This window comes from Rhizobium sp. R86522 (genome assembly GCF_042466255.1).
Lineage (GTDB): Bacteria > Pseudomonadota > Alphaproteobacteria > Rhizobiales > Rhizobiaceae > Allorhizobium.
Map to the genome: position 1 here is coordinate 3277880 of NZ_JAXHBX010000001.1, position 57671 is coordinate 3335550.

Annotated in this window: 45 protein-coding genes, 2 tRNA genes, 1 pseudogene and 1 riboswitch (1 of these 49 cut by a window edge); of the genes and pseudogenes, 21 read left to right on the forward strand and 27 right to left on the reverse strand. The window is 62.1% G+C overall.

The genetic code is table 11. The annotated features are described in order from the left end of the window. Positions 1–124: 124 nt before the first annotated feature. The gene (locus SJY08_RS15880; protein WP_300890621.1) at positions 125–439 is read right to left on the reverse strand and encodes a hypothetical protein; all 315 of its coding nucleotides are present in this window, start codon (positions 437–439) and stop codon (positions 125–127) included. Between the two features lie 154 nt (positions 440–593). Between SJY08_RS15880 and SJY08_RS15885 the strand changes: the two genes are divergently transcribed. Then, a tRNA-Thr gene (locus SJY08_RS15885) sits at positions 594–668 on the forward strand. A 69-nt stretch (positions 669–737) separates the two neighbouring features. Here the strand turns inward: SJY08_RS15885 and SJY08_RS15890 are convergent. Continuing rightward, positions 738–1301 (reverse strand): hypothetical protein, encoded by a 564-nt coding sequence (locus SJY08_RS15890; protein WP_377276823.1) that lies wholly within the window; start codon positions 1299–1301, stop codon positions 738–740. Positions 1302–1412: 111 nt separating this feature from the next. Further along, the gene (locus tag SJY08_RS15895; RefSeq protein ID WP_377276825.1) at positions 1413–2333 is read right to left on the reverse strand and encodes a LysR substrate-binding domain-containing protein; all 921 of its coding nucleotides are present in this window, start codon (positions 2331–2333) and stop codon (positions 1413–1415) included. A gap of 260 nt (positions 2334–2593) precedes the next feature. Between SJY08_RS15895 and katG the strand changes: the two genes are divergently transcribed. Next, positions 2594–4771 (forward strand): catalase/peroxidase HPI, encoded by a 2178-nt coding sequence (katG, locus tag SJY08_RS15900; RefSeq protein WP_377276827.1) that lies wholly within the window; start codon positions 2594–2596, stop codon positions 4769–4771. Positions 4772–4859: 88 nt separating this feature from the next. Here the strand turns inward: katG and SJY08_RS15905 are convergent, their stop codons facing one another. The 6 genes from SJY08_RS15905 to mscL form a co-directional block, all read right to left on the reverse strand. Further along, the gene (locus tag SJY08_RS15905) at positions 4860–5972 is read right to left on the reverse strand and encodes an ABC transporter permease (RefSeq protein WP_153761369.1); all 1113 of its coding nucleotides are present in this window, start codon (positions 5970–5972) and stop codon (positions 4860–4862) included. Positions 5973–5975: 3 nt separating this feature from the next. Continuing rightward, a complete protein-coding gene (rbbA, locus tag SJY08_RS15910; protein ID WP_377276828.1) occupies positions 5976–8753 on the reverse strand; it encodes a ribosome-associated ATPase/putative transporter RbbA in 2778 nt (925 codons plus the stop codon). Between the two features lies 1 nt (position 8754). After that, entirely contained in the window at positions 8755–9825 is a 1071-nt protein-coding gene (locus tag SJY08_RS15915) for an HlyD family secretion protein (RefSeq protein WP_377276830.1), read from the reverse strand. A 191-nt stretch (positions 9826–10016) separates the two neighbouring features. Next, on the reverse strand, positions 10017–11048 hold the full coding sequence (gene galE / locus SJY08_RS15920) for a UDP-glucose 4-epimerase GalE (protein WP_377276832.1): 1032 nt from the start codon (positions 11046–11048) through the stop codon (positions 10017–10019). A 175-nt stretch (positions 11049–11223) separates the two neighbouring features. Further along, positions 11224–12393 (reverse strand): pyridoxal phosphate-dependent aminotransferase, encoded by a 1170-nt coding sequence (locus SJY08_RS15925; RefSeq protein WP_377276834.1) that lies wholly within the window; start codon positions 12391–12393, stop codon positions 11224–11226. A 131-nt stretch (positions 12394–12524) separates the two neighbouring features. Continuing rightward, the gene (gene mscL / locus SJY08_RS15930; RefSeq protein WP_300890618.1) at positions 12525–12950 is read right to left on the reverse strand and encodes a large conductance mechanosensitive channel protein MscL; all 426 of its coding nucleotides are present in this window, start codon (positions 12948–12950) and stop codon (positions 12525–12527) included. A 200-nt stretch (positions 12951–13150) separates the two neighbouring features. Between mscL and SJY08_RS15935 the strand changes: the two genes are divergently transcribed. After that, complete coding sequence (locus SJY08_RS15935; protein ID WP_300890617.1) at positions 13151–16657, forward strand: PAS domain-containing hybrid sensor histidine kinase/response regulator; 3507 nt, start codon at positions 13151–13153, stop codon at positions 16655–16657. 33 nt (positions 16658–16690) lie between these two features. Here the strand turns inward: SJY08_RS15935 and SJY08_RS15940 are convergent, their stop codons facing one another. Beyond that, positions 16691–18169 (reverse strand): pyruvate kinase, encoded by a 1479-nt coding sequence (locus SJY08_RS15940; protein ID WP_377276837.1) that lies wholly within the window; start codon positions 18167–18169, stop codon positions 16691–16693. 78 nt (positions 18170–18247) lie between these two features. After that, on the reverse strand, positions 18248–19963 hold the full coding sequence (locus SJY08_RS15945; RefSeq protein WP_377276839.1) for a GH32 C-terminal domain-containing protein: 1716 nt from the start codon (positions 19961–19963) through the stop codon (positions 18248–18250). Positions 19964–20057: 94 nt separating this feature from the next. Between SJY08_RS15945 and SJY08_RS15950 the strand changes: the two genes are divergently transcribed. Then, positions 20058–21152: a glycerophosphodiester phosphodiesterase family protein gene (locus tag SJY08_RS15950; RefSeq protein ID WP_377276841.1), complete on the forward strand. Its 1095-nt coding sequence runs from the start codon at positions 20058–20060 to the stop codon at positions 21150–21152. A 72-nt stretch (positions 21153–21224) separates the two neighbouring features. Here SJY08_RS15950 and SJY08_RS15955 read toward each other — a convergent pair whose 3' ends face one another. From SJY08_RS15955 to SJY08_RS15965, 3 genes are all read right to left on the reverse strand, one after another. Then, entirely contained in the window at positions 21225–23441 is a 2217-nt protein-coding gene (locus SJY08_RS15955) for an FAD-dependent oxidoreductase (RefSeq protein ID WP_300890645.1), read from the reverse strand. Positions 23442–23616: 175 nt separating this feature from the next. Then, positions 23617–24825 carry an acetyl-CoA C-acetyltransferase gene (locus tag SJY08_RS15960; RefSeq protein ID WP_113377099.1) on the reverse strand — a complete coding sequence of 403 codons (1209 nt, stop codon included), beginning with the start codon at positions 24823–24825 and terminating at the stop codon, positions 23617–23619. Positions 24826–25012: 187 nt separating this feature from the next. Continuing rightward, positions 25013–26806, reverse strand: coding sequence for an acyl-CoA dehydrogenase C-terminal domain-containing protein (locus tag SJY08_RS15965; protein ID WP_153761360.1), 1794 nt, complete (start codon positions 26804–26806; stop codon positions 25013–25015). 395 nt (positions 26807–27201) lie between these two features. On the opposite strand from SJY08_RS15965, the gene SJY08_RS15970 reads away from it, so the two are divergent. The 3 genes from SJY08_RS15970 (at position 27202) to SJY08_RS15980 (ending at position 32932) form a co-directional block, all read left to right on the forward strand. After that, entirely contained in the window at positions 27202–31005 is a 3804-nt protein-coding gene (locus tag SJY08_RS15970) for a peptidoglycan-binding protein (protein WP_377276844.1), read from the forward strand. Positions 31006–31209: 204 nt separating this feature from the next. Then, positions 31210–32127 (forward strand): sulfite exporter TauE/SafE family protein, encoded by a 918-nt coding sequence (locus tag SJY08_RS15975; RefSeq protein ID WP_377276846.1) that lies wholly within the window; start codon positions 31210–31212, stop codon positions 32125–32127. Position 32128: 1 nt separating this feature from the next. Next, positions 32129–32932, forward strand: a complete 804-nt coding sequence (locus SJY08_RS15980; protein WP_083229619.1) for a TIGR02186 family protein — start codon at positions 32129–32131, stop codon at positions 32930–32932. 5 nt (positions 32933–32937) lie between these two features. Here the strand turns inward: SJY08_RS15980 and pdeM are convergent, their stop codons facing one another. The 4 genes from pdeM to SJY08_RS16000 all read right to left on the reverse strand — a co-directional run bounded on the left by pdeM (position 32938) and on the right by SJY08_RS16000 (position 37972). Beyond that, positions 32938–33654 (reverse strand): ligase-associated DNA damage response endonuclease PdeM, encoded by a 717-nt coding sequence (gene pdeM, locus SJY08_RS15985; RefSeq protein ID WP_194842819.1) that lies wholly within the window; start codon positions 33652–33654, stop codon positions 32938–32940. Positions 33655–33710: 56 nt separating this feature from the next. Beyond that, positions 33711–36230: a ligase-associated DNA damage response DEXH box helicase gene (locus tag SJY08_RS15990; RefSeq protein WP_377276848.1), complete on the reverse strand. Its 2520-nt coding sequence runs from the start codon at positions 36228–36230 to the stop codon at positions 33711–33713. 49 nt (positions 36231–36279) lie between these two features. Further along, on the reverse strand, positions 36280–36918 hold the full coding sequence (locus SJY08_RS15995) for a YitT family protein (protein ID WP_054149059.1): 639 nt from the start codon (positions 36916–36918) through the stop codon (positions 36280–36282). Positions 36919–37033: 115 nt separating this feature from the next. Continuing rightward, the gene (locus tag SJY08_RS16000; protein WP_377276851.1) at positions 37034–37972 is read right to left on the reverse strand and encodes a methyltransferase domain-containing protein; all 939 of its coding nucleotides are present in this window, start codon (positions 37970–37972) and stop codon (positions 37034–37036) included. Between the two features lie 167 nt (positions 37973–38139). Here SJY08_RS16000 and SJY08_RS16005 point away from each other — a divergent pair, with 167 nt between their 5' ends. From SJY08_RS16005 to SJY08_RS16015, 3 genes are read left to right on the forward strand one after another with little or no spacing between them, the layout of a single operon-like run. Then, positions 38140–38406: a DUF6460 domain-containing protein gene (locus SJY08_RS16005; RefSeq protein WP_006727939.1), complete on the forward strand. Its 267-nt coding sequence runs from the start codon at positions 38140–38142 to the stop codon at positions 38404–38406. 6 nt (positions 38407–38412) lie between these two features. Further along, entirely contained in the window at positions 38413–38910 is a 498-nt protein-coding gene (locus tag SJY08_RS16010) for a CAP domain-containing protein (protein WP_377276853.1), read from the forward strand. 39 nt (positions 38911–38949) lie between these two features. Beyond that, positions 38950–40296: an MATE family efflux transporter gene (locus SJY08_RS16015; protein ID WP_377276855.1), complete on the forward strand. Its 1347-nt coding sequence runs from the start codon at positions 38950–38952 to the stop codon at positions 40294–40296. Here the strand turns inward: SJY08_RS16015 and SJY08_RS16020 are convergent. Both SJY08_RS16020 and SJY08_RS16025 read right to left on the reverse strand, forming a co-directional pair. Continuing rightward, the gene (locus tag SJY08_RS16020) at positions 40272–41360 is read right to left on the reverse strand and encodes a quinone-dependent dihydroorotate dehydrogenase (RefSeq protein WP_377276857.1); all 1089 of its coding nucleotides are present in this window, start codon (positions 41358–41360) and stop codon (positions 40272–40274) included. The two genes, SJY08_RS16015 and SJY08_RS16020, sit on opposite strands and share 25 nt — an antisense overlap. Further along, positions 41360–41716, reverse strand: coding sequence for a DUF952 domain-containing protein (locus SJY08_RS16025; protein ID WP_069042394.1), 357 nt, complete (start codon positions 41714–41716; stop codon positions 41360–41362). Before SJY08_RS16025 ends, SJY08_RS16020 begins: the two co-directional genes overlap by 1 nt. Before the next feature lie 99 nt (positions 41717–41815). On the opposite strand from SJY08_RS16025, the gene SJY08_RS16030 reads away from it, so the two are divergent. The 5 genes from SJY08_RS16030 to SJY08_RS16050 all read left to right on the forward strand — a co-directional run bounded on the left by SJY08_RS16030 (position 41816) and on the right by SJY08_RS16050 (position 45012). Continuing rightward, positions 41816–42247 carry a hypothetical protein gene (locus SJY08_RS16030; RefSeq protein ID WP_377276860.1) on the forward strand — a complete coding sequence of 144 codons (432 nt, stop codon included), beginning with the start codon at positions 41816–41818 and terminating at the stop codon, positions 42245–42247. A 121-nt stretch (positions 42248–42368) separates the two neighbouring features. Next, positions 42369–43016: a response regulator transcription factor gene (locus tag SJY08_RS16035; RefSeq protein WP_054149065.1), complete on the forward strand. Its 648-nt coding sequence runs from the start codon at positions 42369–42371 to the stop codon at positions 43014–43016. A 115-nt stretch (positions 43017–43131) separates the two neighbouring features. Further along, on the forward strand, positions 43132–43800 hold the full coding sequence (locus SJY08_RS16040) for a helix-turn-helix transcriptional regulator (RefSeq protein ID WP_054149066.1): 669 nt from the start codon (positions 43132–43134) through the stop codon (positions 43798–43800). 12 nt (positions 43801–43812) lie between these two features. Continuing rightward, positions 43813–44544, forward strand: a complete 732-nt coding sequence (locus tag SJY08_RS16045) for a thermonuclease family protein (RefSeq protein ID WP_377276863.1) — start codon at positions 43813–43815, stop codon at positions 44542–44544. 54 nt (positions 44545–44598) lie between these two features. Then, positions 44599–45012, forward strand: a complete 414-nt coding sequence (locus SJY08_RS16050) for a tellurite resistance TerB family protein (RefSeq protein WP_300890605.1) — start codon at positions 44599–44601, stop codon at positions 45010–45012. 5 nt (positions 45013–45017) lie between these two features. Here the strand turns inward: SJY08_RS16050 and SJY08_RS16055 are convergent, their stop codons facing one another. Further along, positions 45018–45890 carry a transporter substrate-binding domain-containing protein gene (locus SJY08_RS16055; protein ID WP_377276865.1) on the reverse strand — a complete coding sequence of 291 codons (873 nt, stop codon included), beginning with the start codon at positions 45888–45890 and terminating at the stop codon, positions 45018–45020. A 158-nt stretch (positions 45891–46048) separates the two neighbouring features. Here SJY08_RS16055 and SJY08_RS16060 point away from each other — a divergent pair, with 158 nt between their 5' ends. Continuing rightward, positions 46049–47896, forward strand: coding sequence for a glycosyltransferase family 2 protein (locus SJY08_RS16060; protein WP_377276867.1), 1848 nt, complete (start codon positions 46049–46051; stop codon positions 47894–47896). 62 nt (positions 47897–47958) lie between these two features. Then, positions 47959–48510, forward strand: coding sequence for an NADPH-dependent FMN reductase (locus SJY08_RS16065; RefSeq protein WP_377276869.1), 552 nt, complete (start codon positions 47959–47961; stop codon positions 48508–48510). A 10-nt stretch (positions 48511–48520) separates the two neighbouring features. Here SJY08_RS16065 and SJY08_RS16070 read toward each other — a convergent pair. Further along, positions 48521–48594 (reverse strand) — tRNA-Gly (locus SJY08_RS16070). An 82-nt stretch (positions 48595–48676) separates the two neighbouring features. Then, on the reverse strand, positions 48677–49774 hold the full coding sequence (locus SJY08_RS16075; protein ID WP_069042401.1) for a 2'-deoxycytidine 5'-triphosphate deaminase: 1098 nt from the start codon (positions 49772–49774) through the stop codon (positions 48677–48679). Between the two features lie 74 nt (positions 49775–49848). Continuing rightward, positions 49849–49927: riboswitch (SAM riboswitch) on the forward strand. A gap of 45 nt (positions 49928–49972) precedes the next feature. Here SJY08_RS16075 and SJY08_RS16080 point away from each other — a divergent pair. The 3 genes and pseudogenes from SJY08_RS16080 (at position 49973) to SJY08_RS16090 (ending at position 52749) form a co-directional block, all read left to right on the forward strand. Beyond that, positions 49973–51150, forward strand: a pseudogene (locus SJY08_RS16080) (O-succinylhomoserine sulfhydrylase). 191 nt (positions 51151–51341) lie between these two features. Next, positions 51342–51734, forward strand: a complete 393-nt coding sequence (gene apaG, locus SJY08_RS16085) for a Co2+/Mg2+ efflux protein ApaG (protein WP_377276871.1) — start codon at positions 51342–51344, stop codon at positions 51732–51734. Between the two features lie 79 nt (positions 51735–51813). Continuing rightward, positions 51814–52749, forward strand: coding sequence for an MYG1 family protein (locus SJY08_RS16090; RefSeq protein WP_377276873.1), 936 nt, complete (start codon positions 51814–51816; stop codon positions 52747–52749). A gap of 89 nt (positions 52750–52838) precedes the next feature. Here SJY08_RS16090 and SJY08_RS16095 read toward each other — a convergent pair whose 3' ends face one another. The 3 genes from SJY08_RS16095 to SJY08_RS16105 all read right to left on the reverse strand — a co-directional run bounded on the left by SJY08_RS16095 (position 52839) and on the right by SJY08_RS16105 (position 56082). After that, positions 52839–53828, reverse strand: a complete 990-nt coding sequence (locus tag SJY08_RS16095; RefSeq protein WP_377276875.1) for an Hsp33 family molecular chaperone — start codon at positions 53826–53828, stop codon at positions 52839–52841. A 119-nt stretch (positions 53829–53947) separates the two neighbouring features. Next, positions 53948–54865, reverse strand: coding sequence for an ornithine carbamoyltransferase (gene argF, locus SJY08_RS16100; RefSeq protein ID WP_054149076.1), 918 nt, complete (start codon positions 54863–54865; stop codon positions 53948–53950). Between the two features lie 14 nt (positions 54866–54879). Then, positions 54880–56082, reverse strand: coding sequence for an aspartate aminotransferase family protein (locus tag SJY08_RS16105; RefSeq protein WP_300889910.1), 1203 nt, complete (start codon positions 56080–56082; stop codon positions 54880–54882). 437 nt (positions 56083–56519) lie between these two features. Here SJY08_RS16105 and SJY08_RS16110 point away from each other — a divergent pair, with 437 nt between their 5' ends. Continuing rightward, positions 56520–57065 carry a GcrA family cell cycle regulator gene (locus SJY08_RS16110; protein ID WP_069042407.1) on the forward strand — a complete coding sequence of 182 codons (546 nt, stop codon included), beginning with the start codon at positions 56520–56522 and terminating at the stop codon, positions 57063–57065. Positions 57066–57192: 127 nt separating this feature from the next. On the opposite strand, the gene phoB is transcribed toward SJY08_RS16110, so the two are convergent. Beyond that, positions 57193–57671: the 3' portion of a phosphate regulon transcriptional regulator PhoB gene (phoB, locus tag SJY08_RS16115; protein ID WP_006727960.1), read on the reverse strand. It continues 205 nt past the right edge of the window; 479 of the gene's 684 nt are visible here — the last part of the coding sequence; the start codon falls outside the window, past its right edge; its stop codon occupies positions 57193–57195.

Sequence of the window (57671 nt, forward strand, 5' to 3'; positions counted from 1 at the left end):
GAGCCTGCGATACGGGCGAGAGATGCCCGCCTTTCCTTGAGAACGTGTGAGGGGAAGCCAATCCGGCGAGGCTGGCTCTTTAGACGAAAACAACGAGCGGTTCAATTGAAGCCGCAACGCTCGGTTAATCACCGGGTTTGGGCGAATTTGCGACAGGATTGGCATTGCCCATATCCCGATCACCGCCCTCGCCCTCCGCCGCGGGCTCCACCGAAGCAGCCTGCGCGGCCGGCAGACCCACGCCGTCTTCAGCCTCACCGGCTCGCCGTGCCCGAGACTGCTGCTTGCGACGGGCGAGATTTTCCCTGAGTTTCGCCGCCGCGCGCTCACGCCGCCGCTGTTCGGCGTCGGAGAGCGCACGTTTTCCACGATCGGCGAGCGGCGCGGCTTCGGACCGGCCTTCGTCCGCTTCGCCCTTGTTTTCCGGGTCATTTGTCATGAGCGGGTGATATCCGATCGGATAAAAATCGCAAAGTGCCTTCCGGCCCCGTCACAAAACTTGGCTACACAAACGCTTTACGGCTTGCGCTGCCCGAAACTCTATGGCAATAGGCGCCTCGTTCCGGGCCGACCAAACGCGTCGCCCGCCAGATGCTGCTATAGCTCAGGGGTAGAGCACTCCCTTGGTAAGGGAGAGGCCGAGAGTTCAAATCTCTCTAGCAGCACCATTTCACTCGCATATTCTGTTCCACCTGACGTTGATGGTTGTTGCGCTACCAGTCGATTGACGGGTGCACTCAACCCATGCCCGCGTGCTTTTCGACCATACGGGCTACTGCCCGCTTTTCGGTTTTGGAGCGAATCTGCCTGGAAGTCATTCGCGTGGGAATGAGGATGGTCTGTTGCACTTCATTGCGACGTAGCCTGAACGATCTTTCCGCTGCGGCAAGGCGATCGTGCCACGTGTAGCTGCCAACCGTGACGACCGTGAGCGTGTGAGCCTCAGCCAGTTGGTGCAGAGCGTTTTCCTTGCCGAGCACGGTCGTCAGCAATTCCTCGAAAGAGCCGAGCTCCAGAAAATCGCCGCTGCGCAAGGGGCCCTGCACCAGTTCACTACGCCTGTCTGGCGGCGAAAAGCCGGCGCGATCTGCCTCGCTCAGGGAATAGAGTTGCTCCCGATCGGCAAAGGACAAACGCAGGAAGACCGCCTGGACGAAAATGATTTCGGGGCTCATGTTGGTGATGATGCAACGCGCGGCAATCGTATCGCCGCCTCCCCGGGTGATCAGGATCTTGGGCCGGATCTGGTGCCGATAGCTCGAATAGAAAAGCTGCAGATAGAGCATCCAGACGCCCAGCATCGCGAAGCTCGAAAGAGCCGATATGATGCCGTGATTCTCCTTCAGCCAGATCCACATCGTCCGCTCCCTTCCCATGTCGAACGCCTCGAGCGATGGAAGGTTTCGCGCCCGTCAGAAAGACTGGGTGGCGAACCGGAGCTGCAGGTCCCCGGCCGCCCGGCGCACCAGTTCGGCCACTTCCGTCAGCTGTCTGGCGATGGGGCTCGTCTTTCGCCAGATCATGCCGATCCTCCGTGACGGCTGGGGGTCCTCAAAGCGGGCGATGGAGACGTCGGCGGAGCGGGTTTCGACCGGCATAGCAATCTCGGGAATGAGCGTCACACCGATCCCGGCGCCGACCATCTGGACAAGCGTGGAGAGCGAACTCCCGTCGAGAATCTCGCGTGGACGCACCGCCCCCATGTCGCAAAAAGAGAGGGCCTGCTCGCGGAAACAATGCCCCTCCTCCAGCAGAAGCAGGCGCATCTCGCGCAGCATTTCCCTGTTCGGCACCGGCTTGCCGGCATCTTCCTTCGGGCGGACGAGCACGAAGTTTTCCTCGAAGAGCGGCATCTCGGTCAGCGATGGCTCCGAGACCGGCAAGGCGACGATCGCCGTGTCCAGGCGGCCCTCTGCCAGTTCCTGCAGGAGCTTCGGGGTCACGGTTTCGCGGACATGGATATCGAGATCGGAGTTTTCGCGGGTGAGCGCTGATATCATGCCGGGCAACAGATAGGGGGCGACCGTCGGGATGACACCGATCCTTAGGCGCCCAACCAGATGTTTGCGATGAGCACGGGCGAGGTCGCCCAGTTCGTCGACGGAGCGCAGGATGTCGCGCACCCGCAGCAGGAATTCCTCTCCGAACGCAGAAAGGCGCAGCTGTCTGGCCGAGCGCTCAAACAGTTCCACACCGAGGGTCTCCTCAAGCTCCTTGATCTGAACCGACAGGGCTGGCTGGGAAATCGAACAGGCTTCGGCCGCGCGCCCGAAATGGCCATGACGGGCCAGCGCCTCGAAATAGCGCAGCTGCCGGAGTGTGAAATTGATCATAACCTAATCCTATGGAACTGATCACAATTTCCAACTTACATTAATCGAAAGGCTTTGCTAGAACAATTCCAGATGATGTCGGCGTGTCGCCTAAAGGGGGTGGCACAGCTGGCCTGGTTCCCAAGAAGCCAGGCGGACGACGGATCCGGCGGGATGCTCCAATGTCCTGTCGCCAGTTCATCGGGTTGTGATGCGGACGTGCTCTTCAAGAGTGTCAGCAATCCGATCCTGGGAAAGCGGGTTCTTCAAGGAGGCAATTTATGGATACCCTGAGCAACAAAGGCACCGGCAAATGTCCGGTCATGCATGGTTCGAACACGGAAAGCGGCGCAAACGTCATGGCCTGGTGGCCAAACGCGCTGAACCTCGACATCCTGCACCAGCACGACACCAAGACCGACCCGATGGGCAAGGGCTTCGATTACCGTGAAGCCGTCAAGCAGCTCGACGCTACTGCGCTGAAGGCCGACATGAAGGCCCTGCTGCGCGACAGCCAAGAATGGTGGCCAGCTGACTGGGGTCACTACGGCGGCCTGATGATCCGTCTCGCCTGGCACTCTGCCGGCTCCTACCGTCTGGCCGACGGCCGCGGCGGCGGCGGCACGGGCAATATCCGTTTTGCGCCGCTCAACTCCTGGCCTGACAATGCCAGCCTCGACAAGGCGCGCCGCCTTCTGTGGCCGCTGAAGAAGAAGTACGGCAACAAGATCTCCTGGGCCGACCTGATCCTCTTTGCCGGTACCGTCGCATACGAAGACATGGGTCTGAAGACCTTCGGCTTCTCCTTCGGCCGCCCGGATATCTGGGGCCCGGAAAAGGACGTCTACTGGGGTGCGGAAAAGCAGTGGCTTGCCCCCTCCGACAGCCGCTACGAAGACGTCACCAAGCCCAACACGATGGAAAACCCGCTCGCCGCTGTGCAGATGGGTCTCATCTACGTGAACCCGGAAGGCGTGAACGGCAAGCCTGATCCGATGGCGACCGCCGCTCAGGTGCGTGAAACCTTCGCCCGCATGGCAATGAACGACGAAGAGACCGCAGCGCTGACCGCGGGTGGCCACACCGTCGGCAAGGCACACGGCAATGGTGACGCGCAGGCGCTCGGCGTCGAGCCGGAAGCTGGTGATCTCGAAAACCAGGGCTTCGGCTGGATGAACCCGAACCAGAACGGCAAGGCAAGCCTCGCCGTGACCTCGGGTATCGAAGGCGCATGGACCGCCAACCCGACCGTTTTCGACATGGGCTATTTCGAACTACTGTTCGGTTACGACTGGGAGCTGACGCACAGCCCCGCTGGTGCCCAGCAGTGGGCTCCGATCGGCATCAAGGAAGAGCACATGCCGGTGGATGCCACCGACCCGTCGATCCGCCGCATGCCGATGATGACCGATGCCGACATGGCCATGAAGGTCGACCCGGTCTACCGCGCCATCTGCGAAAAGTTCATGGCGGATCCGGCCTACTTCCAGGACACCTTTGCCCGCGCCTGGTTCAAGCTGACCCACCGCGATCTCGGTCCGAAGGTTCGCTACATCGGTCCGGAAGCCCCGACCGAAGAGCTGATCTGGCAGGATCCGGTGCCGGCTGGTGTTGTCAACTACGACGTCAGCGCCGTGAAGGCGAAAATCGCCGCTTCGGGTCTGTCGACCGCCGAACTGGTGGCCACCGCCTGGGACAGCGCCCGCACCTATCGTCAGTCTGACATGCGTGGCGGTGCGAACGGTGCGCGCATCCGTCTGGCTCCGCAGCGTGATTGGGAAGGCAACGAGCCGGCCCGTCTCGGCAAGGTCCTGTCGGTTCTGGAGCCGATCGCAGCCGAGTTCGGCGCCAGTGTCGCCGACGTCATCGTTCTGGCCGGCAATGTCGGCATCGAAACGGCTGCCAAGGCTGCTGGTTACGACGTGACCGTGCCGTTTGCCGCAGGTCGTGGCGATGCCACTATCGAGCAGACGGATGCGGAAAGCTTCGCTCCGCTCGAGCCACTCGCCGACGGTTTCCGCAACTGGACCAAGAAGGACTACGTCGTCAGCCCCGAAGAGATGCTGCTCGATCGCGCCCAGCTCATGGGCCTGACGGGTGCGGAAATGACGGTGCTGCTCGGCGGTCTGCGTGTGCTCGGCACCAACTATGGCGGCACCAAGCATGGCGTGTTCACCACCCGCGAAGGCCAGTTGACGAACGACTTCTTCGTCAACCTGACCGACATGGGTTTCACCTGGAAGCCGACCGGCAAGAACTCCTACGACATCTGCGATCGCAAGACCGGTGAGAAGAAGTTCACCGCGACGCGCGCCGATCTCGTCTTCGGTTCGAACTCGGTCCTGCGTGCCTATGCGGAAGTTTACGCTCAGGACGACAACCAGGAGAAGTTCGTGAAGGACTTCGTCGCTGCCTGGGTCAAGGTCATGAACGCCGATCGCTTCGATCTCGAAGCCTGAGAGCGAAGGCAACGAGCCTCGTGCCCTGAGGCTCGGAACCGCTAGAAGAAGCCGGAGATGCAGCCGCCTCTCCGGCTTTTTCTTGGTCTCAGCGCAGAAAGGCGCGGAAGCGGCGCAGGGACAGGACGAAGAACACGGCCGAGATGGCAAGCAGAGCCAGGATCTGAGGCCAGACGACGTCGAGCCCGGCATCCCTGAAAAGTACCGCCTGGGCCATGATGACGAAGTGCGTGTTGGGTGCAGCCGACATAATCCACTGGATCACCTCGGGCATGCTTTCACGGGGCGTCATGCCGCCCGACAGGATCTGCAGCGGCAGAAGAACCAGCATCAGCAACAAACCGAACTGTGGCATCGACCCGGCGACCGTGGCGAGGAAGATGCCCATGGATGTCGCGGCAACCAGTTGTAGCGCCGCCCCGATGAGGAAAAGGCTCATGGAGCCCTGAAGGGGCACGTTTAGCGCGCCTTGCACGACGACGAAGAGCGAAAACATAGTTGCCAGCAGCACGACCAGGCCCATCGACCAGATCTTGCTCAGCATGATTTCCGCAGGCGTGACCGGCATGACGAGGAGATGTTCGATCGTACCGTGCTCTCTCTCCCGGATGAGGGCCGCCCCGGTCAGGATAATCGACAGCATGGTGACGGCAGAAATGACTTCGTTGATCGATCCGAACCAGCCCTTGTCGAGCTCGGGATTGAAGCGCGCCCGGAGCGTCAGGCCGACGCTCACCTGATCCGCTGCGTCTCCCCGGTTCAGGAAATCCGTCACTTCACGCGTGACGATTTCTTGAATGTACCTGCCGCCGGAAAAGGCCTGGGTCATCTGGGTCGCGTCAACGTTGAGCTGGATCTGCGGGCTGCGACCGGCCAGAAGATCGCGCTGAAAGCCGGGCGGAATGTCGAGCACAAAGGTGTCGAGACCAGCATTCATGCGCGGATCGATGTCAGCCGGTGTGATCATCTGCGGGGGCAGGAAATAAGGCGGGTAGAGCGCGCTTTCGATACGGGCAGATACCTGTGAGCGATCCTCGTCGACAATCGCGACCGCCGCCTTGTTCAGCGTCTCTGGCTCTGCGGTTGCGGCGGTGTAGATGTTCAGGGTGAAGGCATAGACGATCAGGAATAGCAGGGCCGGGTCGCGAGCGAGGCCGCGCAGTTCCTTGATGCCGAGTTCAAGAATGTTTGCCAGCCGCATGGGTCACACCGCCTGCTTCTTGAGGAGGAAGGTGCCTGCGACCAGCAGGAGCGGACCCACGATTGCGAGCGCCAGCAATTGTGGCTCCAGATCGGCAAACGTCAGCCCCTTGGAGAAGACGCCGCGCGAGATCGTGACGAAATGGCTTGCCGGATAGATCTGCCCGATCAGGGCGCCTGCCCCTTGCAGAGCGGAGACGGGCGACAGCATGCCGGAAAACTGGACGGCCGGGATAATGGTGATCAGCGTGGTGCCGAAGATCGCCGAGATCTGGCTTTTCATGAAGCTCGACAAGAGCAGACCGAGCGCCGTGGCGGCAAAGACATAGAGCAAGGCTCCCAGTGCCAGAACAGCAAAGCTTCCGGTAAGCGGCACCTGGAAGCCGAAGACGGCGAAGGCGGTCAGGGTGAGGAAGTTCAGGAAAGCGATACCGATGTACGGCAGTTGCTTGCCGAGCAGAAATTCGAGACGCGTCACCGGCGTGACGTAGAAGTTGATGATCGAGCCGAGTTCCTTTTCTCGCACTACGCTCAACACGGACAGCATGGCCGGGATGAGCATCAGCAGGAGCGGGATGACCGCCGGGACCATCGAGACCAGGCTCTCCACATTCGGATTGTAGCGATAGCGCAATTCGATCTCGAAAGGCGCCAGAGTGGCTTTGTCGCCGTAAAGTTCGCGGGCCTTGCGGGCGAGCCAGCTTGCATGCATGCCCTGGACATAACCCGAGACGGTTTCGGCCCGAGCCGGCATCGCTCCGTCGATCCAGGCACCTACGTCGACATTGCGATTGCCACGAGCCAGATCTCGGCCGAAGCCGGGCGGGATCTCGATCGCGAGGCTGATGTCGCCGGCGCGCATGCGGCGATCGAGCTCCTGGTAGTCGATCAACGGCGGCCGCTCGATAAAATATCGGGAACCGGCGATCTCCGCGATGTATTCCCGGCTCAAGACCGTGTCGTCGCGGTCGAGAGCCGCGAAGGTCAGGTTCTCGACATCGAGATTAATGCCATAGCCGATGACGAACATCAGAATGAGGCTGCCGAGCATGGCAAGCGTCGCACGAATAGGGTCACGGATGAGCTCGAGCGCTTCACGGCGGCTGAAGGCGAGCAGCCGACGGCGATCGAGGAGCGGGCGATGACGTTTCACCTTTGTTGTTTTTGCGGGAGGTGAAACGACAGCTTCTTCACTCTCCCCGGCGCCAAACGTGGGTACTGCCTGTTCGCCGATCGCCTGCTCCAGATGATGAATGAAGGCCTGCTCCAGGTTTTCTGCCCAGCTGCCGGAAACGATTGCCTCTGGCGTATCCGTAACCAGAACCTTGCCGGCATGCATCAGCGAGATCCTGTCGCAAAGCGCTGCCTCGTTCATGAAATGGGTCGACACGAAGATGGTCACGCTGTCGCGCCGGGAAAGGTCGGCCAGCAAAGCCCAAAAGCCGTCACGCGCCACGGGATCCACACCCGACGTGGGTTCATCGAGGATCAGGATGTCGGGACGGTGGATCAGGGCGACGGCGAGCGATAGCCGCTGGCGCATCCCGAGCGGCAGGGCGTCGGGCAATTCTTCGAGCGCCCCGACAAAGCCAAATCGATCCGCCAGTTCCTCCAGCCGTGGCCCGATTTCGGCATTGGGCATACCGAAGAGACGGCCATGCAATTCGAGGTTCTGCCGAAGCGTCAGTTCGCCGTAGAGCGAGAAGGCCTGGCTCATGTAGCCAACGCGGCGACGGATCGCGATGTCCTTTGGATCGACGGGATGGCCGAAGACTTCCGCCCTGCCCTCGGACGCGGCCAGCAGCCCCGTCAGCATCTTCATCGTCGTCGTCTTGCCGCAGCCGTTCGAGCCGAGAAAACCGAAGATCTCGCCGCGCGGAATCTCGAAACTGACATCGTCAACGGCGGTGAAATCACCGAAGCGCATGGTCAGATGCTCTGCACGGATCGCGATGTCGCCAACATCCGTCCCTGGACGTCTCGCAATCCGCAGCGGTTCGTTTCGGCCACGTTTCTCTTCGGGCAGCAAGGCGACGAAGGCAGCATCGAGTGTCGCGGTTGCCGTTCTCTCACGCAACTCGCCCGGTGTCCCCGTGTCCAGTATGCGCCCGTCGTCCATGGCGACCAGCCAATCGAAGCGCTCGGCCTCCTCCATATAGGCGGTCGCCACGATGACACTCATGCCAGGCCGCTCGGCCCTGATGCCGTCGATCAGTTCCCAGAACTGCCGGCGCGACAACGGGTCGACGCCGGTGGTCGGTTCGTCGAGGATCAGAAGATCGGGATCGTGGATAAGGGCACAGCAGAGGCCGAGCTTCTGCTTCATACCGCCCGACAGCTTGCCCGCGGGACGGTCCGCGAAAGGCGTCAGCCCTGTGGCGTGCAAGAGCCCGGCGATGCGCCGCTCGCGCTCGCGCCGATCCTGGCCGAACAGGCGCCCGAAGAACTCGACATTCTCGTAGACCGAAAGTGTCGGATAGAGGTTCTTGCCCAGGCCTTGTGGCATATAGGCGATGCGCGGGCAGGATTTGCTCCGGTGTGAGGCTCGGGCCATATCGCCGCCGAGGACCTCGACCCGGCCGGTCTGGATCTGGCGGGCACCAGAGACGAGCGACAACAGGCTCGACTTGCCGACACCATCAGGGCCGATCAAGCCGACCATCATGCCCGCCGGCACATCCAGCGAGACGTCATTCAGCGCCAGCGTCTTGCCATAGGCGAGGCTCACCCCTTGAAGGCGCACGACAGGACCGACCAATTGGGTTTGCGCCGCGCCGTTCATGTCACTGCACCAGTGTGGCGGTCAGGCTTTCGGGCCAGGGCGCTGCCGGGTCGAGATTGACATAGGCGATCCCTGGCAGGCCAGTCTTGACCTGCTGGATGTATTTCTTAAGCAAAGTCTCGGGAATCTTGGCCTTGACGCGGAACATCAGTTTCTGCCGCTCCTCGTCGGTTTCCACGGTCTTGGGCGTGAACTGCGCGACATCGGCGACGAAACTGACCTTGGCCGGGATGGTATAGGCTGCGGCGGCATCCAGCACGATGCGGGCTTCACTACCGAGCGCGATGCGCCCAACCTCTGCCGTCGGCAGGAAGAAGGCCATGTAGACATCGGAGAGATCGACGATGTTCAAGACGCGACCGCCGGCGCCCAAGACTTCGCCAAGCTGGGCAACGCGGTACTGCACGCGGCCATCCCTCGGCGCCCTGAGCGTGCTGTCGGCAATGTCGGCGTCTATGCTTTCGATTGCAGCCGCGGCGGCGGCAACGGCCGCTTCGGCATCGATCACCTGGGCCCGGGCCGCACCGATCGCCGCCTCCGAGGCCGCCACCTGAGCTTTCGATGCGGCCAGTGCCGCACGGGCGCTTGCGGCTGCAGCACGTCCGTCATCAACCACCTGCTGGCTCGTGGTGCGACTTTCCATCAGCCGTTCCGTGCGGGCCAGTGTGGTTTCTGCTGAGTTCAACTGAGCTTCGCGCTGGGAAACCGTCGCAAGGGCGGCCTCGCGCTCGGCCTCCCGCTGGGCAACAATGCTTCTGGCGGTATCGACGGCAACGAGGGTGCGGCGATGTTCAGCCACGGCCTGACGGCGATGTGCATCGAGCTGGTTCGTTTCCATCAGGGCCAGCACCTGCCCGGCGCTGACGAAATCGCCTTCGTCGACGAGAATGTCTTTCACCCGGCCGCCGGCCTTTGCGGAAATGTCGATTTCCACTGCCTCAATGCGACCATTGCCGTGCGCGATATTTGCCGGCAGGCCGTCACCTTCAAAGGTCTTCCAGCCATAATAGGCCCCGCCGCCCACCACGATCATCAGCAATGCGACCAGCCAGCCGCTTTGACGCTTTGCCATCCGCCATCTCCGAGATCCGCCTGCCATCGCCGGACATCGGCTTCTCCAGGACGGCATAGACATAGACGCCTGGACGGTCAGCGAACTTGATCCACGTCAATTAGAGATTGCTTCGCCCGATCGTTTCACCTCAGCAAAACGCCGCCCCGGCGAACCGGGACGGCGTCTCTCTGGCGCAACGAACCATGCGTCTAGAAACCGCTGGCAAGCCGGCGGCGAAGATCGTCGATATCGGGGGTGGCCCGCTCCTGAAGCCGCCGTTCCCAGGCAAGCGCCGTGTTGACGATGACGCCCAGATCGTCATAGCGCGGCATCCAGTCCAGAACCTGCTTCGCCAGTGCGGAGTCCGCCACGACGAGCGGCGCATCGCCGGGACGGCGCGGCGCGTAGTCGACCTGGAAATCGGCGTTGGTGGCACGACGCACCGCTTCGATGATGTCGAGCACCGAATATCCCTTGCCGTAGCCGCAGTTGGCCACCAGGGGCCCGCCACTCTTTCGCAAGTATCGCAACGCCTGGAGATGTGCATCCACGAGGTCGTTGATGTGAATATAGTCCCGCACACCCGTGCCATCTGGGGTGTCGTAGTCAGTGCCATAGACAGACATTGAGGACCGTTTGCCGAGTGCTGCCTCACAGGCCACCTTGAGCAGATGCGTGGCACCGACGGCCGAATTTCCGGCGCGCCCCTGCACATCGGCACCGGCGACGTTGAAATAGCGCAGCGCCACGTAGCAGAGACCATGGGCACGCGCCGTATCGCGCAGCATCATTTCGCTCATCAGCTTGGACTGCCCATAGGGCGATTCCGGCCGCAGTGGCGCATCCTCCCGCACCGGCAGCGGCTTGTCCGGCAGACCGTAGACGGCCGCCGTCGACGAGAAGATGACCTTGTCGATCCCCGCCTTGACGGCGGCCGACAGAAGACGGCGGGTGTTTTCGGTATTGTTTTCGTAATAGCTCAGGGGATTGGCGATCGATTCCGGAACGACAATCGAGCCTGCAAAGTGGATGATCGCCTCAATATCGTTCTCGGCGAAGATCTGCTTGAGGACAGTCGGCTTGGCTATATCGCCGAGGTAGAAGCGCGCCTGGGGCGCGACCGCCCAACGAAAGCCCGTGGACAGCCGGTCGACCACGACCACCTCTTCCCCGGCATCGAGGAGAGCCCATACCATATGGCTGCCGATGAAGCCTGCGCCACCTGTCACCAAGATCGCCATGACTTTTCTTCCCGTGTTTTTCTTATCGGGACATGAAAAGCACGCGCATCTTACGGAGTGCTTATCGAAAGCCTCCAAGCCACTGAAACGGCTCAGATATTCGAATTCTTCGTAAAGTTCGAGTAAGCCGTTTCAGTCAAATTTTATCGATTCACCATCCGATCGTTTCGGGAGATCAGAGCGCCTTGATATAGCCGCTGAGGCGTTCGGCTGCGTCTTCGATATGGGCGGGGTTGCGTAGGAAGCAGGCCCTTAAGAACGGCAGGCCACCCTCGCCGAACGCCGTGCCCGGCGCCATACCGACGCCGGTCTTGTCGACGATATCAAGGGCTGCCTTGCGGCTGTCGGTGATGCCGTCGATTTTCAGGAAGGCATAGAGCGCTCCTTCCGGCTTCAAGGTCTCGACCCTGTTGGTGGCGATCAGGGCATCGCAGAGGATGTCGCGCGAGGCGGTGGCGCGCGCAATATTCTCCCGTATGAAATCGTCCCCCTGATCGAGGGCCACGACCGCACCGCGCTGCATGAACTGCGCGACGCCCGAGGTCGAATACTGGATGAGGTTTTCGAGCACCTGACCGATTTCCGGCGGGGCAACAATCCAGCCGACGCGCCAGCCGGTCATCGACCAGTTCTTCGAGAAGGAATTGGCAAACATCACCTTGTCGCCCTCTTCCATCACATCGAAGAAAGACGGCGCCCGTTCGGATGCACCGTAGTAATAGAGCGCATAGATTTCGTCGGCGAGGATCCAGATGCCATGGCGGCGGGCGATCTCGAGGATTGCCTTCAGGTCTTCGCGCGTCGCCGTCCAGCCAGTGGGATTCGACGGCGTGTTGATGAAGAGCGCCTTGGTCTTCGGCGTAATCGCCTTTTCCAGCCGATCGAGATCGAGCATCCAGCGACCGTCGGTGAAGGAAAGCGGAACGCAGACGGACTTAGCGCCAGCGAGATCGATCGCCGAGACGATGTTCGGCCAGCAGGGCGAGAGGTAAATCATCTCATCGCCGGGCGAGGTCAAAGCCTGGACGGCAAGCGCAATGGCCTGCATGCCCGAAGCCGTGACGTAAAAATGTTCGACCGGCAGATCGACAGCGAAGTGGCGCTTGTAGTAGCGCGAGAGCGCCTGGCGGAGTTCGGGAATACCGCGCTGCCAGGTGTAGAAGGTCTCCCCACCAAGCAGGGCGCCGCTGGCCGCACGATTGATGAAGTCGGGCGTCGGCAGATCGCCCTCGCCCGCCCAGAGAGGCAGAAGCCCGTCACGACCCCGTGCGTAGTTGATGATCTCGACGATACCGCTTTCCGGTGCGGCGAGCGCGCGGGGGCTGAGACTGTCTAACAGGGCCATGGGAAATTCACTCCTTCGATCGGTGCCGACTGTCTAACCGATCACCGGGCAAAAATCCCATGATATTCCTTGAGGACAAGATCGATCCTGCTGATGGGTTCTGCGATCCGCTGCCGGATCGCAGAGAGGTTTCAGCGGGTCTTGAGAAGGTCGCGGATCTCGGTCAGAAGCATCACGTCAGCCGGCGGCGGAGCGGCTTCGGAGGCCTTCAGCTCTTCCTTTTCCATCGACTTGCGCAGCGAATTCACGCCCTTGACCATCAGGAAGATGATCCAGGCGAGGATCATGAAGTTAATGATAACCGTGATGAAGTTGCCGTAGGCGAAGACGGCACCCTGCTCGCGGGCGGCGGCCAGCGTGTTTGCCGTGACATTGCTGCTCAAAGGCAGGAAATAATTGGAAAAGTCGAAGCCGCCAAAAATGAAGCCGACAACCGGCATGACGATGTCCTCGACCAGCGAACTGACGATCAGACCGAAGGCGCCGCCGATGATCACGCCAACGGCAAGGTCCATGACGTTGCCGCGGGCGATGAATGTCTTGAATTCGTGTAGCATATTCCCCTGCTCCTAAATGGTCCGAGAGTCACCGGCGCAGAACCGGTCCAAGATCATGGTTAATCAATTTTCACGCTTTCGAAAATGGTAATTCGGCACACGTCGCCATTCCCTTTCGACTAAGGTCAATATTCGAAACGATTTCAAAAGACGCCGACATGCCCTAAGGTTCCGGCTCGGGCGCAGTCGAGGAGGAAAAGGTGTTCCCAGGCTGGATCATCGTTGCGTCAGCGATCGGTTACCTGTTGCTCCTGTTTGCCGTTGCGAGCTACGGGGACCGGAAGACGCGCGTGCACGGTGTTCCTGCCGGGGGACGGCCGGTCGTCTATGCGCTCAGCCTCGCCGTCTATTGCACGTCCTGGACCTATTTCGGCGGCGTGGGCCTTGCCGCCGAGCACGGCCTCGAATTCATGGCGATCTACATCGGTCCAATCCTGATGTACACGCTCGGCATGCCGATCCTGAGGCGGATCGTCGAACTCGCCAAGACAGAAAAGATCACCTCCGGCGCTGACTTCGTGGCGGCACGATACGGCAAGAACCCCGTCGTCGGCATGCTGGTCACCGTGATCTATCTGGTCGGCATCATCCCCTATATCGCGCTCCAGCTGAAAGCTGTCTCGAGTTCGGTTGCGGCCGTCATGGATCCGACCGCCTACGGCATCGGCACCGGCAATCTCTACTTTATCGACCTGCCGCTGATCGTCGCCTTCATCCTTGCCTGCTTCGCGGTGATCTTCGGCACGCGCCATACGGATGCGACAGAGCACCAGGACGGCCTGATCCTTGCCATCGCCATGGAATCGGTCGTCAAGCTCATTGCCTTCTGGACGCTCGGCGTCTTCGTCATCTGGGTGATGTTCGATGGACCTGCCGATCTGTGGCAGAAGGCCGTGGAGAGCGAGGCGGTCATGGCCGCACTGACGCATGAAACGCCGCCCAGCCGTTGGCTGCTGTTGATTGCGCTTTCGGCCTTCGCGATCATCATGCTGCCCCGGCAGTTCCACGTTACCGTGGTCGAAAACCGTACACCCCGGGAACTGAAGCTCGCCGGGATCCTGATGCCAATTTACCTGATCGCCATCAACATCTTCGTTTTGCCGGCGGCAATCGCCGGTGTGCTGATGTTTGGCGGCAGCGGCGATGCCGATCTCTACGTGCTCTCGCTGCCACTTGAAGCTGGCTCCGGCTTCGTGTCGCTTCTCACCTTCATCGGCGGCTTCTCAGCCGCGACCGCCATGGTGATCGTCGCCTCCGTGGCGCTGGCGATCATGGTGTCGAACGACATGGTCCTGCCGATCTTCCTGCGGCAAAAGCTGGTGGGGCGACCCAGCCAACGCGAGGACTTCGCCAAGACGCTGCTGCATATCCGGCGCACGGCGATCTTCGGCGTCCTCCTGCTCGGCTATGTCTACTTCCGCTCCGCCGACAATACGACGGGGCTCGCCAAGATCGGCCTGCTCTCCTTCACCGCCATCGCGCAGATCGCACCGGCCATGTTCGGCGGCTTGATCTGGCGACGGGCCAATGCACGTGGCGCAATCGCCGGGCTCACCATCGGGTTCTTGGTCTGGGCCTATCTGCTCTTCCTGCCGAGCCTCGGCGCCGAAGATCACTCCTGGATCGCGTCCGCAGTGCTGGGTTTCCTGTTGCCCGGTCTATCGATGTTCGAGCCGCAATATGCGGATCCGCTGGTCAATGCGACAATCTTCAGCCTGCTGATCAACACACTCGCCTTCGTCATCGGTTCGCTCAGCCGCAATCCGCGCCCAGTGGAGCGCATCCAGTCGGCGATCTTCATCAAGCGCCAGCCCCGCTCCAACTCCGCAACCCGGGGATGGAAGACGAGTGTCGCCGTCGGCGACCTCAAGGCTGCGATTGCCCGCTATCTCGGCAATGAGCGCATGGAGCGGTCATTCCGGTCCTACGAGCAGACGGTCGGCCGCAAACTCGCCGACGACAGTCCGGCCGACATGGCCTTCATCCATTTTTCCGAACAGCTGCTCGGCAGCGCGATCGGTTCGTCTTCGGCGCGGCTGGTCCTGTCGCTGATCCTGCAGAAGGCCGAGGATCCATCGGCCGATACGGTCTGGCTGCTCGACCAGGCCTCGGAAGCACTGCAATACAATCAGGACATGATGCAGACGGCACTCGCCCAGATGGAGCAGGGGATCGCCGTCTTCGACGCGTCCGACCGCCTGACGATCTGGAACCGGCGCTTCCGCACGCTGCTGGACCTGCCGGAGCATGTCGGCCAAGTCGGATTTCCGCTGCTCGACATGATCGCCATTCTGGCGCAGCGAGGCGATGTTCCGGCCGGTGACACACAGGCTGTGATCCGAAGCTTCCACCAGTTCGACAGGCCGTTCCAGATGGTGCTGGCCGGTGGACAACGGATCATCGAAGTGCGCTGCAACCTCATGCCCGACAAGGGCCTGGTCGCGACTTTCAGCGACATTACCTCCCGAGTTGAGGCTGACCAGGCCCTGAAGCAGGCCAATGAAACGCTGGAACAACGCGTCAGCGAACGCACTGCCGAATTGACACGGGTGAACCATGCACTGGCGGAGGCCCGCGCGGCAGCCGACGAGGCCAATATCGGAAAAACCCGCTTCTTTGCCGCGGCCGGCCACGACATCCTGCAGCCGCTGAATGCCGCGCGGCTCTATTCCTCGTCACTGGTCGAGCGGCTCGGCGATTCCCAAAACAGCGCGTTGGTCGGCAATATCGATTCCGCTCTAGAATCGGTCGAGAGCATTCTCGGTGCCGTTCTCGACATTTCGCGTCTGGACACCGGCGCGATGAAGCCACGCTTTTCCAGCGTGCCGTTGAACAGCCTCTTGCAAAGGATCGAAACCGACTTCGCGCCGATGGCTCGAGAAAAGGACCTCAAGCTCGTGGTGATGCCGACAACACTGTCGGTCCGCTCGGATCCGACCCTGCTGCGCCGCCTCGTCCAGAACCTTGTTTCGAACGCGATCAAGTACACGCCGTCAGGCCGCGTCGTGGTCGGGGCCCGGCGTCAAGGCGACAAGGTGGTGATCCAGGTGACGGATAGCGGCATCGGCATCCCCTCGTCCAAGTTTCGCACCGTGTTCAAGGAGTTCGCGCGGCTCGAAGAAGGCATGCGCACAGCATCCGGTCTCGGCCTCGGCTTGTCGATCGTCGACCGCATCGCCAAGGTGCTGCAACACCCGGTGGAACTCGCCTCGAAGCCTGGCAAGGGTACGACGTTCAAGGTTGTCATGCCGCTCGACGTCGCAAAGCCGGCCGCCCAGGGCGTCGTATCGATCGATGCCGGCAGTCGCTCCACGCCGGCGCTGCAGGGCTTCCGGGTGCTGTGCATCGACAACGAGCCGAAGATCCTCGAAGGCATGCAGCTTCTCATCTCCGGTTGGGGTTGCACTGTCGAATGCGCAGGCTCGATCGCCGAGATGGACGAACTGATCAAGTCCACCAAGGCTCCGGATCTGGTCATTGTCGACTACCATCTGGACGATGGCAGCGGCATCGGGGCAGTTCTCAGGCTAAGAGCACTGACACAGGCCGACATCCCCGCTCTTCTGATCACAGCCGATCGCTCGGCGGAGGTGCGTGCGGAGGCCGAGCGCCATTCGATAACCCTGCAGCACAAGCCGGTGCGGCCTGCTGCGCTTCGTGCCTTCATCACGCAGGTCTCCTCGCAACGCAGTGCGGCAGCTGAATAGCTCTGCGGCTAAGTGGGCTTGAGATACCCGATCTCACCAGCTCTTCAGGGCGCGCAGCGTCGGCGTCTTCTTGAAGACGTGATCGTTCATGCGCCCCATCAGACGGTCGAGAAGCGAGACCGCCTCGACCACGGCGGGCCCCTTGTTCAGCATCACGCATTCGGCCCGCGCCGCCATAGCGGCATCGGTCATCTCGCCGCGTGTCGGAATGCCCTGCTTAACCATGTCTTCCAGCACCTGTGTCGCCCAGATGCAGGGCACGGAGGCCGCCTCGCAGATCCAGAGGATCTCCTCCTGCATTTCCGCCAGCCGTTCAAAGCCGATTTCAGCAGCGAGATCGCCACGTGCGATCATCACACCGAACGGCCCGCGCTGGCGTGCCCGCGCGATAAGGGCCGGAAGATTGGTGAGCGCGAGCGGCTGCTCGATCTTGGCGATCAGGCCGAGCTGCCGATCGGTCCTGCCGTGACGAGCGAGGACGTCGTCGAGCAGATCGATGTCTTCCGGTCGACTGACAAAGGAATAGCCGATCAGATCGGCGCATTCGATGACCATCTCAAGGTCGGCTTCGTCCTTGCTGGTCAGCGGCGAAAGCCCGAGCGCGGTGTCGGGAAGGTTGATGCCCTTTTCGGGCTTCAGGCGAGTGCCGCCGGATTTGGTGCGCCGAACGACGATGATCGCCTCCTCCGCTGCGACGCTTTCGACAACCGCTTCGAGCTTTCCGTCATCGTAACGGAGCCGATCACCGACGGAGAGTCGGGTGACCATTTCCGGTAGCGAGACCGCAGCCGAGTGCGGGGCTTTCTCATCGATACGCGGAGCAGCATTTGCGACGAGGCGGACGCGATCACCGATCTGCAGCCTCGGCTTTTTGTCGACCGAGGCCACTTCGCCCGTTCTGATCTTTGGACCGGCAATGTCCATCAGAACCTTGATGTCACGTCCGCAGACGCCGGCGGCTGCCTGGACGAAAGCTGTCATGGTACGCCACGCCTCCGGATCGTCATGGGCGCAATTGATGCGGGCGACATCCATGCCGGCCCGGGCGAGATCGAGAATAAGGTCGGGACTTTCGGCGGCCTGACTGGGCAGCGTCACCATGATTCGCGTCCGGCGGCTAGCCGGCTTTGTGCCAAACAGGTCAACAGTGGCAGCCTCAAGCCGCGCCTCGCCAGCAAAAAAATCTGTTTCCGCCGGCATGGCGGGAGCCTCTGCCCGGACGCCCGAAAGCGATGCCAGCGCATGGATCACGGCGTCGATCGTTGGCAGGACACGGCTCTCCAGCCGGCCCATGGAAGAGAGGCCAAGCGACATGAGGCGCCGTTGCAACAGACGAATATCGTGATGACGCAAAGCAAGGTAATGGGCCAGATTGGCGATCGCCGGATCCGCTTCGCCATTCCCTGACGACAAAAGCGAAGCTCCGTCGAGGATCGCTTGCCTAAGCGTCACCATCTCGGTGTGGATTTCAGCTGCGCGAATGGTGGCGTCGGTGGTCTCTCGCATGTTCATGATCGGCCCTGCCTGGTTGTTGCAGAACCCTAATCCCGGCTTGTTGACAGCCCAATGACAGTCGATGTCGCAGGGATCTCAGAGCCTGAGGCTCCATACGGTGGCGTTGACCACGACACCGGGCTCAGCCACGAGCCTTGCCGCCCTTACCGGCTCAAAGCCAGCAATCCGCTTGGTGCCGGCGACGCGCCCGCCATCGGCAAAAACCTCCAGAGAGCCGTAGTCGAGGAAGACGCGCAGGCGGCGGGCGCCGGCCGCCTTCGCCAGATAGCGCGGACCCGGCGGCTCCTCGGGGCGGTCGAGATAGCCGTACAGGATCTCAAGGCCTTCCTCATGCTGGGCAACGGCCAGGCGAATGTCCGGATGGTCGAACTCCAGGCGGAACGCGCCGCCCGCCTCCAACAGCTCGAAGGTTATTTCGGCAGCGCCATTGGGCAGCTCTATGAGTTGCCCGGACGCCAGCCGCGTACGATCGAGCATGCGCGCGCGCAGGCTTTCGGCCGCGCCAATGGGAGGCGTCAGCAACGTATCTCCTTCGAGAACCAGCGTGCGCGGCAATGTCATCGCAGAGGGAAAATCGACGGTCGGACCGGTATCCGCCCAATTGCCGAGCCAGCCGATGCCGACCGGCGTGTTGCCATCGACGAATGCCTGGAAAGCATAGTTGTCGGTGCCGAAATCGAGTTCGCGGCCGAAGGACTTGGCGAAACTACGGCCGTCGAACCAACCGATATCGATCGTCGTCAGATTATGTCGACCGGTCTCCTTGTCCTCGCCGTTCATCAGGCCATAGATCAGCGCCCAGCGGGTGGCTGGGTCGCGGTAGTCGCCATCCATGGGCAGAAGGCAGGGGCATTCGAGGGCCGAGGTTTGATAGCGCGTCTCGGTGTAGAGCTTGCCGACATAGGCCCAGCCGGCGGCGGCCGTGTTGTCCTCCGTCTGGTAAAGCAGCACCACGCCGCCCGTGCCGCTCTGACTGCCGAGCAGCATTTTCCACAACCCATCCGGACCGCGGAAAACGTAAGGGTCGCGAAAGTCGAATGTCAGGCCTTCGCCATCGGGCCTGCGGGGCAGGAAGACTTCTGCTGCACCCGCGCTGAACAGATCAGTCGATGTCGCCGTCAGCTGGATTTCCTGCTCGGGCATGCGCTCGGCGATCTTCTCCGTGAAGAAAACCCGGATGCCGGGCCCGTCGGTCCGCGCAATCGCCGAACCGGAGAAGGCGCCTCCGCGCTTGTCCGGTCGCACCGTCAGTTCCTCGGAGGGGAAGAGGAAGACCGGCAGATGCCGCCAGCGCAAATAGTCCGAAGAGACGGCGTGGCCCCAATGCATGTTGTTCCAGATGCGTCCATGCGAATAGTGCTGGTAGAAGAGATGCGGGCGTCCTCCGAATCGACCGAAGCCGTTCGGGTCATTCATCCAGCCGAAGGGCGGGCGGAAGTGATATCCATAAGGCAGATCCGGCGGCTCGTTCGACGGATTGGTATGGATGACCGTGATGCCAGTCTCCAGCACGTCCGAAGGCGTGAACCAGTAGGCGACAGAGAGCGACGTAACCGCCATGTCATAGGCGAGGGTGACCGTGCCTCCGCCGAATACCTGATAGATGCGGAAGGAGTTCTCTTCCGCATTCGAAGCCTGCACTTCACCAAACTTGCCATTTACGCTGTACAACGACACCGCCCCCGGCTCTTCCGGCGTCACCGCCTTTAGCCAGAGATGCAGCACGGCGTTCACAGGAAGTTCGACTTCGATAGCCCTGTAGTGATCCGGTATGCCGGTCGCTGTCGTCATGCAGGTATCCCTTTTCTTTCTAGGCCAGCGCTCAACGGAAGGAGCTACGTGGCTGTTCCATGCCTCGCTGTCACAGAGGCTTCAGAAAACCGTCATGGCGGCTTCACTCGAAGCGCCTATTGCGGCGAGAACGACACTGAAGATCGGAGCCCTGCTCATGCGTCTCGCCGTTCTCGTCCTCGGACTGCTTCTGACCCTCGTCACGGGGGCTGCAAGCCTCGCCCCCATTCCTCCGTCTAACCGTGCGGCCCTCATTCATGAGCGTCTGACCGAGGCCAACCTCAATCGTGATCATGTCATGGTCGTGGCCCATCGCGCCGGCTGGAAGAAGGATGGCGTGGTCGTTCGCGCCGAAAACTCGTTTGTCGCCATCGACCACGCCGTTTCGACCGGGGTTGAAATGGTGGAGCTCGATGTGAGGCGTTCGAAAGACGGCACCCTTGTCATCATGCATGATGAAACACTTGATCGCACCACCAGCTGCCAGGGAAAAGTGGTCGAGTTCACCCTTGCAGAGCTTAGAACCTGCCGGCTCTTGGTCGAGGGAGACCGTCGCCCGACAGACGAACATGTCTTCACGCTCGAAGAAGCAATGCTGCATGCGCGCGGCCGGATCCTGATCAACATCGACAACAAGCTCGAGCCGGAAGCCCTGGTGGAAGTCGCGGATCTCGCCCGCAGCCTCGGTATGAGCGACGGCGTGCTTCTGAAGATGGCAGTGTGGAATGCCGAGCGGCTGCAACTCGCTCGCGACATCCGCCGCGCCATCGGGGCCGAGTTCGCTTTCATGCCGATCCTCGCCGATGACGCCGTGACCGAGCCCGCATTCATCGACCGTACCCAATCAGCGCTCGGCGCACCGGCCGCCGAGCTTGTCCACTGGTATCGGGATTCATCGGAGCCGATCACCTCGGATGGCGGACCTCTGCTCTCGCCCCTCGCCCGCGCGGCTGCGGTCCGCAACAACACCCATCTTTGGATCAACACCTATCCGATCACCGATCGCCCTGAGGGCATGGTGGCGGGGGGACGCGGCGATTATCTCGCACTTTCGACAGGGCGACCGGAGGATGTCTGGGGCTTCTTCATCGAACGGGGCGTGACCATCATCCAGACGGACGAGCCGGAAGCAGTTATTGCCTGGCTCGACGCGCAGGGGCTGCGGCGGTCGTATGAGCTGACGAACTGAAGCTTCACACAAGACCCGAACGAAAAAAGGCGGCCTGCGGGCCGCCTTTTCCAATTCATTCAGGACCTAAGCTCATGCGGCCTTAGCGGCTTCGCCGTAGGGGTCGAAGCGGCCGTAGAAGGTTTCACCCTTGGCGGCCATGTCCTTGAGGAGCGGCGTTGGCGTGAAGTGCGGGCCGTAGTCTTTGGCGAGGCGTTCGCAGAGTTCCACGAAGGTCTTCACACCCATGCCGTCGATATAGGACAGGGCACCGCCGGTGTAGGGTGCAAAACCGAAGCCCAGGATCGAGCCGACATCGGCTTCGCGCGGGTCGGTGACAATGCCTTCCTCGACGGTGCGGGCAGCTTCCAGTGCGATAGTTGCGAGGAAGCGTTCCTGCAATGTCTTGACGTCGACGGCTTCCGGCTTCTGCTGCGGGTAGAGATCCTTCAGGCCCGGCCAGATATGCTTCTTCGCGGGCTTTGCCGGATAGTCGTAGAAGCCCTTGCCGTTCTTGCGGCCAAAGCGCTCTTCTTTTTCGACCATGCGGGCAACCAGCTCCATGTGGCGCGGGTCAATCGCCTTCTCGCCGAGGTCAGCAACGGTTGCCTTCAGGATCTTGTAGGAGAGATCGATCGCCACTTCGTCGTTCAGCGCCAGCGGACCGACCGGCATGCCGGCGAACTTTGCGGCATTCTCGATCATGACCGGCGGCACGCCTTCGATGAGCATGTTGTAGCTCTCGGACATGTAGCGCAGGACGCAGCGGTTGACGAAGAAGCCGCGCGTGTCGTTGACGACGATCGGGGTCTTCTTGATCGCGGCAACATAATCGAGGGCCACCGCCAGCGCCTTGTCACCCGTCTCCTTGCCGAGAATGACTTCGGTCAGCATCATCTTCTCGACCGGCGAGAAGAAGTGGATGCCGATGAAATCGACCGGGCGCTTGGAGTTTCCGGCCAAGCCCGTGATCGGCAGGGTCGAGGTGTTGGAGGCAAAGATCGCGCCTTCCGGCAGCACGGCCTCGACCTTTTCGATCACGGCCTTCTTGACGTCGCGGTCTTCGAAGACGGCTTCGATGACGAGATCGGCGTCGGCCAGCGTGCCGTAATCATCTGAGGGCGTGATCAGTGACAGGAGCTTTTCACCCTCGTCCTTGGTCAGCTTTCCCTTACCGACGGCACCGGCAACGAGGCCTTCCGAATGGGTCTTGCCCTTGCCGGCAGCTTCCATGTCGCGGTCGATCAGCACGACATTGATGCCGGCAGCGGCTGTCACATAGGCGATCGAGGCGCCCATGAAACCGGCGCCGACGACGCCGACCTTCTTGATCTCGGACTTCGGCTGACCCGCCGGGCGGCGGGCACCCTTGTTCAGTTCCTGCATCGAGACGAAGAGCGAGCGGATCATCGAATAGGCTTCGGTGGTCTGGACGATCTCGGTGAAGTAGCGCTGCTCGATCCTAAGGCCCGTGTCGAAGGGCACCTGCAGGCCTTCATAGACGCTCTTCAGGATGGCGAGTGCTGCCGGATAGTTGCCGGCGGTTTCGCGGCGCATGATCGCGGAAGCGGCCGGCCATAGCTGGGCTGCGGCCGGCGTCCAGATGCCACCGCCGGGAACCTTGAAGCCCTTTTCGTCCCAAGGGGCGACAGGCTTCAGACCGTCCTTGATCATCTGTTTCGCAGCGTTGATCAGTTCGCCTGGCTCGACGACCTGATGCACCAGGTTCATAGCCTTGGCGCGAGCTGCCGACAGCGTCTGACCGGTGGTCATCATCTGCAGGGCGTCCTGCGTGTTGGCGAGGCGGGCAACGCGCTGCGTGCCGCCGGCGCCCGGGAAGATGCCGACCTTGACTTCCGGCAGGCCGATCTTGACCGACTTGGCGTTCGACGCCACGCGGCCATGGCAGGCGAGCGACAGTTCGGTTGCGCCGCCCATGCAGGTGCCGTTGATGGCGGAGACCCACGGCTTGCCGTTGGTCTCGATCTTGCGCCACAGCCAGGTCATGCGACCGGCGGCGTCAAAGAGCTTCTGGACAGCGGCGGCCGGATCCTTGGCCTTTTCCTCTTCGAGCATGGAGAACATGCCCTTGATCATGGTGAGATCGGCGCCGCCGGAGAAGGAGGACTTGCCCGAGGTGAAGACCACACCCTTGATGCCGTCATCAGCGACGGTCTGGTCGAGGATTTTCTCGATCTCGTCCATCACTTCCACGGTGAAGACGTTCATCGACTTGTCTGGCATGTCCCAGGTGACGAGGGCAATGCCGTCTGCGTCAGTCTCGATGGTAAAGTTCTTGTAGGTCATGATGGGATTCCTCTTCCCTGAAATTCGATGTTGCGAGGAGCATCCCCCTCACCCGGCCTCTGCTTGGCTCGGCCACCCTGTCCCCGAGGGGAGAGGAGGATTGGCCAGCGCTGCGGCGACCACTCTTCTCCCCAGCGGGGAGAAGGTGCCGGCAGGCGGATGAGGGGGAGCTTCCCCCTCAAACGCGCTCGATAACCGTCGCCGTACCCATGCCGGCGCCGATGCAGAGCGTGACCAGCGCGGTGTTCAGATCGCGGCGTTCCAGCTCGTCCAGCACAGTGCCGAGGATCATCGCGCCGGTGGCACCGAGCGGATGGCCCATGGCGATCGCGCCGCCGGCGACGTTCATCTTCGAATGGTCGACGTTGAAATGCTGCATGAAGCGCAGGACGACGGCGGCGAAGGCCTCGTTCAGTTCGAACAGGTCGAAGTCGGAGATCTTCATGCCGGTGCGCTTCAGGAGCTTTTCCGTCACGTCAACCGGGCCGGTCAGCATGAGCGCTGGGTCGGAGCCGATATTGGTGAAGGCGCGGATGCGCGCGCGCGGCTTCAGACCCATCGCCTCACCGCCGGCCTTGGAGCCGACGAGAACGGCAGCAGCACCATCAACGATGCCGGACGAATTGCCGGCATGGTGGATGTAGTTGATGCGCTCGATTTCCGGATGGGCCTGGATGGCGACGGCTTCGAAGCCCCCCATTTCGCCGGGCATCTGGAAGGAAGGATTCAGGCTTGCCAGCGACTGCATGTCGGTGCCGGGGCGCATGTGTTCGTCGCGGTCGAGAATGACGAGGCCGTTGCCGTCCTTCACCGGGATGACGGACTTGGCGAAGTTGCCGGCAGCCCAGGAGGCGGCGGAGCGCTTCTGGCTCTCGACGGCATAGGCGTCGACATCGTCGCGGGTGAAGCCATACTTGGTGGCGATCAGGTCGGCAGACACACCCTGCGGCATGAAATAGCCGGGGAAGTTGACCGAGGGGTCCATGTACCAGGCACCGCCCGACATGCCCATGCCGACGCGGGACATGCTTTCGACGCCACCAGCGATGACGATGTCATCGGAGCCTGCCACGACCTTGCCGGCGGCGAGGTTGATCGCGTCGAGACCGGAGGCGCAGAAGCGCGAGATCTGGATGCCGGGGGCGGCGAAGTCATAACCGGCCTCGAAGGCGGCAGCCTTCGGGATCACGGCGCCGGCTTCCATGACCGGATCGACGCAGCCGAAGATGATGTCATCGACGGTCGAGGTGTCGAGGCCGTTGCGGTCGCGCAGTGCTTCCAGTGTCTTGGCGGCCAGACGGGGGGTCGGCACTTCGTGCAGCGAACCGTCCTTCTTGCCGCGCCCGCGGGGCGTGCGCACATGGTCGTAAATGAAGACTTCAGTCATCGTCTCTCTCCCTTGGGCGCACGGGGGCGCCGGAATTTTTCCCTCTTCTCCCCAGCGGGGAGAAGTGCCGAGCGAATGCGAGGCGATGAGGGGGCGGATTGCGCAAGCGCGCCCCCCTCATCCCAGGCGCAACGCGTTGCGCCTAACCTGTCGGGCCACCTTCTCCCCGCAGGGGAGAAGGGAAAGATCAAAACGCTTCCGCGGCCATTTCCATCAGGCTGTCGGCGCCGGTTTCGATCCGGGCCTTACGCAATGCCGTCTCCGGCATGACCTTTTCCATGTAGAAGCGGCCGGTCATCAGCTTGTTCTTGTAGTAGTCCGCATCGCCAGAGCCTGCGGCCAAGTTGTCATTGGCGGCCTTGGCCATCTTGGCCCACATGTAGCCGAGCACGACGAGACCGAAGAGATGCATGTAATCGGTCGAACCAGCACCGGCGTTGTCGGGCTTGGCCATGGCGTTCTGCATGAACCACATGGTCGAAGCCTGCAGGTCGTTCAGACCCTTCTTCAGGCTCTTGGTGTAGGCCGACAGGTTCTCGTCGCCACGGTTCTCCTCGCAGAAATCACCGATTTCCTTGAAAAGCGCCATCACGGCGCGGCCGCCGTTGAGGCCGAGCTTGCGGCCAACGAGGTCGAGGGCCTGGATGCCGTTGGCACCTTCGTAGATCATCGCGATGCGGGCATCGCGGACATACTGCGACATGCCCCATTCTTCGATGTAGCCGTGACCGCCATAGACCTGCTGGGCCATGACCGCATGGTCAAAGCCCTTGTCGGTCAGGACACCCTTGAGGATCGGTGTCATCAGGCCGAGCACGTCGTCGGCAAGCTGCTTCTCGGTCGCGTCACCGGAGCGGTGGGCGACGTCTGACTTGAGCGCCGTCCACAGCGTGAAGGCGCGGCCGGCCTCGTTAAAGGCCTTGATAGTGAGCAAGACGCGGCGGATGTCCGGGTGCACGATGATCGGGTCGGCCTTCTTTTCCGGCGCCTTGACGCCCGACAGAGAGCGGCCCTGGATGCGCTCGCGGGCATAGTTGGCGGCGTTCTGATAGGCGATTTCGGAGATCGACAGACCCTGCAGGCCGACGCCGAGGCGGGCCTCGTTCATCATGACAAACATGGCCGCGAGGCCCTTGTTCTCGGCGCCGATCAGATAGCCGGTCGCCTCGTCATAGTTCATCACGCAGGTGGCATTGCCGTGAATGCCCATCTTGTGCTCGATGGCGCCGCAGGTGACCGTGTTACGGCTGCCTACCGAACCGTCGTCGCCGACCATGAACTTCGGCACGATAAAGAGCGAGATGCCCTTGGTGCCCTCGGGCGCGCCTTCGATGCGTGCGAGCACGAGGTGGATGATGTTGTCCGACATGTCGTGCTCGCCGGCAGAGATGAAGATCTTCTGGCCGGAGATCTTGTAGGAGCCGTCGCCGTTGGGAACCGCCTTGGTGCGCAGCAGGCCGAGGTCGGTGCCGCAATGCGGCTCGGTGAGGTTCATCGTGCCGGTCCAGATGCCTTCGACCATCTTCGGCAGATACTTCTGCTTCTGCTCGTCGGAGCCATGCTCCAGGATCGCGGCGATCGCGCCCTGGGTGAGGCCCGGATACATCATCAGCGCCATGTTGGCGGAGGACATGAATTCGCCGACGGCGGTGTGCAGCGTGTAAGGCAGGCCCTGACCACCGTATTCAGCAGGTACGGCCAGACCAAGCCAGCCGCCCTGACAATAGGCGTCATAAGCCTGCTTGAAACCCTTCGGCGTCTTGACCGAACCGTCATCCGAACGGACACAGCCTTCCTGGTCGCCGGAGAGATTGAGCGGGAAGAGCTGCTCTTCCGCGAGCTTGGCCGCCTCGCCGACGATCGCCTCGATCATGTCGGGGGTCGCGTCTTCAAAGCCCGGCAGGTTGTTGTACCGCTCGAGACCAAGGACGTCGTTGAGAATGAAAAGCGTGTCGTTTACGGGGGCCTTGTAGACAGGCATCGGTCATCTTCCTCCAAAGACTTCGGTTCCGACGGGATCGGACTGTTCTGGCTTATACAAATAATTGACGTGCGCGTAAACGTCAAAATTTTTAAGCGCAGCATTTTTGCAAGGACCACGGTCCCCTCCCCGTCCATCAAAGGCCTCTAAAGGAAGGCCCTTGTGCGGGGCGTTACGACATACGGGAGATACCCGTATTCACCGATTTTTCGCGAAGCTTAACGGCTTGTTTACCATGTTTCATGAAAGGTTGCGTTTGAAAGCTGGTGATCCATCCGCGATTCCGACGCGCCCTCATAGCCCTCGGGGCAAGAGGCATTCGTCGACGTCACACAGGACCACCTGGACGCATTCGGACGCACGCTGCGTCCGGCACCATCGAGGCGAGCAGAACCATGAACGGATCGCGATCCCAGACCCAACGGCCCGGCAACCCGTCCTCGCTGGATGCGTTGAACCGCACCATCGAAGGGCTTGAGGCTCGCATCGAGGGACTGATTGGCCAACAGAGCGCGCGCAGCCGCAGTGCAGACGAGCCGGTGGCACGCCCCCTGCCCGGCCGCCGCGCCGACGACCTTCCGCGCAGCGAACGCGATGTCCGCGACACCCGGCCGGATCCGCTTGCCGAAATCCGCCAGCGCCAGCGCGCGCTCGAGGAAAGCCGTGCCCGCAGTTCCGACCGCAGCCTTTACAGCCGCAGCGAAGAACCCTTACCGCGAACGACGGTGCGCCAGCCCCTGCCTCCGCTTTCCGATCCGCAGCCGGCCTATGCCGTGCGCGCTCCCGTCGCACCACCCGCGCGCGCCAGCCAGGACATCACGGAAGCGCTGAGCGGCCTGCGCCGCGAATTGAAGCAGGACATCAGCGAAAGCCTGTCGCGCGAGATTGCCGGCCTGCGCAACGAGATGCGCTCGATCCGCCAGCTTGCCGAAGAAAGCCGCCCGCAGGACGACATGCGCCAGGACATTGCCCGTCTGGCCGAAAGCATCCAGCGGCTCGAAGGCATCAAGGCTCCGGGCACCGACGGTCTGCGTGAGGACTTCGACGACCTGCGCTCGCTGATGGACGGCCTTGCCCGCGAGGATTCCATGCGCCGTATGGAGCGCCGTTGGGACGATGTCGAAGTCCGTCTCGATGGCCTCGACACCGGCGCCATGCGCGACGAGATCATTCGCATCGCCGACCGCCTCGACGACATCAAGTCGCAGCTCGGCGGCATGGGCGACACGCGCGCGATCCGGGCTTTAGAAGACAAGCTTGTGACCGTCGCGTCAGCACTCGAACATATCGGTGCACATATCGATCCCAACGAGCGCAAGCTGACGGAACAGTTCGCCTCGCTCGACATGCGACTCGACGAAATCACGCGCGCCATCGCGGCCGGCAGCCGCAACAGCGGCCCGGGCAACGATCCGGCGACGTTTCATCGGCTGGAAGAGCGGCTCTCGGGTCTCGCGCGCCAGATCGAGACCCTCTCCGAGACGCGCGCACCGCAGCTGCCGGATGCCTCGCACGAGATGGCCGAGCGGCTGGAGCTGCTGACCGAGCGCATTGAACAGCTATCGACAGAACAGGGCGCGGTCCGTCTGGAAGAGCGGCTGGACCAACTCTCCTACATGCTGGAGAAGGTGCAGCGGCCTGCGCCGGCGCCGGAACTCACCGGCTATCTTGCCGACATCTCCCGCAAGATCGATGCGCTCGACGGCAGTGCCGTCAACGACCGCCTTGCCGATCGGCTCGAAATCCTGGCGCGTCACATTGAGGAGCTCGACGCACCGCAGCCGGTCGCCATGATCGATGACAGTGCCCTACGCAACCTCGAAGACCGCCTGAATGCCGTGGTCGACCGTCTTGAGGAAACCAGCTCCTCCGCCCCTACTGGCGAAAGCGCCAGCCTCAAGGGGCTCGAAGACCAGATCGCCCATCTCTCAGCCCTGATCAGCCAGCCCTCGCCGGCCGATCCGGAGGTTTCGGGCCGCATTTCGGCACTTGAGGATTATGTTGCGACGAGCGACGAATACATCATCGAGGCCGCCCGGCAGGCCGCCGAGACCGTCATGGCCAATTTCGCTCAGCGTTTCCCGGCTGGAAGCCAGGCGGCATCGGCTGACATCTCCGCTCTGTCGGCCCTGTCGGATCATCTCAAGCAGCTCGAAGACTATAGCCGTCACTCAGAAGAGCGGACCCACCGCACCTTCGAGGCCCTGCATGACACACTCGTGCAGATCGCCGGACGGCTCGACGAGTTGCACCATCTCGGACAGCAGCCCGAAGCAGCACCTCTCTTTGCCCAGGCCCCCGTTGCTCCCGCACCGGTGTCGCGTGCACATCAAGCCGCAGCACCGGCTCCAAAACCACCGCATATGGTCGCCGAACCGGTTGCGGAACCGACACATCCGATCGATCAGGAGCTGCTCGCCGCAGCGGATGATTTCGCCCAGACCATGACCGCGCTGCCGGTGATCGATGCCGCACGAGAAAAGAAGGTTGCGAAGCCCAGCCTGCTCGCCGGCCTGGGCAAGAAGCTGATGCCGGGCAAGAAGGCGCCAAAGGCCCCTGCAGAGCCTCGCCAGATGGTCGATCCTTCGCCGTCGATCGATCCGGTCGACGTGCTGCCGCCCGACGACGCGAATGAACTTTTGGAGCCCGGTTCCGGAGCGCCCGATGTGCGCAAGATCCTTGAGCGCGTTCGTGCCAGTCAGCAGGCAACCAAGGGTGCAACGCCAGCCGGCGCCGACAATGGGGACCGGACCGACTACATCGCCGCCGCCCGGCGCGCCGCTCAGGCGGCCGCCATGGAAATGGATCGTGCCCAGAAGGCAGCGCCTACAGGCAACAAGACCATGGCCGATGTGAAGGCCAAGGCGAAGTCGGGGGAAACCTCCCTCTTCGCGCGGTATCGCCGTCCCATCATGATGGCGGTGGGAGCCGTGCTTCTCGTTGCCATGGCCATGCCGCTCGTCAATACGCTGACCCGCAGCGAAGCGCCCGTCGCCATCGAAGAGACCGGTCAGGACGAGACGAGCGAGGCCATCATTGCAGACCCCGCGGTCGAGACCGCTGATGCAGTCGATGTTCAGGGCGACACCGGCACCGCGACACTTTCTGCGGCGTCTGCTCAGGCAGAGCCTCCAGCCGAGACGGATGAAGATCTTGTCGTCGCTCAAGACACATCGGCGCCGCCTGCAACTGTTCAAGCGGGTGACACGGCCCCTGTCAGCGCTCTGATGGCACCTGCGACGAGCGCGCCGGGCCAGACGCTCGAAGCGCCAACCAGAGTTGCCGATGCGGGGGCCAATGTGGTCGTTGCCGAGGAAATCGCACCGGCTGCGCCTGCCGCAGAGATCGTGGTTCCCTCGGAAATCACGCCGCCATCGCTTTCGATCGCCGCCAAGAATGGCGATCCGGTCGCGCTCTTCGAGATCGGCGCCCGTTATACCGAGGGTCGTGGCGTCAAAAACGACTTCGCCGAAGCGGCCAAATGGTATCGCCTTGCAGCCGACAAGGGTTTTGCGCCCGCTCAGTACCGGCTCGCCAATTTCCTCGAAAAGGGAACGGGCGTTGCACCCAATATCGGCGAAGCAAAGCGCTATTACGAAATGGCAGCGAATGCCGGCAATGCCAGCGCCATGCACAACCTCGCCGTCATCTATGCCTCCGGCAAGGACGGCGCACAGGACTATGCCAAGGCGGTGGAGTGGTTCGGAAAGGCCGCTGATTACGGGATTTCAGACAGCCAGTTCAACCTCGCGATCCTCAGTGCCCGTGGCAACGGGACCTCGCCGGATCTGGTGACGTCCTACAAGTGGTTTGCGATCGCAGCCAAGGGCGGCGATACGGATGCAGCGCAAAAGCGCGACGAGGTGGCCAATGCGCTGAAGCCCGAGGAACTCGAACGCGCCCGTGCCGAGGTGGACCTCTGGAAGGCCAAGGAGATGGACCCGGACGCCAATTCGGTCAACACGCCAGACGAATGGGCCGGCAAGGGCCTGAAGACCGCAAGCGTCGACATGAAGAAGGCGATCCGTAACATCCAGGCTATTCTAAACAAGAACGGCTATGACGCAGGAACGCCCGATGGTGTGATGGGCGCCAAGACGGTCTCGGCGATCAAGGCCTTCCAGACATCGATCGGTGAACAGCCGACAGGTCAGGTGACGGATAAGTTGGTGACCGAGCTTCTGGCCCGCAACAAATGATACGGCTGTCATAAAAGACCGCGAATAAGGGTCTATGACGGGCTCTCGAATTGACTTGGATGGCCTTGAGGCGCAGAAAAGAATTCGAAGGGGAGCAAGTCCGATCAAGGACTTGCGCCTGGCCAGCATGAGAGAGAACAAGGGGCTCATAGCTCTGACGTGACCGCGCCCCAAGGCGCGGCTACCCGCATTTGAGGTCCTGACGTGACGATCTATCTGCCGATCGCCGAGTTGTCGGTCAATGTGTTCATCATTCTCGGCATGGGCGCGGCTGTCGGCTTTCTCTCGGGCATGTTCGGGGTCGGTGGCGGCTTCCTCATCACGCCACTCCTGATCTTCTACAACATTCCTCCAGTCGTCGCCGTTGCAACCGGCGCGAACCAGGTCGTGGCTTCCTCCGTATCGGGTGCCATTTCGCATTTCCGGCGCGGTACGCTGGATATGAAGCTTGGAACAGTTCTGCTGATAGGAGGTCTGGTCGGTGCGACGATCGGTGTCTACATCTTCTCGTGGCTGAGGCGTCTCGGTCAGCTCGACCTGATCATCTCGCTGCTATACGTGGTGTTCCTCGGCACGGTCGGTGGGTTGATGTTGGCGGAGAGCTTGCGGGCGCTTCGCCGGGCCGCCCGCAACGAAGCCGTCCCCCTGAAGCGGCCCGGGCAGCACAACTGGGTGCACCGTCTGCCCTTCAAGATGCGCTTCAAGAAATCGAAGATCTATCTGAGCGTCATCCCGATCCTCGCGCTCGGTTTCGGCATCGGCATCCTGACTTCGGTCATGGGTGTCGGCGGCGGCTTCATCATGGTCCCGGCCATGATCTATCTGCTGCGCATTCCCACAAATGTCGTCGTCGGCACCTCGCTCTTCCAGATCATATTTACCACCGCCTACACCACGATCGTCCAGGCGGCGGCGAACTATTCCGTCGATATCGTGCTCGCCTTCATCCTGATGGTGGCCGGCGTGATTGGCGCGCAATATGGCGTGCGTGTCGGCCAGAAGCTGCGCGGCGAACAGTTGCGCGCGCTGCTGGGGCTTCTCGTGCTCGCCGTCGGCGTGCGTCTCGCGATCGAACTGGTCGTGACGCCCGACGACATCTACTCTCTGGCGATCGGGGGCTGAGATGAAAGCAACTCTCCTCGCTCTCACCATTGCGATGTTCACCGCTTGGTCGACCCCGGCGGCGGCCCAGGATCCGCTGACGACACAGCTTGCGGAACGCGAAGGCCTTGAGATCGGCATCTCCACCAGCGAGATCGCCATTACTTCGGATTTTTCTGGCGCCGATCTGACCGTCTTCGGTGCACTCACCAACACCGACCAATTGCTTCTAGCAATCGGGCAGTATGATGTGGTGGTGACGCTGGAAGGACCACGCGACTGGACGACCGTGCGCCGCAAGGAGCGGCTATTCGGGATCTGGGTCAACCGGACGTCGCTGACCTTCGAACAAATGCCAATCTCCTATTCCTTGGCCAGCACCCGGCCTGTGGAGGAGATCGCCGAGGATGACCTCCTGACCTCGCTCGGCATCGGCATCGATCACCTCGCGCTAACGCCCACGGGTTTCATCAGCAATTCCGCAAACCTCAGCGAGTTTCGCGAGGCGTTTCGCAGACTGAAACAGAATGGCGGTCTCTACCAGCGCGACACGGGCGGTGTGCGCTTCGTATCATCGAGCCTTTTTCAGGCGACGCTTCGGCTTCCTGCCAATATCCCGAATGGCGTTCATACGGTGCATGCCTACCTGTTCAAGTCGGGCGAGTTCATCGGGCAACGGGAATTGCCGCTGCGCGTCATCAAGACGGGTCTGGAAGAAGCGATCACTGAAGCCGCTCATCAACAGCCCCTGGCCTACGGCACATTTGCCGTGCTGCTTGCCTTGATCACGGGCTGGGCGGCAAGCCTGATCTTCCGGAAAGACTGACGGGATCAGCCGAGCAGATTGCCGTAGCGCACCGAATAGATCCGGTCGCGGCCGAGCAGGTGTGCGATCAGGTCGGTACGGGCGAAGAGACCGGTGAAGGCCTTGTGCCGCAGGTCAAGGCCGCCGGTGGTGACGCCGAAGGATGGCATGACCATGCGCAGGCCATCGGTCGCAAAGCATGGACGGCGGACCGATTTTTCGCGGCGGCGTACGGTGGCTGAGGGATGGAGATGACCTGCCACTTCACCCTTGCCATGGGCAAGCGAAGGTTCGTGGCGGAAGGTGAGGCCGGCGAGCGAAAACTCATCCATGGACACGCCCGGCAAAGCCGTTGTGCCATCCGGATCGTGGTTGCCATTGATCCAAACGATCTCACGTCCGGCGACCAGACCATGGATCATCTCGCGAAATACCAGCGGCATCATGGCCGAGCCGACGCGGTCATGGAAATTATCGCCGAGGCTGATGATCGTCGCGGGCTGGTAGCGGTTCACCACGCTCTCAAGCAGACGAAGCGTTGCCAGCGTGTCATAGGGCGGCAGCAGTTGGCCGCGCCTTGCGAAGGCCGCGCCCTTTTCGAGATGCAGGTCTGAGACCACAAGCGTCCGATGATCCGGCAGGTACATGGCGCCGGTCAGATCACAGACCGCGGCCACGCCCGAAAGCGCGATCTCGGCCGTCGTCTCCACAGTCTCGATCGGCGCGAGGCGCCTGGCCGTCATACCCGTCATGTCTTCATTCCGCAGCATCAGGCCTCGTCATAGCCGCTCCGCATGATTCACGCCATGGCTTCGGCGATGAGATCTTCCGCCGCCATGGACAGCACATGCTCCTGTGCTTCGCCCGCCACCGGCTCCTTGCCGATTTCCAGCATCACAGGCACGGCGAGCGGCGAGATCTGGGTGAGGCGCTTGTGCAGGATGTGCCCCCTGATTCGTTCCAGCATATCGGCAAGCCGGGCGATGTCCAAAAGCCCGGCGGCGGCATCCTGTCGCGTTGCCTGCATGAGGATATGATCGGGCTCGTGGCTGCGCAGCACGTCGTAGATCAGGTCCGAGGACACCGTCACCTGGCGCCCGGACTTTTCCTTGCCGGGATGGCGCTGCTCGATCAGGCCGGCGATCACCGCGCAATTGCGGAAGGTGCGCTTCAGCATGAAGCTCTCGTCGAGCCAGGTTTCCAGATCATCGCCCAGCATGTCCTGATCGAACAAGTCTGCGAGGCTGAGTGCTCCCCGCGCGATCAGCGAGCCCATGTCTTCGAGCCCCCAGATGGCGAGTGCGTAATCCGTCGCCACGAAGCCCAGCGGCTTCGCGCGCATGCGCTCCAGCCGGCGGGTGAGCAGCATGCCGAGCGTCTGATGCGCCAGCCTGCCCTCGAAGGCATAGATCACCATGTAGAAGCGCTCGCCGCGCGGGAAGGTCTCGATCAGGAGATCGCCGCGCTTGGGCAGCACCGACTTCTCCGCCTGTAGCGACAGCCAGTCGCGCACCTGGTCGGGCAGACCGGTCCGGCGGTCTGGATCGTCCAGCATGGCGCGAACTTGTTCGGCGAGATAGGTCGAAAGCGGGAATTTGCCGCCGGCATAGGCCGGGATCTTCGGATCCATCGAAAAGGCGTTGGAAACGAGGCATTCGTTGTCTCTTATGCCCTCGAAGCGCAGGACCTTCCCCGAAAAGAGGAAGGTATCGCCCTGCGTTAGCTGCTCGAAGAAATATTCCTCGACCTTGCCAAGCGTCATGCCGCCGCGACCGATCGAGCCCAGATGGTTGCGCTTGACCAGCCGGACATTCAGCATCGGCATTTCCACGATGGTGCCGAGGTTCAGGCGATACTGCTGGGCGACCTGCGGGTTCGAGACACGCCAGAGCCCGTCCTTGCGACGGCGGATGCGGGCATAGCGCTCGTAGGTACGCAGGGCGTAGCCGCCGGTTGCGACGAAATCGACGATGCGGGCAAAGGTCTCGCGCGGCAGAGCGGCATAGGGAAGCGCCGTCGTCACCTCGCGGTAAAGCTCTTCCTCGTCGAAGGCATCGGCGCAGGCCATGCCGAGCACATGCTGGGCGAGCACGTCGAGCGAGCCCTCCCCCACAGGCGGCGTATCCTGCGCGCCGATATAGTTGGCATCGAGTGCGGCCTGACACTCCATCACCTCAAACCGGTTGGCCGGCACGAGAATGGCGCGAGACGGCTCGTCCATGCGGTGATTGGCACGGCCGATGCGCTGGGCAAGGCGCGATGCGCCCTTCGGCGCGCCGACATGGATGACGAGATCGACATCGCCCCAGTCGATGCCGAGATCGAGCGTCGAGGTGGCAACGACCGCCCGCAGCCGGTTTTCGGCCATGGCGGCCTCCACCTTGCGACGTTGCGAAACGTCGAGCGAGCCGTGATGCAGCGCGATCGGCAGGTTGTCATCATTGACCGTCCAGAGCTCCTGGAAGAGCATCTCGGCCTGGGAGCGCGTGTTGACGAAAAGCAGCGTCGTCTGAAAGTCCTTGAGGACCTTGTAGACCTCGGGGATTGCATAATGCGCCTTGTGACCCGACCAGGGAATGCGCTCATCGGTCTGAAGGATAGTGATATTTGGTCGGGCACCACCCTCGACGGTGATCAGACCGGCCGCCGCCTCGCCCTCTTCCGGCTGGGCGACAAGCCAGCGGCGCAGGTCCATCGGCTGAGCAACGGTCGCAGAAAGGCCGATGGTCTTGAGACCAGGGGCAAGCTTCCTCAACCGCGTTAGGCCCAGCGAGAGCAGATGGCCCCGCTTGGAAGTCACCAGCGAATGCAGCTCGTCGAAGATGACGTAGCGCAGGTCCTTGAAGAAGCGCTCCGCGTCCGAGTGGGAGATGAGCAATGCGACCTGCTCAGGCGTCGTCAGAAGGATATCCGGCGGATTGGTCTTCTGCCGCTGGCGCTTATGAGCCGGGGTATCGCCGGTCCGGTTCTCGATGGTGATCGGGAGCCCCATCTCGGTGACGGGCTTCATCAGGTTGCGTTCGATGTCGACGGCAAGCGCTTTGAGCGGCGAGATGTAGAGCGTGTGGATGCCCGTGAAGGCCTCGCCTGGTTTTTTCCGTCCACGCTCGGTGAGCTCGGTGAGCGACGGCAGGAAGCCGGCAAGCGTCTTGCCCGCACCGGTCGGTGCGATCAGCAGCAAGCTCTCGCCGCCATTCTCGCCGGATCTCGCCCGGGCCAGCAGCTCCAGCTGATGGTCACGCGGCTGCCAGCCCTTTTCGCCGAACCAGCGGAGGAAGGGGGCAGGCAAAAGGGCATGGGCGGAATCAGCTGTCGTCACCGCCCCAAGGTAGTGGACGGGCGGGGAAAGAGAAGGGGCGAAAGAGGTATCACCTCAGCGCAATATACCTGTCCGAGCGGTGGTTGATCGCGAGGAAGAGGTTCAACACCACGGCGCCGATCACAGAATAGAGCACCACGGAGGGGCTGACGACGGCGAAGGCCAGCGCCATGACGCAGAGGTCGAAGGCAAGCTGCACCAAGCCAGCGCGGATGCCGAAGCGGTCCTGGATGTAGACGGCGAGAATGCCGAGGCCGCCGAGGCTGGCGCGGTGGCGGTAGAGCGCCAAAAGGCCGAAGCCGAGCAGCAGGCCACCGAGGATCGCCGCCCAGATCGGCGCGATGCTTTCTATCACGAGGAAGCGGCTCTCGATTTCAACGATGAAGGAGGTGAGGCCGACGGCGATAAAGGTCTTGATGGTGAAATCGAGGCCGACGCGACGCAGCGAAAGAATGTAGAATGGCAGGTTGAGCAAGAAGAAAAGAAGACCGAAGCTCCAGCCGCTCCAGTAGTGCAGGACGAAGGCGAGGCCAGCCATGCCACCGGTCAGAAGTCCGACCTGGGCGAGGAAGTAAAGGCCAAGGGCCGCAATCAGGCTCCCTGCCACGAGTCCTTGCAGATCCTCTGCCGGGGTGTGGCGGGTGGGGTTCGAATTCCAGATTCCCAGCATGCTCGTCAGTTGCGCCATCACGCTCTCCAGAAAATGACCTCCCGAATGAAAATCTTACCCGAGAACCTCTGGAAAACAAGGAGGATAGGTCAGCAATCCTGACCCATGGTGCAGTTCGCAAGAAAGCTGCTCGTCAGGCCTTCCGGCTAGCAAGAAACAGAATGCCGGAGACCGGTTTTCCGCCATCCATGCGAATGCTCGTGCGCGACAGCTTCACGAGGTCGAAGCCGTTTTCATCGAGACGATACCTTACATGCTGTTCGGTGTGGGCATAACGCAGGCTCGGCGCCAGGATAAAGCCGTCGCCCTCGCCCGCGTCTTCGACCGAAAAGGCGAGAAGCGAGCCGGGTTTCAAGAGCTGCGCGGCAAGTGCAAAGGCGTTGGCTAGGTCGCCCAGATACATCAGCACGTCAGCCGCCGAGACGAGGTCGGCTCGGCACTCCGCAAGCCTTTCATCGAAGAGACCGCACGCGATGGGGTCGAGCGATAGATCGGCCTTGGCAAGAAGGTCATAGTGACCCTTCTCCTCGGCTTTTGCGAGCATGTTGACCGAGAGATCGAAACCCTCCAGGCGGGCCACTCTCTCGCGGATCTCGGCACCGAAAAGACCCGTGCCACACCCGAGATCGACGGCCAGATCGAAGCGCCGATCTTCATGCTCGACGATGAGCCGGGCGAGCTTGGCCGGGACCGAATAATCGAGCTTCTCGACAAGTGCAGTATCGAAACGATCGGCATAATCATCGAAAAGCGCCTCTACATAGCGAGAGGGCGGCTGGTCTGGAATATCTTCGGCCCCGAGCAGAGCCAGTTTCAACTGCGCGCCGAACAGATCTTCCGGGTCGAGCTCGAGCAGTCTGCGCAGGGCGGGTATCGCTTTTTCTGCCTGTCCGGCCTTCTCGGCATAGTCCGCAAGACGCAGCAGACCAGCCGGCCAGTCCGGCACCAGTTCCAGGGCCTGCTCCATCAATTCCACTGCTGCCTCATGTTCGCCATTCTCGGCGAGCATGCGGGCATAATCGGCGCGGCGATCGGCGATGACGTCGCCGGACGAGAACTGTGTGGGATGCATCGAAGAGATCCTTGCGCCTGCCAGCATGGGGTGATCCAGCATGGAGCGGGCGCGCGGTCTTGACCGATCACCGGAAAAAACTCAAGTGCTATCGCAAGCACTCGGCTCGCCGGCTTGCAGGGCGGGCCGACTGCGCCCATATCAGCGGACGATAACAGGAGACACGCATGGCTGATGGCCTCAATCGATTTCTCGGCGACACGCCGGGCCGCACGATCGTCAAGCTGATCGTCGTTTCGCTCATCGTCGGCTTTGTGATGTCGATCTTCGGGCTCGATCCGATGGACCTGCTCGACGGCATCAGGTTCTTCATCATCGACCTCTGGTATACGGGGTTCGACGCCCTTGGTCGGGTCGGGCAGTATCTGCTGATCGGCGCTACGATCGTCATTCCCGCCTTCATCCTGCTCCGCCTCTTTGCGTCACGGAACTGAAGGCCTATGTCTAAGCCTGTTCTACATCGCCGTCGGCTGATCCTGATCTCGGCTGGTGTCATGACGGCGGCGATCACCGGCTGCCGGTCCACCGACATTCTCAACCCCGATGATGGCCAGGCACGGGCTGAGACGGACGCCGCGTTGCCGATGGTGAACCTGCTCCGGCAATCGCGTGGCCTCTCCTCCCTCTCCCGCAGTCGCCCCGCGGAAGTGGCGGCCATCGCCCAGGCCAAGCGCATGGCACGCGCTGGCAAGATGTCGCATCTGATCGGCTTCAACGACAGCTTCGGCGCCCGTATGAAGGGCCACGGGGTGCCGCTGCCGGCGGCCGAAAACATCGCTGCGGGTCAGGATAGCGTCGAACGCGCCGTGCAGGCCTGGATCGATTCCAAGCGGCATCTCGACAACATGACCGGCCGCTTCAACGGGCTCGGCGTCGCGGTCGCCTGGGATTCCGCTTCCGGTAACCGGCCCTATTGGGCCATGGTTCTCTCGGCCTGAGTGATTCCCTCGTCGCTCCGGTCCCCACCGGAGCGATCCATGCATAGCCCATCTTCTTCCGCCACCCGGACCATCGACGTCAATCATCGCAGCGTGCTGGCGATCGCCGTGCCGATGACGCTGGGTTTCGTCACGACGCCACTTCTGGGGCTCACCGATACCGCCGTCGTCGGACGTAGCGGCGACGCGGCCCAACTGGCGGGGCTTGCGATTGCGGCGGCGCTCTTCGATCTGCTCTTCGCCAGCCTGAACTTTCTCCGGGCGTCGACCACGGCACTCGTCGCCCAGGCGCAGGGACGCGGGGAAACATCCGAGCTCTTCGCGGTCTTCTGGCGCTCGATCGTCCTGTCGATCGGCTTCGGGTTGCTGATCCTCGCGGTCTCTCCCCTAATCCTTGGCTTTGGCCCCGCGCTGATGGGCGCCGATGGTGGCGTTCAGGCAGCTGCCGCGACCTATATCGGCATCCGCATTCTGGCGGCTCCCGTGACGCTTTCGAATTTCACCCTGCTCGGCTTTGTGCTCGGCCGTGGACTGGGCTCTGTTGGGCTTGCGCTGCAGATTTTGCTGAACGGCGTCAACATCGCCATGTCGATCCTGCTTGGTCTGACTTTCGGATATGGGATTGCAGGTGTCGCCTGGGGCACCGTCATCGGCGAGTTCGTCGCCATGATCGCCGGCTTTGCCTTCGTCTTCTGGCGCTACGGTCACGCCGCAATCCCGCAGGTCTCGATGATCACCGACCGCGCCAAGCTGATGGCGCTTTTCCGGCTCAACCGGGACATCCTGATCCGAACCTTCTCGCTAATCACTGCCTTTACAGTCATGACGCGGATCGGGGCCGGTTTCGGCGCCGTGACGCTCGCGGCCAATGCCGTTCTCATGAACTTCTTCATGATCGCCAGCTTCTATCTCGATGGCATGGCAACGGCGGCAGAGCAGATCACGGGCGAAACGATCGGCGCCAAACAGCGGCGCGCCTTCGAGCGCGCGGTGAAGCTGACAGGGTTCTGGTCCTTCGGCCTGGCTCTGGCGAGCCTTGCATTCTTCCTGGTCTTCGGTTCGGCGATCATCGGCTTCATCACGACGGCCGGAGATGTGCGTAGCGTTGCCGAGACCTATCTGGTCTACGCGGCCCTGACCGCGTTGACCGGGGCACTCGCCTTCCACATGGATGGGGTCTTCATCGGCGCAACATGGTCATCCGACATGCGCAACATGATGCTCGTCGCGCTGGCCGGCTATCTCGCCAGTGTCGCAGTGCTGGTTCCGCTGTTTGACAATCACGGGCTCTGGATCGCGCTCAACGTGTTTCTTGGTCTACGCGGTCTGTTGCTGCTTGCGCGGCTGAAACCCAAGACCAATCAGACTTTCACCGAAAGCCAGTGATCGAGCCTCGTGTCGCGCAATTCGCGGATATTGGCGACCGTTTCACGATCTAGAAGGCTCGACAGGCCCCGGACGATCCGTCCTGGCAGAGCCGGTCCTTCATAGACCATGCAGGAATAGAGCTGCACCAAGTCTGCACCCGCGCGGATCTTCTCCAGCGCAGTTTCGGCTGAGGACACGCCGCCTACCCCGATGATCGGCAATACCGGACCAACGCGCTTTCGCATACGGGCGAGAACGGCGGTCGACTTGTCAAACAGAGGTGCGCCAGAGAGGCCGCCGGCTTCCCCTGCCAGAGTCGGGTCGGTCAGACCGTCACGTGACAGCGTGGTGTTGGAAACGATGAGGCCATCGAGATCATGCGCCGCCGCGACCTCCGCGATGTCGTCCATGCCTTCTTCCGTAAGATCAGGGGCGATCTTGAGGAAGACCGGCAGGCGCTTGCCGGCGCGCAAGGCTTCTTCTGAACGCGCCGCGAGCACGGCAGACAGGAGCGCATCGAGGCTCTCCTTGGCCTGCAGATCACGCAGACCCGGGGTGTTCGGCGACGAGATGTTGGCGGTGAAATAGGTCGCAACGGGATAGAAGCGGCGGATGCCGGCGACATAGTCGGCGATCCGGTCCATCGCGTCCTTGTTGGCACCGATGTTCACACCGACGATCCCTGCGCGGTTGCCGCGGGCGATGAGCCGGGCTAGCGCCGCCTCATGCCCCTCGTTGTTGAAACCGAGGCGGTTGATCACCGCGCGGTCGCGCTTAAGGCGGAAAATGCGCGGCTTCGGATTACCGGTCTGAGGCTTGGGCGTCAGCGTGCCGACTTCGGCAAAACCGAAACCGAGCGACAGCAGTGCATCCGGCACCTCGGCATTCTTGTCATAGCCCGCGGCCATGCCGAGCGGGTTCGGGAAGTGAATGCCGGCAACCGTCTGGGCGAGACGCGGATCGACAGCCGCCTTGCAGGTCGGGACGAAGCCCGTTTTCAACGCGGCAATCGACAGCCCATGGGCGGTTTCCGCATCGAAGAGGAAAAGGCCACGACGGCCGAGAGAAAAGAGGTCCAGCATCAGCGTTTCTCCTCGACCAAGTCAGGAAAGACGTGCAGTCCGTCAGCACCGAGGGCTAGGGGCTTTTCCCAAAGCACGGCGTCGAGCGGCAAGTCGGCGTAAAGATGCGGGAAGAGATCTCCGTCGCGCGAAGCCTCCCATTTCAGGGCCCCACCGAAGACGGCCGCATCGACCGCGACAAGCAGCAGATCAGACTGGCCGGCAAAGTGCAGGCGCGCAGTCTCCACGGCCTGGGCTCCCGTCGAGAAATGGATGTAGCCGTCCTTGAGATCGATGGACGCGCCTTTGAAAAGGCCCGCGATGCGCGCCTCCTGCCATAATTCTCGCGGTACGATCTTGTATATGGTCTTTTCCAAGGTCCGGTCTCTCGCAGATCATCAGGGTCGAGGCGGGTTTGCCGCAAACGCGGCCAAATGTCCACGCCTGGAGATACGGACGACAGGAGGAGGAACAAGATGTTCATCGCCAAGACATTGCTCACACTGGCGGCGCTCTCGCTCGGCGTTCCCGTCGCCATGGCTCAGGATGCCGCCACCGACCGTTACACGCTGGAGAAATCGGAAAGCGGCTTCGTACGGCTCGAACGGCAAACGGGGGCGGTCACACTTTGCACCGAAGCCGATGGCACACTCACCTGCCGGATGGCGGCCGACGAACGTGCCGCTTACGATGCAGATCTCGCGCGGCTGGAAAAGCGGATCGAAGCTCTGGAAAAACGCGTGGCCGAAGGTACGGCTGCCAAAAGCGGCGAGCTTCCGAGCGACGCGGAGATTGACCGCTCGATCGGCATCATGGAGCGCTTCATGCGGACTTTCTTCGGACTGGTACAGGAATTTCAGGGACAGGAGCAGGATGGATCGGGAGACCCCGTTCCGGACAGAACCTGACCACAAACAAGCCTCGTTCACCCATTCGTTGCACGACCATTGTCTAGTGCGTCGTCAAGCGCTAAAAGAATGAGACGCATTCGCGCGCAAAATGACATCGCTCTTGGGAGGGGGCTGTGACATGGCTGCATCGACCTTCATCATCGCCGACGACCATCCGCTGTTCCGGGGCGCCCTGCGCCAGGCCGTGACCGGCATAGACGGCACGCAAACCATCATCGAGGCCGGCGACTTCGAAGCTGCCCGCAAGGCGGCCGCCGAGCATTCGGATGCGGACCTCATGCTGCTCGATCTCGCCATGCCCGGCGTCTCCGGTTTTTCCGGTCTGATGGCGCTGCGTGCCGAATTCGCGAGCCTGCCGCTGGTCATCGTCTCTGCCACCGACGATCCCGTCACCATACGCCGGGCCCTCGAGCTCGGGGCCTCCGGCTTCATTTCGAAGTCAGCGGGGATCGACGAGATCCGCGCGTCGATCCAGTCGGTCCTGGAAGGTGATATCGCCACGCCTGCAAGCTACCAGGGCGGGCAGGAGACGGATCCTGACGTGGCCGATCTGATCAACCGGCTGCGCACGCTTACGCCGCAGCAAAGCCGTGTGCTCGGCATGCTCGGCGAAGGGCTGCTCAACAAGCAGATCGCCTATGAACTCGGCGTGTCGGAAGCAACGATCAAGGCGCATGTCTCGGCGATCCTCTTGAAGCTCAAGGTGGACAGCCGCACCCAGGCCGTGATCCAGCTTGGCAAGATCAATATGGCCATGGTCGCCTGAGACAGACGAGAGGATTTTATTCCTTTTTGCTTTACTATCGGCCTTTGCTGATCTATTGTTTTCGCCATTGCCGGACCGGGGATCCGAAGTGTTCCGGCGCTGAAGAGGCGCGAACATGCTTTCGCATGACAGCATATGGGCCGCGATCGATCGGCTGGCGGAGCAGCATTCGCTGACGCCTTCAGGACTTGCGCGCCGTGCTGGCCTCGACCCCACCTCCTTCAACAAGTCCAAGCGTGTCGGTGCTGATGGCCGGATGCGCTGGCCCTCGACCGAATCCATCGCCAAGGTGCTGGAAGCGACCGGCGCCAGTCTTGACCAATTCATGCGCTATGTCTCGCCAGACGCCTTGCGCGGCAGCCCGCTGCCGCAGGGGACATTTCCGCCGCAGGCAAGCTCGATCCCCCTGCTCGGCATGGCCCAGGCGGGTGCCGGCGGATTTTTCGACGATGGCGGCTTCCCTGCCGGCCAGGGCTGGGATCTCGTCGAGTTCCCGGCGGCGCCCGGCCGCAACAACGGCGTCTACGCGCTGGAGGTCCAGGGCGAGAGCATGAAGCCGCTCTACCGCGACGGCGACATCCTGATCGTCGAGCCGGGTGCGCAAGTCCGCCGCGGTGACCGCGTCGTGGTGAAGACCCGCGAGGGCGAAGTCATGGCGAAGATCCTCGCACGGCAGAGCGCAAAATCGATCGAGCTGCAATCCCTCAATCCGGATCACCCTCCGCGCATGCTGGACATGGGCGATGTCGAATGGGTGGCGCGGATCATCTGGGCGAGCCAATAGGAAAACGCGCCTATGCGACGGATCAGCACCTTCATCGCCGGCGCGATCGGGCTCCTCCTGTGGGCCTATCTCGTCATGGCGGCCGGAGCGACGCTCCGCGAAGATCCTGTCGATTACAATATCGAGGATTTGGACGTGCCGGATCCGTCGGAGCTCGACCTGCCCGATGTCGGCTTCCTTCAGGATGACACGACCGGACAACCGACAGTGATGGAAGCCAGACGGCAGGTGCGCAGCATCGAACCGGATGCCTTCGGATCGCCGGCCTTTGCCGACGCGCAAGACCTCGAACGGGTGGCGGCGCGCGCACCGTTGTCCAACGCCGCCGAGCGCACCAAACCGAAAGTGGTTCTGCTGCATCGGCCGTCGAGCCTCGCTGCCGGGGTCGTCGCCTTCGGACCGGATCAGCGCGTACGCCTGGCTGATCTGATCGAGACGCCTGTGGGCCGCAGCTGCACCACGGCGAAGGGCGACGTCTGGCCCTGTGGCGCCATGGCACGCACGCAGCAACGCCAGTTCCTGCGAAACCGGTCGCTCACCTGTGAAACAACCGCAACAGCATGGCAGGGCGAGATCCGCACACGATGCTGGGTGGGCGTCCAGGATGTTTCGTCCTGGCTTGCAAAATACGGATGGGCAGAGGCGGAGGCGGGCTCCGCACTTGCCGACCTGACCGAGGAAGCCCGTGCCGCAAGACGCGGGCTTTTTGGTGAGCCCGCACAACGGGCCGGCGCGCTCCCTTGAAACGCCTGGCCGCCCCTCCTACTCTTTGCCCACATCAACTGGAAAGCCTCATACATGAACAAGCCCGTATCCCCGGAAGAAGCCCTGATCTTCGTCATGGTCATGGCGTCTGCCGTCGACAATGCCATGGCCGAAAAGGAACTTGTGCGCATTGGCCAGCTGATCGATATTCTTCCAGTCTTCGAGAATTTCGACAAGGAGCGCCTGATCGAGGTATCACAGCGCTGCGCGAGCCTGCTTTCCGGGCCTGAGGGTCTGGACATCGCGCTCGAAACCATTCGCGACGCCCTGCCGGAATGGCTGCATGAGACCGCCTATGCGCTGGCTGTGGAAATCGTTGCCGTCGACCTGACCCTTCGCGCCGAGGAAATGCGCCTGCTGCAGCTGCTGCGGGATCGTCTTGCGCTGGACAAGCTCACCTGCGCCGCTCTGGAGCGCAGCGCATCGGCCCGCTATCGCCAGATCTGATCGCCTCAGAAAAGCCCGACCGGGAAATAGCGCAGATAGATTTCTTCCAGCCGCCCGTCCTTCGACAGCGCAGCAAGGGCGCTGTCGAGCGCGGCGGAAAGGGCTGTGTCCTGTCCGCCGACCATGAGGGTCATGCCTTCGCCGAGATGGCGCTCCGACAAAAAGGGGCCATCGAGAAAGCCGCAGCAGCCAGCGGCTTCAGGGCTCATCATCCAGAAGGAGAGTTGCAGGGCATCAGCGAAGACAGCCTCGACCTGACTTCCCTTCAGCCCGGCCATGAGCGCTCCCTGGTCCTCGAAGGTCGTCGGTGTGATGCCGGGAAAGAAAGCCTTCAACATGGCTTCGTGCGCTGTATCCTTGACGACGCCAACCTTGCGGCCGGAGAGAGCCTGGGCATCCTGACGAGCAAGGACAACGTCGTTTCGCCTGAGGAAACGCGCAGGCAACAGAAGATAGGGTCGCGTGAAATTGAACCTTTCGCGCATTTCCTCCGTCACCGCGATGCCCGCCATCACCGCTTCCCCCTGCCCGCTTTCCAGCGCCGAGGTCAACTGTTCATAAGGCAGAGCCTGGATCTGGCAGCGGGTCTGAAGACCGAGCTCGTCACAGAGCGCGCGCGCAAGATCGACATGGAAGCCCGTCAGCCGGCCGCTCTGGTCGATGAAGTTGAAAGGCGGAAAATCCGTGGTGGTCAGGAAACGCAGCCGAAGCACGCTGCTGACATCCGGCCGCACCAGCCGTTCGCGTGTGTCGAAGAGGACAGGAAGATCGGTTTCCTGAGCCCGCACAGGCGGCGCGGACAGTAGCGCGACGAGAAGAATCGCGGTGACCCAGGGCCACAACCCCACAAAATCTAGGGATGTAACTTTTGCGCGCATCTCTATCATCTTCAACCGTGGTCAGGGTGGGGCGTCGTTCAGACCGGATGACGTGTAGCAGCTTGGTGTGGACGAGGGAATATGGCCCGCGGATGGTCGCCGCGCGCCCAGGATCAACGCGGGGGCAAGAGCAGCGGAGCGCGGTAAACGCGGCCGATATGGAGAGTCTGAGCCGGCTGAAATGCGAAGCCCGGTTGCTGCACGTGCTCGGCATTTCCAAACCGATGATTGCCCGGATGGCGAAGCGCGCCGCTGTCAACGGGACCTCTGTCGAGGCCGAACTGCTCGCCAGCGGCACCGTCGAGGAAGAGGCCTATTTTGCGGGTCTGGCGCGGATGTATGGCCTGCCCTTCCTGCCGGAAATCGATCCTTCGTTGCTTGTGGACCATGCTTACAGCGACACCCAGCTCGCGGAGCCGCGCATGCTGCGGCTGCACTATAGCGACCGGCCGCCGATCGTGGCGATTGCCCCGCACATTCTCAACATGGAGGGCCTCGCAAAACGCTTCGGTCGGAACGGACCGGGCGCCGGCACCCTGGTCGTGACGACGACGACTGCCATCCGGCGTGCCAGCTGGAAGGTCGGGGAGAGCAGACGCGTAGGCCAGGCCGTGCGCGGCCTGTTCGATACGCTCCAGCCGCTTTCGGCTCGGCTCGTGGTGACCGGTGACCAAGGCTTCGTGGCCGGGGCCGGGCTCTGTCTGATCTGTCTTTTTTCGATCATGGCGCCGATGCTCGCCGCCGTCATCAGTCACCTCACACTTTCGCTCTTTCATACGGCTGCTCTCCTGCTGCGCATGGCCGTCGTCTCGCATGGGCGACGCCCCCGGGTCTGCGAAGCAAAGCTCGAGCATGGCAGCGATGTTCTGCCTGTCTACACCGTCATGGTGGCGCTTTATCGGGAGGCCGATGTCGTGCCGCAACTACTCGCAGCCCTCGACGAGCTCGAATGGCCGCGCAGTCTCCTGGACGTCAAGCTGGTCTGCGAGGCCGATGATCACGAGACGATCGAGGCGATCCGTCGATCCAATCCCGGCCCTCATGTCGAGGTGGTGGCCGTGCCGGCCATGGCGCCGCGCACCAAGCCCAAGGCACTCACCTATGCTCTGGCCGGCGCACGCGGGGAGTTCCTCACCATCTACGATGCCGAGGATCGGCCACATCCGCAGCAGTTGAGGGAAGCCTATCACGCCTTCCGGCTCGGTCCGCCGGATCTCGCCTGCCTGCAGGCGCCGCTCGTGATCGGCAATGCCGGCGAAAGCTGGATCAGCGCCATTTTCGCGCTCGAATATTCGGCGCTGTTCCGCAGACTACTGCCAGCCCTCGGCTACTACCGCATGCCACTGCCACTCGGCGGCACCTCCAACCATTTCAAGACCGCCCTCCTCAGAGCCAGCGGCGGCTGGGATCCCTACAACGTCACCGAAGATGCGGATCTCGGCATGCGTCTCTACAGAATGGGGTATCGATCATCGACCCTGACGCTGCCAACCTACGAGGATGCGCCGACCGATTTCCGGATCTGGCTTGCGCAGCGGACCCGCTGGTACAAGGGATGGCTGCAGACCTGGCTAGTGCTGATGCGCCAGCCCCTGCGAACCGCGCGCGACATGGGATTTCTGTCCTTTCTCGTCTTTCAGCTCCTGGTCGGCGGCATGCTGATTGCAGCGCTCAGCCATCCCGGCCTGATCGTCTTCCTCACGCTGCTTGCGGTCTCCCTGATGCAGGTCCCGGTTGCCCAGCCGAGCCTCTTCACGACGATCTTGCTCGCCATGGACATATTCAACATCCTCGGAAGCTACGCGATCTTCTTCGTGCTCGGCGCGACCCCGATGAGCAAGGGCGAGAAGGAGGGCGTCGGCTGGAAATGGGCAATGATCCCGGTTTACTGGATGGCCGTGTCGCTGGCGGCCTGGAAGGCCGTGATCGAACTCAGGCTGAAGCCTTTTCACTGGAACAAGACACCGCATCGCCCCAGTCGAGCCATTTTGCCGGCGTCCGAGTGATTGCTCGGACGCCATCGGCACCATAGTGTTGAAGCAACAAATCCGATCGGGAGACGACGAACATGGTGACACTGCTCGGCATTTCGGGAAGCCTGCGCAAGGGCTCGCTCAACACGGCTCTGATGCAAGCTGCCGCAGCCTTGCCGGCAGACGGTTACCGGATGGAAACAGCCGGCATTCACGGCATACCGCTATATGACGGAGACCTGGAAGAAGCCGAGGGCATCCCGGCAGCTGTCACCGCGCTCAAGCAAAAGATCATCGCCGCCGACGGCGTGATCCTGTTTACGCCCGAATACAACAACGGCATCCCCGGCGCCTTCAAGAATGCCATCGACTGGCTGTCACGCCCCTCTTCCGACATGGGCAAGGTTTTCGGCAACAAGCCCTTCGCGCTCGTCGGCGCTTCACCCGGCAATTTCGGCACGTTGCTCAGCCAGAACGCCTGGCTCTCGGTGCTGCACACGCTCGGCTGCCGGACATTTTCGGAAAAGCGGCTGATGGTATCTCGGGCCCACACGCTGTTCGATGCCGACGGCAATCTCACCGACGAAGCGACGGCCAAGCGGCTCGGCGACCTGCTGGCAGCGTTTGCGAAGTTTGCGGGGAAGTAGGGAGGATAGCTGGAGCGGGTGAAGGGAATCGAACCCTCGTATTCAGCTTGGGAAGCTGCTGCTCTACCATTGAGCTACACCCGCGCGCGGTCTGACGAATCCAACAGTTCGGCCGAAGTGTCAAGCCGAATGGAATACAAAGCGGCGCGGTGACGCCCCTCTTTCGTCAGGGCAAACGGAAGTGTTTCGACAGCTTTAAGCCCTGCGCCTGATAGTTGGAGCCGAGGCCCGTGCCGTAGAGGCCTTCCGGGCGCTCCTGCATGTGCTCGTAGACCAGGCGACCGATGACCTGGCCGTGCTCGAGGATGAAGGGCACTTCGTGGCTGCGGACTTCCAGAACCGCGCGACTGCCTGAGCCGCCGGCCGGCGCATGGCCGAAGCCCGGATCAAAGAAGCCGGCGTAATGCACGCGGAACTCGCCGACCAAGGGGTCGTAGGGTGTCATTTCGGCGGCATAGAGCGGCGGCACATGCACGGCCTCGTTCGAGACCAGGATGTAAAACTCGTCCGGATCGAGGATCAGTTCGTCGCGGCCGCGGCTGTAGAGTGGCTCCCAGAAATCCAGCACCTCGTGGGCGCCTTTGAGATCAACATCGATGACCGAGGTGTGGTGCTTGCCGCGATAGCCGATCAGGCCTTGCGGCCCCGATCCCTTCAGATCGATCGACAGCGCAATGCCACCGCCCGAGACATTCGGCATGTCGCTCGCCACCAGCGTCTCGGCCTTGTGCAGGTCGAAGAGTTCGGCCTCGCCGAGCAGCGCATGGCCGGTGCGGAAGCGGATCTGCGAGAGGCGCGAACCGCGGCGTACGATGATCGGGAAGGTGCGCGGCGAGATTTCGAGATAGAGCTGACCCTTGTAGCCGGCCGGCACCTTGTCGAATTCCTGGGCGTAATCGACCATCACCCGGGTGAAGATGTCCAGGCGGCCGGTCGAGCTCTTCGGATTGGCGGAAGCCGAGATCTCCGCCGGCAGGTCGAGGCTTTCCATCAGGGGCACGATGTAGACGCAGCCGGTTTCGAGCACCGCCCCGTTTTCGAGATCGATCTCGTGCAAGGTCAGGCGTTCCAGCTTCTCGGCAACCGTATGGCCCCTGCCCGGCATGAAGCTGGCGCGCACCCGGATCGCCTTGCCGCCCAGCCTCAAGTCCAGGCTTGCCGGCTGGATCTGGTCGTGGTCGAGCATGGCTTCGCTGATCAGCTGTCCCTGGCCGAACAAGGCGCCGATGGCGCGGTCCGCCAGAATGCCGGGTTTACTGGTCATTTTCTCTATCCTGTTTGGGCTCGACAAAACCAAAGCCCACCAATTGACGCAAGGCCCGCGAAGGCGTAATTGCTGCCTTATCCCGTGGTGATTTGGCCGGTCGGCTTGCAGCCACGTTAAACAAGTGGCTAAATAGACCGGGTTTACGAAACCGGTCCGTTCACGCGACCGGTTTTTTTGTGTTCGAAAGGCACGTGCATGAGCAAGAACTGGCGCCCGGCCACCACCCTCGTCCATGGCGGCACGCTGCGCTCTCCTTATGGCGAGACGTCTGAAGCGATCTTCCTCACCCAGGGCTTCGTCTATGAAAGCTCGGAAGCGGCAGAAGCCCGCTTCAAGGGCGAGAACGACGGCTATATCTACGCCCGCTATGGCAGCCCGACCAATGACATGTTCGAAAAGCGCATGTGCATGATGGAAGGCGCCGAGGATGCGCGTGCTATGGCGTCGGGTATGGCGGCCGTTGCTGCTGCCGTGCTCTGCCAGGTCAAGGCCGGCGACCATATCGTGGCCGCACGCGCCCTGTTCGGCTCCTGCCGCTATGTCGTCGAGACGCTGGCGCCGCGCTACGGCGTCGAGTGCACCCTGGTCGATGGTCGCGACCTTGCAAATTGGGAAGCGGCGATCCGTCCAAACACCAAGGTAATGTTCCTCGAAAGCCCGACCAATCCGACGCTCGAAGTGATCGACGTCGCAGGCGTTGCCAAGCTCGCCGATCAGATCGGCGCGAAGCTGATCGTCGACAACGTCTTTGCGACCCCCCTCTTCCAGAAGCCGCTGGAACTCGGCGCGCATGTCGTCGTCTATTCGGCGACCAAGCATATCGACGGTCAGGGCCGCTGCCTTGGTGGCGTCGTCCTGTCGTCGAAGGAATGGATCAACGAGAACCTGCACGACTATTTCCGCCACACGGGCCCTGCCATGTCGCCGTTCAACGCCTGGACGCTGCTCAAGGGCATGGAAACGCTGCCGCTGCGGGTGAAGCAGCAGACCACGAGTGCTGCAGCGATTGCCGATTTCCTGGCGGAACAGAGTGCCGTTGCCAAGGTCATCTATCCCGGTCGCAAGGACCACCCCCAGGCCGACATCATCGCAAAGCAGATGACAGGCGGCTCAACGCTGGTCTGCTTCGAGCTGAAGGGCGGGAAGGAAGCCGCTTTCAAGCTTCAGAACGCCATGGAGATCGTCAAGATCTCCAACAATCTCGGCGATGCGAAGAGCCTGATCACCCATCCGGCGACGACGACGCACAAGAACCTTTCCGACGAGGCCCGGGCAGAGCTCGGAATTTCGGGGGTACGGTTCGCTTCTCCTGCGGGATCGAGGATACGCAGGACCTGCTGGACGACTTCGCACGGGCACTCAAGGCAGTCTGAACGCAACGCCCGCGATCATGTAAGCAAATATTTCAGCCGCGACAGGCGTTGCGGCTGGAGCATTGGCCTTGACGTAAGCAGTTGCGTCGTTATCCCTTCAAAAGGCATGGTGTTTGTGTGTCGCCCTTGCTGCCGCCACAATGAGCGCCATCTCTATCAATGTTGATGACAAGCTTTCTCAGGGTCCAGGCATGTATCGCGCGCTGACACGGGACATAGAGGTTCTGGTCGAACCTTACTATCTCGAGGAACAGTCGGACCCCGATGACAGCCGCTATGTCTGGGGCTACCGGATCGTGATCTCCAATCGCTCGGGAAAACCCGTGCGGCTAACCCATCGTTACTGGCACATTACCGACCAGAACGGTCAGGTTGACGAAGTGAGCGGCCCGGGCGTTGTTGGCGAACAGCCGCGCCTTAATCCTGGCGATACCTACGAATACTCGTCCGGCTGCCCACTCGATACGCCCTCCGGCATGATGTACGGCACCTACCGCATGGAAACCGACGACGGAGAGGCCTTCGACGTCGAGATCCCGGCATTTTCCCTCGACAGCCCAGGCATGGTCCGCACCCTCAATTGATGATTGCCAGTTGAGTTGACTGGCACCAACCGCTATCTGGAGACATCGATCCCGACGCCATCCAGAGGGCCAAACCGGCATGAGCATTACCCATCTCGTCACCCATAGTGGCGGCTTCCATGCTGACGAACTGCTATCGTCCGTCATCCTCTCGCGGCTTTACCCAGACGCACAGATCGTGCGCAGCCGCGCGCCAGACTGGATCACTCCGGCATCCGATAGGATCATCTACGATGTTGGCGGCGCCTATGACGCCGAAGCGCAGATCTTCGACCATCATCAGCGCGGCGCACCGCTTCGAGACGACGGTCAGCCCTACAGCTCCTTCGGGCTCATCTGGAAGCATTATGGGCGCGCCTATCTTGCGGCCATGGGTCTGCCGGCCGATCATATCGAGGCGATCCACCAGGGCTTCGATGCGAAATTTGTTCTGCCCATCGACCTGATGGACAATGGCGCGCTCAGCCCGGCAACGGCCGGGCCACTGGCCGATCTCACCCTGCCGAGCCTCCTCGAAACGCTGAAGCCCGTTTTCGACAACAAGGAGCCCGGCGCCGACGATCACGGCTTCCAGTCCGCCCTTTCGATTGCACGGATGATCGTCGAAGCCGCCATCGGCCAGCGGGCGGCCAAGCTGCGTGCAGAGACCATGGTTCTGGAAGCGATCGCAGCGACAGGCGAAGGTCGCGTCCTGGAATTGACGATGGGCATGCCATTCCGCCCGGCCATCGTCAAGGCAGGCGCCGACCATCTGCTCTTCGTCATTCACCCGCGCGACAAGGACTGGTGCATTACCGGGATCCGCAAGGCGGAAGGCAGTTTCGAGCAGCGCGCGGACCTGCCCGCTGCCTGGGCAGGTTTGAGCAATGGCGATCTGGAGGCCGTCTGCGGTGTGAAGGGTGCCACCTTCTGTCACAACGGCCGCTTCATCGCGGCGGCAAATTCGCGTAACGCGATCCTCGACATGGCGGAAATCGCGGTCGAGCAGGTAATCGGCGATCGCCCGGCATCATAAGAAGCGTGGGCCTTATCGGCGCCCGCTACGCTCTACACAAAGAAACGGCCGGATCACTCCGGCCTTCTCATATTCAGCGCTTCACTGGATCAAGCCGGCGTCAGCTCTCCCGGCTCGAAATCATAGTTGGTCGAGCAGAATTCGCAGGTCACAGTGATCGTGCCGTCTTCGGTGCTCGCCTCGATCTCTTCAGCGGAGAAGCCCTGGAGAACCCCCTTCAGGCGCTCGCGCGAGCAACTGCAGCGGTCGTAAACCGCCTTTGGCTCGTAAGCCCGCACACCCCGCTCGTGGAAGAGGCGGAACAGCAGCCGTTCGATACCCACCTGCGGATCGGTCAGTTCGTCGGCATGGATCGTCTCGACCAGCATGCGAGCCTCATCCCAGGCATCGTCGCCGTGCAAATCGGCATCCCGGTCGTCGCCGTCTCCACCGTGCAGATCCGGCTGGCGCATCCGCTCCGGCGCATCCGGCAGGAACTGGGCGATGAGACCACCTGCCCGCCATGTGCGACGTGGCTTGCCGTCTGCATCCCGATCGAAGAGTTCGGCGGCTCCCAGGCGTACGCGTGTCGGGATCTGTTCCGACTGGCGGAAGTAGACGCCGGCAATGTCTTCCAGCGACGTTCCATCGAGCGGCACAATACCCTGATAGGGCTGCATGAAGGAGCCCTGATCAATGGTAAAGGCAAGCACGCCTTCGCCGAGGAGCTCCTCGGGCGAAGCACGACCGGCCGCGACTGCATCGGCCACAGCCTGCTCGTCGAAGCGGGCATAGGCGCGCACGTTTTCAGGCGAGCTGAAATCGGCAACCAGCAGGTCGACCGGGCCATCGCCCTTGGTCTGGACCGTGAACTTGCCCTCGAACTTCAGCGATGTGCCGATCAACACCGTCAAGACTATGGCTTCGGCGAGAAGCCGCGCGACCGGCGCCGGATAGGCGTGACGGTCGAGAATGGAATTGATCAGCGGTCCGAGCTGGACCGCGCGGCCGCGCACGTCGAGGCCCTCCACCTGGAAGGGAACCACACGATCGTCACCGGCGAAACCGAATTCGCCGAGTTCTGCTTGTCTCATCGACATGAATGTACTCCCGGCACTTGAAGCGCCAAACGCTGGGCCCGAGCGGCCCGATCAGAAACGGCACAGATGGGATCACCCGTGCCAAAGGTCAAGTCGGGCGCCAAAGCCCCTGCCCGGCCTCAGATCGCGCCGAGGCACCAGGCAAGGATCGACTTCTGCGCATGCAGGCGGTTCTCGGCCTCGTCGAAGACCACCGACTGCGCGCCATCGATCACCTCGTCGGTGACTTCTTCGCCGCGATGGGCCGGCAGGCAGTGCAGGAAGAGGGCCTCCTCCTTCGCCTTCTTCATCAGCTCCGCATTGACCTGGAAAGGCTGGAAGACGTTATGGCCGCGTGCCTTGTGCTCCTGGTTCATCGACACCCAGGTGTCCGTGATCACGGCGTCAACGCCGGCGACCGCACGATCGGCATCATGGCACAGCATGATCTCGCCGCCGTTGTTGCGGGCCCAGTTGAGGATCTTGTCATCGGGCTCAGAGCCGAGCGGCACGGCCATGTTCATCCGGTAGCCGAAACGGGCCGCACCTTCGACCAGCGAATGGAGGACATTGTTGCCGTCGCCGGTCCAGGCGAGCGTCTTGCCCGTCACGGGGCCACGATGCTCCTCGATGGTCATGATGTCCGCCATGATCTGGCAGGGGTGGGTGAGATCCGTCAGGGCGTTGATGACCGGAACCGTCGCATGCTCGGCCATCTCCAGGAGACGGGTATGGTCAGTGGTACGGATCATGATCGCATCGACATAGCGCGACAAAACCTTGGCAGTGTCGCCAATGGTCTCGGCGCGACCGAGCTGCATTTCCGTGCCGGACAGGAACAAGGTCTCGCCACCGAGCTGGCGCATGCCGACATCGAAAGAAACACGCGTGCGGGTGGACGGCTTCTCAAAAATCATTGCCAGCATCTTGCCGGCGAGCGGCTTGTCGGCGGTGCCGGCCTTGGTCGCCTGCTTGCGGGTCTTCGCGTCCTCAAGAATGCCGCGCAGGTCCCCGGCCGTCATGGCGGAGAGATCGAGAAAATGCTTCGGAGATGCCATGAATGGGTCCTGTCTTAGGCAGATGCTGCGACTGCGGCCTTGGCGCGGATGTGCTCCGCAGCGTGTTCGATACGGGCGAGACCGTCGCGAGCTTCTTCGGCGGTCACCGTCAGCGGCGGCAGGAGACGGATAACATTGTCGCCGGCGGGAACGCCGAGCAGATGCTCGTCGCGCATTGCCAACAAGAGTTCGGTGTTCGGGATCTTGGCCTTGATGCCGAGCATCAGGCCTTCGCCGCGCACTTCCTCGATCACATCTGGGTAACGATCCTTCAGCGAGGCGAGACCCTGGCGGAAGACGAGCGCTGTGTCGCGAACATTGTCGAGGAAACCGTCGCCGAGCACGACGTCGAGAACAGCATTGCCGACCGCCATACCAAGCGGGTTGCCGCCATAGGTCGAGCCATGCGTTCCGGGTTTCATGCCGTAAGCGGCCTCTTCGGTTGCCAGGCAAGCGCCGAGCGGGAAGCCACCGCCGATGCCCTTGGCGACCGCCATGAGGTCGGGCGTGATGCCGGCCCATTCATGGGCAAAAAGCTTGCCCGTGCGGCCAACACCGCACTGCACTTCGTCGAGGATCAACAGCAGGCCGTGCTCGTCGCAGAGGTCGCGCAAGACGCGCAGCATCTCCACCGGGATCGGACGAATGCCGCCCTCGCCCTGCACCGGCTCAACCAGGATTGCAGCGGTCGCGTCTGTGATTGCCGCCTTGACGGCTTCGATGTCACCAAAAGGCACCTGGTCGAAGCCGGGCGCCTTGGGGCCGAAGCCCTCCAGATACTTCTCCTGGCCACCCGCTGCGATCGTCGCGATGGTACGACCATGGAAGGCGCCTTCCATCGTGATGATGTGGAACTTCTCCGGGTGCCCCTTGGCGAAGTGATAGCGGCGGGCCGTCTTGATCGCGCATTCCAGCGCCTCGGCGCCGGAATTGGTGAAGAAGACGCGGTCGGCGAAGGTCACATCGGTCAGGCGCTTGGCCAGCACTTCCTGCCCCGGCACCTCGTAGAGATTGGAGAGGTGCCAGACCTTGTCGGCCTGATCTTTGAGGGCGCCGACGACATGGGGATGCCCATGGCCGACCGAGGTGACGGCAACGCCGGCGGCGAAATCGAGATAACGCTCGCCACTTTCCGTCACAAGCCAGACGCCCTCGCCTCGCTCGAAACGCAGCGGCGCCCGATTATAGGTCTGATAGAGCGGCGTAGCTTCGGCCATGGCTTTCACGTTCCTTCTCGACGATCCGCCCAAGGGACGGCGCGGCCCTTTGCAGGCCTCGAAACAATTAAAAATGCCGCCTTGCGGCGGCGCGGGCACTATCGGCATTTCACCCTGCAATGTCAACGAATTCCATAGGAATCGCAGGAGTAGGCGCCGATCTGGCCGGCTCGCGCCAGAAGCGTGCGCGACAAGATTCCACCTGTTGCATACTTGACTCACTCGGGAAGCAAGTTGGGGAAAACCGGAAAATCGATTCCAGATGATTCCCCCGACTCTTGTCACGGAGTCAGCGTGCCACTAGGTTAAATTTCATTAATAGATTGCATGCGGCGGAAGTGCTCACCGACAGTAACGAGGCGGTTATGTTTCGAATTCGTTCGAAGCAGGGGTGACGGATTCTGCCATGACAGACGCGAGCGGCGGAGAGAAGTGGCATGACAACTGCGCAATGGAGTGACGACAGGGTCGAAAGACTGAAACGGCTGTGGGCCGAAGGCCTCAGCGCAAGCCAGATTGCGGCACAACTCGGTGGCGTGAGCCGAAATGCCGTTATCGGCAAGGTACACCGACTGAACCTTCCGGGTCGGGCCAAGGCAGGCGGAAGCTCGACTGCGGCACGTCCGGCAAAACGTCCGGCGCAGACCCAGCGTCCGGCGACCTTCCAGAACCGCCCCGCGGCAGCAACGACCACGCGTACCGTGACCCGTGCAGCTGGTGCGACAATGCTGAAGGAAGAGATCGAGGTCGAGGCTTACGAGGAAGTCGAAGTTCGGCGCCCGCTGAACGTTGTCGTGCCGATTTCGCGGCGCCTCGCCCTGACGGAACTGACCGAGCGCACTTGCAAGTGGCCGATCGGCGATCCGATGAAGGACGATTTCCACTTCTGCGGCTGCGAAATCGCTGACAGCGCGCCCTACTGCACCTATCACGCGAAGCTCGCCTATCAGCCGGTGAGCGAACGCCGCAAGGCAGCCCGCTGATATCAAGCGAAGCTTAGAGCATTAAACGGGTCCCGCGGGGCCCGTTTTTCGTTGCCGCCTGTCGCCCGCGAAAAAGGGCCGCAGCGGACAATCCGCGCGGCCCTTGCCCCATGGTGGGTTCGACTTGTCAGGCTTCCATCGAATAGCCGGCACCGCGAACGGTGCGGATGACATCCTGCATGTTGGAGAAGTTGAGAGCCTTGCGCAGGCGGCCGACATGCACGTCGACCGTACGTTCGTCGACATAGATGTCATGGCCCCAGACTCCATCGAGAAGCTGCGAGCGAGAGAAGACCCGGCCAGGCGACGCCATCAGGAACTCCAGAAGGCGGAACTCGGTCGGCCCGAGACGGACCTCGCGGCTCTTGCGATGCACCCGATGCGTCTCGCGATCGAGCTCGATGTCGCCGCAGCGCAAGACGCTGGACAGAACTTCGGGCTTTGCACGCCGCAGCATGGCCTTGACGCGTGCCATCAGTTCCGGGGTCGAGAATGGCTTGACGACATAGTCGTCGGCACCTGTCGCCAGACCACGCACGCGCTCGCTTTCCTCGCCGCGCGCCGTCAGCATGATGATCGGCAGACGCTCGGTCTCGGGTCGCACGC

What these genes read in the sequence shown, in the direction of transcription:
- SJY08_RS15880 (WP_300890621.1), bottom strand. Translation starts at nt 439, where the DNA reads ATGACAAATGACCCGGAAAACAAGGGCGAAGCGGACGAAGGCCGGTCC.
- SJY08_RS15890 (WP_377276823.1), bottom strand. Translation starts at nt 1,301, where the DNA reads ATGCTGGGCGTCTGGATGCTCTATCTGCAGCTTTTCTATTCGAGCTAT.
- SJY08_RS15895 (WP_377276825.1), bottom strand. Translation starts at nt 2,333, where the DNA reads ATGATCAATTTCACACTCCGGCAGCTGCGCTATTTCGAGGCGCTGGCC.
- katG (WP_377276827.1), top strand. Translation starts at nt 2,594, where the DNA reads ATGGATACCCTGAGCAACAAAGGCACCGGCAAATGTCCGGTCATGCAT.
- SJY08_RS15905 (WP_153761369.1), bottom strand. Translation starts at nt 5,972, where the DNA reads ATGCGGCTGGCAAACATTCTTGAACTCGGCATCAAGGAACTGCGCGGC.
- rbbA (WP_377276828.1), bottom strand. Translation starts at nt 8,753, where the DNA reads ATGAACGGCGCGGCGCAAACCCAATTGGTCGGTCCTGTCGTGCGCCTT.
- SJY08_RS15915 (WP_377276830.1), bottom strand. Translation starts at nt 9,825, where the DNA reads ATGGCAAAGCGTCAAAGCGGCTGGCTGGTCGCATTGCTGATGATCGTG.
- galE (WP_377276832.1), bottom strand. Translation starts at nt 11,048, where the DNA reads ATGGCGATCTTGGTGACAGGTGGCGCAGGCTTCATCGGCAGCCATATG.
- SJY08_RS15925 (WP_377276834.1), bottom strand. Translation starts at nt 12,393, where the DNA reads ATGGCCCTGTTAGACAGTCTCAGCCCCCGCGCGCTCGCCGCACCGGAA.
- mscL (WP_300890618.1), bottom strand. Translation starts at nt 12,950, where the DNA reads ATGCTACACGAATTCAAGACATTCATCGCCCGCGGCAACGTCATGGAC.
- SJY08_RS15940 (WP_377276837.1), bottom strand. Translation starts at nt 18,169, where the DNA reads ATGAACATGCGAGAGACCACCGACGCCACCATTCGCGCAGCTGAAATC.
- SJY08_RS15945 (WP_377276839.1), bottom strand. Translation starts at nt 19,963, where the DNA reads ATGACGACAGCGACCGGCATACCGGATCACTACAGGGCTATCGAAGTC.
- SJY08_RS15950 (WP_377276841.1), top strand. Translation starts at nt 20,058, where the DNA reads ATGGCGGCTTCACTCGAAGCGCCTATTGCGGCGAGAACGACACTGAAG.
- SJY08_RS15960 (WP_113377099.1), bottom strand. Translation starts at nt 24,825, where the DNA reads ATGACTGAAGTCTTCATTTACGACCATGTGCGCACGCCCCGCGGGCGC.
- SJY08_RS15965 (WP_153761360.1), bottom strand. Translation starts at nt 26,806, where the DNA reads ATGCCTGTCTACAAGGCCCCCGTAAACGACACGCTTTTCATTCTCAAC.
- SJY08_RS15970 (WP_377276844.1), top strand. Translation starts at nt 27,202, where the DNA reads ATGAACGGATCGCGATCCCAGACCCAACGGCCCGGCAACCCGTCCTCG.
- SJY08_RS15980 (WP_083229619.1), top strand. Translation starts at nt 32,129, where the DNA reads ATGAAAGCAACTCTCCTCGCTCTCACCATTGCGATGTTCACCGCTTGG.
- pdeM (WP_194842819.1), bottom strand. Translation starts at nt 33,654, where the DNA reads ATGACGGCCAGGCGCCTCGCGCCGATCGAGACTGTGGAGACGACGGCC.
- SJY08_RS15995 (WP_054149059.1), bottom strand. Translation starts at nt 36,918, where the DNA reads ATGGCGCAACTGACGAGCATGCTGGGAATCTGGAATTCGAACCCCACC.
- SJY08_RS16000 (WP_377276851.1), bottom strand. Translation starts at nt 37,972, where the DNA reads ATGCATCCCACACAGTTCTCGTCCGGCGACGTCATCGCCGATCGCCGC.
- SJY08_RS16005 (WP_006727939.1), top strand. Translation starts at nt 38,140, where the DNA reads ATGGCTGATGGCCTCAATCGATTTCTCGGCGACACGCCGGGCCGCACG.
- SJY08_RS16010 (WP_377276853.1), top strand. Translation starts at nt 38,413, where the DNA reads ATGTCTAAGCCTGTTCTACATCGCCGTCGGCTGATCCTGATCTCGGCT.
- SJY08_RS16015 (WP_377276855.1), top strand. Translation starts at nt 38,950, where the DNA reads ATGCATAGCCCATCTTCTTCCGCCACCCGGACCATCGACGTCAATCAT.
- SJY08_RS16020 (WP_377276857.1), bottom strand. Translation starts at nt 41,360, where the DNA reads ATGCTGGACCTCTTTTCTCTCGGCCGTCGTGGCCTTTTCCTCTTCGAT.
- SJY08_RS16030 (WP_377276860.1), top strand. Translation starts at nt 41,816, where the DNA reads ATGTTCATCGCCAAGACATTGCTCACACTGGCGGCGCTCTCGCTCGGC.
- SJY08_RS16035 (WP_054149065.1), top strand. Translation starts at nt 42,369, where the DNA reads ATGGCTGCATCGACCTTCATCATCGCCGACGACCATCCGCTGTTCCGG.
- SJY08_RS16040 (WP_054149066.1), top strand. Translation starts at nt 43,132, where the DNA reads ATGCTTTCGCATGACAGCATATGGGCCGCGATCGATCGGCTGGCGGAG.
- SJY08_RS16045 (WP_377276863.1), top strand. Translation starts at nt 43,813, where the DNA reads ATGCGACGGATCAGCACCTTCATCGCCGGCGCGATCGGGCTCCTCCTG.
- SJY08_RS16050 (WP_300890605.1), top strand. Translation starts at nt 44,599, where the DNA reads ATGAACAAGCCCGTATCCCCGGAAGAAGCCCTGATCTTCGTCATGGTC.
- SJY08_RS16055 (WP_377276865.1), bottom strand. Translation starts at nt 45,890, where the DNA reads ATGCGCGCAAAAGTTACATCCCTAGATTTTGTGGGGTTGTGGCCCTGG.
- SJY08_RS16060 (WP_377276867.1), top strand. Translation starts at nt 46,049, where the DNA reads ATGGAGAGTCTGAGCCGGCTGAAATGCGAAGCCCGGTTGCTGCACGTG.
- SJY08_RS16065 (WP_377276869.1), top strand. Translation starts at nt 47,959, where the DNA reads ATGGTGACACTGCTCGGCATTTCGGGAAGCCTGCGCAAGGGCTCGCTC.
- SJY08_RS16075 (WP_069042401.1), bottom strand. Translation starts at nt 49,774, where the DNA reads ATGACCAGTAAACCCGGCATTCTGGCGGACCGCGCCATCGGCGCCTTG.
- apaG (WP_377276871.1), top strand. Translation starts at nt 51,342, where the DNA reads ATGTATCGCGCGCTGACACGGGACATAGAGGTTCTGGTCGAACCTTAC.
- SJY08_RS16090 (WP_377276873.1), top strand. Translation starts at nt 51,814, where the DNA reads ATGAGCATTACCCATCTCGTCACCCATAGTGGCGGCTTCCATGCTGAC.
- SJY08_RS16095 (WP_377276875.1), bottom strand. Translation starts at nt 53,828, where the DNA reads ATGTCGATGAGACAAGCAGAACTCGGCGAATTCGGTTTCGCCGGTGAC.
- argF (WP_054149076.1), bottom strand. Translation starts at nt 54,865, where the DNA reads ATGGCATCTCCGAAGCATTTTCTCGATCTCTCCGCCATGACGGCCGGG.
- SJY08_RS16105 (WP_300889910.1), bottom strand. Translation starts at nt 56,082, where the DNA reads ATGGCCGAAGCTACGCCGCTCTATCAGACCTATAATCGGGCGCCGCTG.
- SJY08_RS16110 (WP_069042407.1), top strand. Translation starts at nt 56,520, where the DNA reads ATGACAACTGCGCAATGGAGTGACGACAGGGTCGAAAGACTGAAACGG.